Raw genomic sequence first — 40,385 nt, 5'->3', positions numbered from 1 at the left:
CACCTCCACAGGAGGTGGTGTTCAGATGGGTATAAAAAGTGACCTCGTTTAGAGGTCACTCAGTGTGTTGTCGAACGCCGATACGTGCGGCTTTAAACCGAAATATCAGAAATTAAAGTAGCAAAAAATAGACGCTTTTTTTCGACCGATCGTGACAAGAAGGGCAAAGCCACGTTTTTAACCTTTTTTGTCAACAACCTGAGCAACCGTATTTAGCGGTAATAGGCCTTTATTATTGTAACGCGATACTTAATATCGTTGAGGCTGAATAATCGCCGGCGACGATATTGCCATCGGTTTTAAGCGTCGCCATAACCGTTAGCGCATTGTCGCCTGCCGCCAGATTTATTTGCTGTTCACTGGCAAGCGACGTGCCGTTCACGTAAAGGCTGGCGGTAAGGCCAGCGTTACCGCCGTTTTTTAGCGTGATATTACCGTTATCCAGATTGCTGATACTGGCTGTGACCGCGCTGCTACAGGTCAGCGTAACGGGAACGCTCCGCTGTGCGCCGTTAACCTCTTTTGTATTTAGCGTGCCAAAATCAATATTGATGTTATCAAGGTTAAAATTGCACGATACCTGAGGCGGCGGCGCGCGGAAACATTTGGCTCCCGGTAGTTGATGGGATTGTCTGTTATCCGAGACGCCAAACGTAAAACAGCCTTTCCAGTGTATCGGCGCTGAATATATGCCTTCGCCTGAAGTGCCCGTATTGTTTATCATCGTCTGAATGAGCGAAGCCCATGTAACTGAGGAATTATTGGGCACGCCGAAAGACCACGGCGCATTCGTTTGCAGGTAATTATCTCCCGATGAGTTAACCAGAACGTCAAATTTCCCATGTGGAAAAAAGAGATTGCCGGGAATGTCATTAGAAGAAAATTTCCATGAGTATTTATAACAGGCGGTAAGCCCCGGATAGCCGTTGGGGCATTCGCTGACGTCAACGCTGATGACATCCACAATTTCCGGATGGCCGAGCGCATGAGCAGGCGAAATACTGAGCGAGAAGATATACAGAGCAACAGGAAGCGCGGTTTTCAGCCCCCATTGCAGGGTGGTTTTTCCCGGCAAAAAGAGCAGGTAAATGAAGTTTTTCATTCTTTCCTCAATAGTTATTGCACAACATGCATTCAGGCAATATCAAAATTATTGATAGTCAATCATCATGGTTGCCGAGGCGGCGAATGCGCCTCCTTTCAATGGGTTTTCCGTTAATTTTATGGGCGCTGCTGATAACTGCGGCGCTACGTTACCATCAAAGTTAATCCATTGATTAACAGGCAATGTTTGCCCGTTACTAAAGAGTTTAATACCAATATTTTCCTTATTGGTCTGCAATGCGCTGTTATTAAATGTACTGGCGGTTCCCGATATTTTTAATTTGAGCGCGTTATTGGTGCGTTGGGCGCAGTCCAGCGAATAAGTTATAGCCTTTTTATATTCGTTTCCATCAATAAGCGTCGTCAGTAGATTATCGCCAAAATTAACGTTAATCATTTCGCCATTATTAATTACGCAGGGCGAAGTCTCAACTTTAACATGTACTGTTACCGTGCTGGATATGCCCCAACATAACGGTGATGTAATACTAACGATCAGGGTAACGAATAGAGGCATCAATAATTTTTTGAACATGGGTATAATTACCATATTTGCACTGTTTACTCGCCGTTAATGGCAACAGGTTATCTTATTTGCGTATTATTACTAATCTTCATTACTGATAGCTAAAATTCACTGTCGCAACAGCGCTAAAGGTTCCCGGGATAATGTTTTTTTGTGCTACCGCCGGTGGTTCAGCCTGTATATAAGCCTGAAGCGTCAGCGTATTGTCCCCGTCTGTTAACAGACGGCTTGCTCCCGGCTGATTAAAAGGGATGTTCTGCCCGTCCGGTTTTTCCAGCCCAATGGCTATTCCGTGAGCCTGGGAAGACGCAGAAAGCGCAAGTAAGCCTGGAAGCTGGCTATCCTCATTGCCGCTTAGCGTTACCGACACCTGGCGGGCTACGCTGCTATCGCAATTTTGTAGATGCAGCGCCAGCGCTTTGCCTGGCGTGCGCAAATTTTTATACAGGTCACGGTTAATCACATCGCTGAATACCAGCGTAACGTTAACGCCGTCTGCGGGAATAGAGCAGGGCTGTGCCGTGAGCGCGCCGTGGAAATGTATATTATCCTTCGCCTGAAGGCTGGCGCTGCGCGTTAGCAATAAAAGCATACACACTATTGTCGCGCCTGCCCGGCGTAGTGCGTTGGGCCTTTTTTGGCTGTTCATTATCGATACTCCGCCAGTAGGGTTGCTGTGGCGTCGAACTGGCCTTCGGTGAGCGTGGCGCCTTTTTCGCTCACCGGTACGGCAAACAGTGCGGGTAGCCTGGCCATATCGACAGTAAAGGGCGTATTAAGCGTAAATGGACGCTCCCCCAGTATCAGACGTATGCCTAAACCGGGCTTAGTTGTTTGCACTGCCGCTGCGTCAAACGCGCTGGCCGTCCCCCTCAGCGTCAACGTGAGCCCGGTTTTCGCGGCATTTGCATTACAAGTTAGCTGGTAGTCTATGGTCTGTTGGTAATGCGCCCCGTCCACTTTTGCGATAGCCACATGCTCGCCAAAAGAAACGTCAATCATTTTGCCCTGATTAATGGTGCACGGCGGCGGTTCAATTAATGTACCTGTAAATTGCATATTCTCTTGCGCATGCAGGCAGGAATAAAACAAACCACCAATCAGCAGCAGCGCCAGACGTAGTGAAATAGTCGCCATTTTATTTCTGTTTCCTGTCAGCTAACGTTGTGTAGCCAAAAAAGTGTCCGGGCCGCCCGCTTTCTTTTGGCGAGCGGGCCGCAGGCGGACAATATGCCGTTTTCGCAACCGGCTTTGCCGACTCTTGCCGCGTATGCGCAAAGTAATAGCCCGTTTTCTGGCGAAATGGCGCAGCGGCGTCTCTTTGCCCGGTGTTTTTCATTGTTTTCCTCCGGAGCATGTGAATTAGCTGCCCTGCTCGATAACGCTCGCTTTACAGGTGGGGCCGCTGCAGTGAAACTGCAGTTGAGGGCGGCCGCCGTAGTCGTTGATATAGGTCAGCACCGGGCTATTGCCCAGCTCTGCTGCGCTCCCCTTAAGACGTTGCTGGCTTTTGGGGGCAACCATTAAGGCTTCAAACCCAGCGGCCGTCTTGCCTTTTAGCGTGCGGCTGGCATCAATGATCGTGATGTAATAGGGGGTTGGATTCATGACCTGATATTTATCGCCCTGGCGAATCAGCGTAATTTGCTGCTGCCACGGCGTTTCCATTTCGTTGGCGCTTTTCATTATGGCCTGTGGCCGATAAAAAAGTTTGATGCGGGTTTGTAGCGCAATCTGTAAAACATTGGGTTCATTAGCGCGTGGCGGTATTTCACGTAAGTTAAAATAAAACAGGCTTTCGCGATCCTGCGGCAGGGTACTGACGGTCGGCAGGCCCTGAATTTTTAACTGGCTTCGCTCTCCTGGCTCCATGCGTTGAACGGGGGGAAGCACCATTAACGGATTATTTATCTTTTCGCCTTTTTCATTTTCCAGCCAACCCTGAGCAAGGTAGGGCAGTTTTTTATTTTCATTGGTGATGCTCAGGCTCTCTGACTTTTGGCTACCGTCAAAAATAATTCGGGTGCGATCCAGCGCAATGGCCGCATGCGCCGTGGGTATGGCCAACGAACCACTGACGAAAATGAACATTACCTGGCGAATAATTGTTTTTCTCATAGCAAATCTCTCTGTAAAAATAAAATGGGCGCGCTCGTTTTTCCGCTACGGTCTTATTACCCGGCGGCAAGGAAGCATGAGTTTATTGAGCGACGCCTGTGCAAGCCTTGTCGGGAAGGAGATAACGCACTGGCTGTCGGACCAGTTGACCGTCATTTCATCGCCCGGATTAACCCCGCTGAGATAAGCGCTGCCATCGTCATTGATAATGCCGACTTCTTGCTTTTTCTGGTTCAGCACGCTTGCGCCAAACGGCGGCGCGGAGCCGTCAGGCAGGCGAATTTGGGCAATCGCTTTACTCCCTTCGATAACGTTAAAGCGTCGATAGCCTATTGCGCCTTCGGTTAGCGTTGCCTGCACCACGGAGGTCTCGGCCTCGGCATTGTCGGGAATCTGGTTTAAATCAATGTCAACGCGATTGCGATAGTAGCTTCCCAAATCAGCGATGGCGGCCTTACCAAAATCGTTGCTGTGGGTATTAATGCCGGCGCCGTGAATGGGTATTCCGGCAACGCCGTCAGTATCGACAAGCATTCGCGTGCTGCCAGGGTTGCCATTGCCGTGTAGCGCGGCGCCTTTTGCCGTTGCCGTCATACCGCCGCGTACGCCCAGATTTAGCGAGGCGTAGCTTCCTTGCTGATAGCTGACACTGGTATTAACTTCTGCGTAATCGCCCTTATGGGTATAAAATGCGCTTGCCGTATATTTATTACCGTTGGCAACGCCGCTATCTATTTGGTAGCTGTCGTTATCATTAATGCGGCCGAAATACGTCACCTGATGTCGGTTTTCGCCGCGCGTTATGGTTCCGCTATAGCTCAGGCTACCGCCATTGGCAAAAGGTAACGATGCGGAAATATACATGCCCTCGTCTTTAACGTGGTTGTAGTTATAGCGGTAAGCGGCAAGGGATAAGTTGACGTCCTTAAAATGGCCGATATCAATATAGCGCGATAGCGATAAATCATAGCGGTTGCTTTGTGGGCGATCCCAATAGGTCTGGCGGCTGTAGTTTAAATAGGCGGCAAGGCTTAGTTTTGTAAACCGCTTGCTTAACGAAACCGTATACATTTCTTTACTGCTATAAACCGGTTCACCGCGTTGCCACGCCTCAATAAAATCATTAATCCCCAAATAGTTGCGTTCAGCAAAACGATAGCCTGCAAAGGTTATCTGGCTGTCATAGCGATCGAAATTTTTTGAATAGCTAAGGCGATAGGAACGGCCGTTCAGGGTTTCTGCCTGCCACGGCGTGCGGGCCCGCGATTGCGTAACGTCAAAAGACAGCGCGCCAAGGATTAACAAATCCCGCCCAATCCCGGTTGCCAGCGCCTGATAATTCTCACCGCCTACTGCGCCGCCGTAGAGCGACCAGCCGTTACTGACCCCCCATGAGAATTCGCCAGTGCCCAGTACCGGCCCTTCAGCGTGATGCCTGAAATCAAGTGGGCCGACCCGCGGCCAGCTTATAACGCACCGTACCAGGACGCGTCAGATAGGGGATATTTGCCGTTTGTACCGTAAAGGTTTGGGTTGTTCCGTCCTGTTCTTCAACGCGCACGTCCAGTTCACCGGTTACGGCGTCATTAATGTCCTGAATTCTGAAGGGGCCTGCGGCAACCTGGGTTTCTTCAAGGATCCTACCCTGCTGGCTGATAACAACGCGGGCATTGGTGCGGGCAATACCCGTGACTTCAGGAGCGTAACCGCGCAAATCAGGCGGCAGCATGGCGTCATCGCTTCTCAGGCTGACGCCTGAAAAACGAAAGGCGTCAAAAATATCGCTATTAAGATAATTCTCACCCAATTCAAGCTTAGCGCGGAAGGCAGGCAATGCCCGATAAAAGTAGTAACGGCTCCAGCGCCAGGCTTCCTGCGGCACCTGGCGTTGTCTGGAGTGATTGACCCTCGCCTGCCAGTCGGCGCGAAATCGCCATGCTCCCAGGTTCGCACCGACGGTTCCGTTGCCGCTAAGGCTGCGGCTGCTGGCGCTGCCCTGCTGCTGGCGATTTTGCATATTGAGATTGTAGTCAAATATAACGCCGGGAATGCCGTTATCCCAGCGGGAAGGCGGCTCCCAGTTCTCGCTGGCGTATTCCAGATACGCTTGCGGAATATTAACGTACAGCGACATCGTCCCTAAATCGCCGCGCAGCGTCGTACCCGGTAAACTTTCCGGCGTCATACATTTACCGTTATGCCACCAGGTTAATGCTTTCTGTGCCTGGCGAGTTAATGCCAGTTGCGCCACCATTTGCGCAGTGATACAGGCGCTACTGCCTTTGGGATCGTTATCCGGCGGGTAAAAAGTAATGTGCTGTTCGGGTATCTCCTGCTTATTAACGCGCAGGGACATAGTATATTCACCAGGCATAATATACCCCCGGTGGGAAAACTGTGTCATGTCAATATTATTGCGATCGGCAGCATCGAGGATATCTGTATTAAACTGGATGTTGTCCTCTCCCGAAGCGCCGTATGACCAGAAAATGATGAAAGGACAAATCAATAATATTCCAGGTCTGAAAGACAATATCGGGGAAGTTAAATTATTATTGTGCATAGTTTTATCCGATGGCTGACTTGCTTTACAAACAGGGTTGTAAACCTGGGTTTGAACGTTATAAATAGCTTATTTTAAAATGTACTGCCGCATTGTAATTTCCAGGTTTTGGGGAGTGTCCGGTGCTGACCGGATAGACCCTGTAATTTAATGCTAAATTATCTGGTGAAATAATTTTTGCGGGCGAGGCCTCTCCTGGCGTTATAATATGCCCTTGCATGTCGTAAAAGTTTAAAGTCACGCCCTTTGCTGCCGCTTTAACGTCGGTTAATACTGTATTACTGTCAAACGCGACGTTAAAATATTTTTCTGTAGAGCGATCCTGTAGCAATTTTTTAAGGGCGCAGTGTATTAAAAAAATCGAGAAGCGCTGGCCTGGGGCTTGTGCGTAATGGATGTTGTCGCTAACGCTTAAGCTTTTTATCGCAACGGTCTGGTTCATTGCCTGAGTGGCAATTGAACAGGGCGTTTCTACAATGCTGCCTTTCATATTGATATAGCCTGTTTGTTGCCCGGTCATGGCAGGCGAGCAAGCGCTGAATAATATGATCAATAGGAAAGTGAACATTCTGAAGCCAGTATTGTTAAACATGAGCGTACCTGTTCTTTGAGTCGTGGCTGTATACATGCGGAAGCCCGCATGTATGCATTAAACGCGCTTACTGGTAGGTAAGAGTGAAGTTAGCAATACTTTCAAAACTACCCGGAACGATTTCAACCGGTGTCGGGCCGTCTTCACCGTTACCGGTGCTGCCATCGCCTTGTAGGTAAGCGCTAAAGAGCAGCGTATTTTCGTTTACCTGCAATGCCTGCGGGGTGGTTGGCTTGCCTAATTCAATCGGATTGTTAGACGCATCAAGCAGCGCGATGCTGGCGCCTTTTGCAGACCCGGTAATGCCGAGCAAACCATTTGCTCCGGCAGGGCCAGTAAAGGTGGTTGTTACTGTTTTTTGCGTACTCAGGCTGCAATTTTCCAGATGAATCTCGAAGTTCTTCGGCGTTGACTTGCCGCTGTTTTGTAGCGCAACGCTGGAGATTTTCCCCAGTTTCACCTGTTGCTCAGTGCTGTCTGGGTTAATAGAGCATGGCGCGTCAATGATAGAACCCGTAAATGTTACTGTACCGCTGCCCTGATCTGTTGTTGCATGGGCAAACGCAGACATACCAAGGATGTTGAATGGTTAGAAAGATAACGATGGTAAACAATGTTAAAACAGCATAATGGTATTTATGATTTATTTTCATTCTGGGTTACTGATACCGAATAATCATTAAAACAGCTAATGAGCTGATCGTCGTGACTGTTGTATATGCACATAACGATAAGGGCATTTAACATATTATTCGTTTTATGTTCTCCCCCCAACGTATGAACGTAAAATTTGGCTTTGTTTGTTTTGCAATCAATGTTGTATTTGGCCGCCAGTTTTTCTATTTTCTCTGTGCCCGATAATGCAGGATATAGGTTGGTAAAAGGCCCCAGAAACAGCAGTGAACATTGTTGGTTGTTTGCTATCAAATCGTAGCTTGCAGGCAGGATGCCGTTTTTATCACGACTGTAACTCATACCCAGTTGTAGAGCGGCGAGTAGGGTGATAATAACGAGTATCCACAGGATATAACGTTGTGTTAACGAAGACCTGCATAATCCGAATAGCCGAAAGCAAGTAAAGAAAGACGCTGTAACAGCGGATGCGTTTCTCTGCGTGTGAGTCTGGTCGCTCTGTATATTCGCTGCGGGGGGAGAAAGGCTTTTTATTTCCGGTTTAGTTTTATCAGGCCCCTCATTGTTGCTGAAGAGTGTTTGGGTCCCCGTTTTTTCTTCCGCCAGGGGTTTAACGGTTAATTCAAAAGCGAACCCAACTTTTGGTTGTGTACGTATTGCCTGGTATTCAATACCTAAAGTACTAAACATTTTACGTAGCACGCTAAGTGAATTATAGAGCGTGCTACCGGAACCGCGAAATCCATTTTCAACCCAGGCCTTGTCCATCAACATATCGCGAGAAATAAGCACCTGAGCGTTTTGACAAAAAACATCTAATAGTAATACTGCGGGATAAGGTAATTTTATTTTTTGTTTCGCGTCAATAGTACTCAGCGTTCCTTCTTTAACATCAAAAATTAGCATACTGTGCAGCAAATATCGCATGTAAATACCTAAAGCTGTAACTCTGAATAGTTCAGGGTATAGGTTTTATAGCCAAAATGGCGCATTACGTTATGTTAACTATTGAATGTGTATTCTATCTACTTTTTTTACATAACACAATTGGAGTTAAGCTCTTTCGTAAGGTGCTTAATGACTGAAGGGAAAGGTAATATTATAAAATTACATTCAGTAACTTATTGCTGAGTTAGCAGGCTAATATTGTCTGTAGGTATTATATGTTGAGTGTTATTTGCCGTGCATAATATTAAATCGACCGTATCACAACGGCTGGCACAGGACCGTTATCGCACTGCCAGAGCGTTGGGACGCACGTCTGCATATATTATGGGTCTGCGCTACGGGCAGATTGCGATTTAAGCAGGCTGTTTATGAATGAGGCTGTGTCCCTTAATCCTCATTGCTGGCGCTGAGCGAAAAATCCGCAGGCAAGGCGCAGGGCACAATGGCCCTCTGTTCAGGCCCAACAACGCAGTCAGCGGTTTTTTCGCATGCGCCCCAGCAGCATCCATGCTGGATTAAGGGAAACAGCCTGGACTAAGCTGCGTTTTATATGCCTGGAGAGGAATGAAAATCGTTATTCCGCTGGCTGACGGGGCGGTTAGCCAGCAGAACTTTTATAGCCTGACAGTAACGGGATTCACTTGCGGCTGAACCCCGTTACTGCCGATACCGCGTCTGAACACGCTTTGCAGGCGAGGCGCCTTCAGGCCGCTTCTGTCTTATATAGCTTTTTTTTATCCTTACGCGGCTGCGGTTGCGGCTGCGCGGCAAGCGCCTGTGGTTCGAACTCATCAACGTTAATCGTGCGCAGACGGCTGGCCTCCGCCAGACGCAAAACGTCGGCTTCTTCCGCTGTAATTTGCCCCTGCGCCAGCGCCTTGTCCGCCAGTTCGTCCAGACGGGTAAAGGGCAGATGTTTACCGGCCGCTTTGCACAGGCGCGCATGGATTGGCTCGGCGGCAAGGGTATCATACAGGGCCTGCTCAATCTGACCGAACGGGTTATGTTCGTCTGGCGTCAGATACTGGCCGCGGCCGAGGCGTGAACGGGTCGCTGACGGCGTTTGCAGGATCTGCGCCAGCTTGCTATCCAGCGTGTCGGACGGTGCGCGGCAGGCGCGTCCCAGTGGGAAAACCGCCAGGCGCATTGCGCCTGCCGCAAAACGGTTCGGGAAATTACGCAACAGCGCGTCGATAGCCTGCTCGGCCTGGTACAACGCATCCTGAACGCCCCAGTGCAGCAGCGCTATATCCGCCTCGTTGCGGCCTTCGTCGTCATAACGCTTAAGAGCCGCGCAGGCAAGAAAGAGCTGACTGAGTACGTCTCCAAGACGTGCGGACATGCGTTCGCGGCGCTTCAGGCTGCCGCCCAGTACCGCCATTGAGACATCCGATAGCAGCGCCAGATTCGCGCTCAGGCGGTTAATATGCTGATAATAGCGGCGCGTCGCGTCGCGGGTTGGCGCGGCGCTGGCAAGGCCGTTGGTCAGGCCTAGCCAGAAGCTGCGCACTTTGTTGCTGGCGACGTGGCCGATGTGTTTAAACAGCAGCCTGTCAAACGCGTTAAGGTCTCTGTTTTGCGCGGCGGCCATCTCCTCAAGCACATAAGGATGGCAGCGTATTGCGCCCTGCCCGAAAATCATCATGCTGCGGGTCAGGATGTTGGCGCCTTCTACAGTAATCGCGATAGGCGCGCCCTGATAAGCGCGCGCGAGGAAGTTGCTCTTGCCAAGCATAATGCCCTTGCCGCCTGTGATGTCCATCGCATCAATAATGGCGCGCTGGCCGCGGTGGGTGCAGTGGTATTTCACAATGGCTGATAATACCGCCGGTTTTTCACCCTGCATAATACCGCTGGTAATCATCGTTGCCGCCGCGTCCATGACATAGGCGTTCCCGGCGATGCGCGCCAGCGCTTCTTCAATACCTTCCATTTTGCCAATTGGGATTTTGAACTGCCGGCGGATGCGGGCATAGGCGCCGGTAGCCAACGCCACGCTTTTAAGGCTGCCGGTGGAGTTTGACGGCAGCGTAATACCGCGGCCTACCGACAGGCATTCCACCAGCATGCGCCAGCCCTGGCCGGCCATTTTCGGGCCGCCGATGATGAAATCGATCGGCACAAAAACATTGTTGCCGCGGGTTGGGCCGTTCTGGAACGGTATGTTTAGCGGGAAGTGACGTTTGCCGATTTCTACGCCCCGGGTGTCGGTGGGGATCAGCGCGCAGGTAATGCCTGGCGCTTCGTCATCGCTTAACAGACGATCGGGATCGTAAAGCTTAAACGCCAGCCCCAATACGGTGGCGATCGGCGCAAGCGTAATGTAGCGTTTGTTCCAGGTCAGGCGCATGCCCAACACCTGTTGTCCTTCCCACTCGCCCATACAGACCACGCCGGTATCCGGAATGGCCCCGGCGTCAGAACCGGCTTCAGGACTGGTGAGGGCAAAGCAGGGGATCTCGTCGCCGCGCGCCAGGCCCGGCAGATAGCGATCTTTTTGTTCATCTGTGCCGTAGTGCTGGAGCAACTCGCCCGGACCGAGGGAATTTGGTACGCCGACGGTAATAGCCAGAATGCCGGATACGCCGGCCAGTTTTTGCAGTACGCACGCCTGCGCGTAAGGCGAGAACGCCAGGCCGCCATACTCTTTTTTAATGATCATGGCGAAGAAGCGGTGCGTTTTCAGGTAAGCCCACAGTTCAGGCGGCAGATCGGCAAGCTCGTGGGTTATCTGAAAGTCGTTCGCCATGCGGCAGGCTTCTTCCACCGGGCCGTCGATAAAGGCCTGTTCTTCGGCGCTAAGGCGCGGCTGCGGATAATTGTGCAGTTTGTTCCAGTCTGGCCGGCCGCGAAACAAATCGCCTTCCCACCAGGTGGTGCCCGCATCGATAGCTTCTTTTTCGGTGCGCGACATTGGCGGCATGACGTTATTAAACATACGTAACGCCGGGGCTGAAAACAGAGACTTGCGCAACGGCGTAATCGTTAGCGGCAATAAAATAACCCCCAGCGGCAACAACATCCAGGGCGTCCAGAGACCTGTTGCGATAAGCGCGATTGTCCACAACGCCATAATAGCGCTGCTTACCATCAGGGCTATCTGATGGTAAAAAAGCGCAGCGAGCGCAACAACGGTAAAAATAATACTCAACGTTAGCATGAGAAAACTCCCCTGGCTTGCTTGAGGTCTGACCAGTAATGAGTATTGTTGTAGTTGCTTCCCCTGTTTTTATCAAAATGTTTACAAGATAATTACAACCTGGCTCACAATGTGACCCCCGGCGCCAGCGAACCTGGGCAGCGCAGCGTGGCGCTTCTCGCCCGTAGCGCTATCCGGTACACTGCTTATTATGACTCGCTAAAGCTAAAGGAACCTCTCATGTACCAGGATACTATCCGTAGTGAACTGAACGAAGCCGCTGATACGCTGGCGAATTTCCTGAAAGATGACGCCAGTATTCACGCTATTCAGCGTGCGGCGGTGATGCTGGCGGACAGTTTCAAAGCCGGCGGAAAAGTGCTCTCCTGCGGTAACGGCGGCTCTCACTGTGACGCCATGCACTTTGCTGAAGAGCTGACTGGCCGCTACCGTGAAAATCGCCCGGGCTATCCCGCTATTGCAATTTCCGACGTCAGCCATCTCTCCTGCGTCAGTAACGATTTTGGCTATGAGTATGTTTTCTCCCGCTATGTTGAAGCCGTAGGTCGTGAAGGCGACGTCCTGTTAGGGCTGTCCACCTCCGGCAATTCCGCAAATATTATTAAGGCCATTGAGGCGGCGCGCGCAAAAGGTATGAAAGTCATCGCGCTGACCGGTAAAGACGGCGGCAAAATGGCCGGCAGCGCCGACATTGAAATCCGCGTGCCGCACTTCGGTTACGCAGATCGCATACAGGAAATCCATATTAAAGTGATCCATATCCTGATGATGCTGATTGAAAAAGAGATGGCTAAGGCATAACACCTTCAGCCCTTCCAGCGATGAGGGGCGCGGTACGGGAGGCAGAAATGTGTGAACTGCTCGGGATGAGCGCTAATGTCCCCACGGATATTTGCTTTAGTTTTACCGGCCTGGCGCAGCGCGGCGGCGGCACCGGCCCGCATAAGGACGGCTGGGGGATCACGTTTTATGAGGGCAAAGGCTGCCGCACCTTTAAGGACCCACAGCCAGGGTTTAATTCCCCTGTCGCGAGGCTGGTGCAGGAGTACCCCATTAAATCCTGCTCGGTGGTGGCGCATATCCGCCAGGCCAATCGCGGCGACGTATCTTTGGAAAATACTCACCCCTTTACGCGCGAATTGTGGGGGCGAAACTGGACTTTCGCGCACAACGGCCAGCTTAAAGGCTATCGCCGTCTTGAAACCGGCAGCTTCCGCCCTGTAGGCGAAACCGACAGCGAATACGCTTTCTGCTGGCTGTTGCATCGTCTGGCGCAGCGCTACCCGCGTACGCCTGGCAATATGCCGGCAATGTTTCGCTATACCGCAGAGCTGGCGGGGGAGCTGCGTAAAAAAGGGGTGTTTAATATGCTGTTGACGGATGGACGTTACGTGCTGGCGTTTTGTTCTACCAATCTGCACTGGATAACGCGTCGCGCGCCGTTTGGCGTAGCGACGCTGCTGGACAGGGACGTGGAGATCGATTTTCAGCGCGAAACCACGCCGGATGATGTCGTGACGCTCATCGCCACCCAGCCGCTAACCGGTAATGAAAACTGGAACCGGATAGCGCCTGGGAGCTGGGCGTTATTTTGTCTGGGAGAAAAGCTGGTTTGAGGCCAACAGCGGCTGGCCGCCGTTACTCACGTAAGGCCGGGCGTTGACGACATACTGGCCGTTGTGCACGCTGACCATCGGCGGTTGCCTGTGCTGCATAAAATAGTCATATCCTGGCTTCAACTGTTTCCAGAAGCTGGCGTAATAGGCGTGTTTGTGGCGCGCCATGTTGGCGTCGTTCATACGAAACGGATAAATGCTTACCTCAACGCGCGGCTGGCCGAAGACCAACGCGGCGGTGACGTATTGAAAAATCTCATCGATGCCGTTATCGGTCATGGCGTAGCAGCCTACTGAAACGCAGGCGCCGTGTATCATCAGATATTTGCCGTTGTAACCGTTTTGCCTGTCGAATTCGTTCGGAAAGCCGATATTGATGGCTTTATAAAAGCGGCTGTCTGGCTTGAGCTGGCTGCGGTCTACGCTATAGAACCCTTCCGGGCTTTTATAATCCCCCATGCGCCGCTTCGGTCCCAGACCGCCTGAGTAATTACAGATATTGTAGCTTTTCATGAGCTGGTACTTTTCACCTGACTTCACCCACAGCTCAAGCGTGCGTTCTTCTTTAAAAATCTGAATATAGACCGGAGCGCCCATAAATCGCTGCTTATCCTGCAGCGGGGAAGGATTACTACTAAGCAGGCCGGCATAAGAGATGCACGGCAGGAGAAGCATCGCAAAAAACAACGCGATCGTACGCATACTACTGGTTTCCTTTATAAACCGGGAACAAAAAACCTGAGCGGTAAACAGGCCCTGAATCAGAATGCACTGGAATTTTGCGCTCACATTATCACCGCCTGTAATTTTCGCAAGCGCAGGAAAGGCGTTTTACATAACGGCGGCATTTTAATCTATTTCGCCTCGTTTGCCCAAAAGTTGCGTTTTCCTTCGCATTGTTGACTACAGGTAGACAGTAGTTATGCCGTTTGCAGGGGAATTAATGTTAAAATTGGCGCGAAAAACGATACAGGGACAAGAATTAGGGGGATTTCTGTGTTTGGTTTATGGGATCTTCAGGTACCCTCTTTTTCCTTTTCCGTTTAACGGAAGTAATACCACTCTGGCGTCGCGCATGCTGCGGCGTAATAACAATAATCCATACTTACTTAACCTTATGATCAAAATTAAAAAAGGGCTCGATCTGCCGATAGCGGGCGTACCGGAGCAGCGCATTGATAAATGCCCTGCGCCGCGCCGCGTTGCGCTGTTGGCAGAGGAATATATTGGTATGCGCCCCTCTATGCTGGTTCGGCAAGGCGACCGGGTACGCAAGGGGCAGGCGCTGTTTGAAGATAAGAAAAATCCCGGGGTTTTTTATACTGCCCCAGCCAGCGGCACGGTGGAGGCCATCAACCGCGGCGAACGCCGTGTGTTACAGTCGTTGGTCATTGCCGTAAGCGGCGATGAACAGGTTGATTTTGCTCGCCACAGCGTTGAGGAGCTGGAAACACTGCCGCGCGATGCCGTCATGCGCCAGCTTCTGGCTTCCGGGCTCTGGACGGCCCTGCGCACGCGTCCGTTCAGTAAAGCGCCGGTACCTGGCAGCGTACCCGCCGCGATTTTCGTTACTGCGATGGATACTAACCCGCTGGCCGCCGATCCACAGCCGATTATTCACGCGCAGCGCGCCATGTTTGATGCCGGGCTGACGGTGCTTACGCGTCTGACGCAGGGCAAAGTACACGTTTGCCAGGCCAGCGGCGGTAAACTGGGCGGCCATCCGCAGCCGCAGGTCACGTTTAATGAATTTGCCGGCCCGCATCCCGCCGGGCTGCCGGGCACCCATATTCACTTCCTTGAACCGGTCGGCCTGCATAAGCAGGTTTGGCATCTCAACTACCAGGACGTTATCGCAATCGGCAAACTGATGGTGGATGGCGAACTGTGGACAGAGCGCGTTATCGCGCTCGGCGGCCCGCAGGTAAAAAAACCGCGCCTGTTGCGCACTCAGCTTGGCGCATCCATTGAAGAACTGATCGAAGGCGAATTGCGCGACGGTGAAAACCGCGTCATTTCCGGCTCCGTGCTAAGCGGCGTTCAGGCGTGCGGCCCCCATGCATTCCTTGGCCGCTTCCATCTGCAAATTACAGCGTTAACGGAAGGGCGCGAAAAAGCGCTGTTTGGTTGGGCGATGCCGGGGAAAGACAAATTTTCTGTTACCCGCACGACGCTTGGGCATTTCCTGAAACGCCGACTGTTTCACTTTACCACCGACACCCACGGCGGCGAGCGCGCGATGGTGCCTGTTGGCAACTACGAACGCGTGATGCCGCTGGATATCCTGCCTACCGTACTGTTACGCGATCTGCTGGTGGGCGATACCGATAGCGCGCAGGCGTTGGGTTGCCTGGAGCTGGATGAGGAAGACCTGGCGCTGTGTACCTACGTCTGTCCTGGTAAATATGAATATGGCCCGGTATTGCGCGACGTATTAACGCGCATTGAGCAGGAAGGGTAAGCAATGGGGTTAAAGCATTTTTTCGAAAAAATAGAGCCGCACTTTACCGGTAGCGGCAGGCTGGCGAAGTACTATCCGCTGTTTGAAGCCACGGCTACGCTGTTTTACACGCCGGGCCAGGTCACGCGCGGCGCTTCTCATGTGCGCGACGCAATCGATCTCAAACGCATGATGATTCTGGTGTGGCTGGCCGTGTTCCCGGCGATGTTCTGGGGCATGTACAACGTTGGTCATGAAAGCCTCTCGGCGCTCAATAATCTCTACGATGCGGATCGGCTGCAACAGGTATTAGCCGGTGACTGGCACTGGCGGTTGGCGCAGTGGCTGGGGGTGAACTTCACCGCCGAGGCAGGTTGGCTTAGCATGATGACGCTCGGCGCTATCTGGTTTGCGCCGATCTACCTGGTGGTATTTTTGGTCGGCGGGTTTTGGGAGGTGCTGTTTGCGATTGTGCGTAAGCATGAGATAAACGAAGGCTTCTTTGTCACTTCCATTCTCTTTGCGCTTATTGTGCCGCCGACACTGCCGCTGTGGCAGGCGGCAATGGGCATCAGCTTTGGCGTGGTTATCGCCAAAGAAGTATTTGGCGGCACGGGCCGCAACTTCCTTAACCCGGCGCTGGCCGGACGCGCCTTTTTGTTTTTTGCCTATCCGGCGCAGATTTCGGGCGACCTGGTGTGGACGGCCGCCGACGGCTTCTCCGGCGCGACTCCGCTTTCCCAGTGGGCGAGCAACGGCGGCGAGGCGCTAATTAACGTGGCCACCGGCCAGCCGGTTGCCTGGATGGACGCCTTCCTTGGCAACATCCCCGGCTCGATAGGGGAAGTCTCTACGCTGATGATCCTGCTCGGCGGCGCCGTTATCATTTTTGGCCGCATCGCCTCCTGGCGCATCGTAGCAGGCGTCATGCTGGGGATGATCGCCACAGCGACGCTGTTCAATCTGATTGGCTCCGACACGAACCCCATGTTCGCTATGCCGTGGTACTGGCATCTGGTGCTTGGCGGTTTTGCTTTCGGCATGATGTTTATGGCGACCGACCCGGTTTCCGCTGCGTTTACCAATAAAGGAAAATGGAGCTATGGCGTATTGATTGGCGCGATGTGCGTGCTGATTCGCGTCGTTAACCCCGCCTACCCGGAAGGCATGATGCTGGCGATTTTGTTTGCCAACCTCTTCGCGCCGCTGTTCGATTACCTGGTGGTGCAGGCCAACATTAAGCGGAGGAAGTTGCGTGGCTAATAAAGGAAATGACAGCACGGGCAAAACGTTGCTGGTGGTGCTGGTGCTTTGCCTTGTTTGCTCAGTCATCGTATCGGGCGCGGCGGTAGGGCTTAAATCTCGCCAGCATGAACAGCGCGAGCTGGATAAACAGCGCAACATTCTGAGCGTTGCCGGGTTAATGCAGCCGGGCATGTCCAGCGATGAGGTGCAGGCCGTATTCAGCAAGCGTATTAGCGCGCGCCTGGTGGATCTGCAAAGCGGCGATATTCTGGACAAAGATCCGGCCGCATTCAACGAAGCGCAGGCGCTGCGCGATCCGGAACAAAGCCTGACGCTAACTGCGCAGCAGGACCCGGCGGGCATTAAGCGTCGCGCCAATATCGCCGAGGTCTGGCTGGTGCATGATGAGCATCAGACAAAGGTGAAAGAGCTGATTTTGCCCATTTACGGCAACGGCCTGTGGTCGGTGATGTATGCGTTTGTGGCGCTGGAAACAGACGGACGCACCATTCGCGGCATGACCTACTACGACCACGGTGAAACGCCGGGCCTGGGGGGTGAGATTGAAAACCCCAACTGGCTGAAGCTGTTTGCCGGTAAACAGGTGGTCGATGAAAACGGCAGGCCGTCTATTCGCGTGGTGAAAGGGCGCGCGCGCGCAGGCAGCGCCTATGAGGTCGACGGCCTGTCTGGCGCGACGCTCACTTCCAAAGGCGTGCAGCACAGTTTTGAATTCTGGATGGGCGAACTGGGATTTGGCCCTTTTCTGAAGCAGGTTCGAGAAGGAGCGCTCAACAATGGCTGAAATGAGCAACATAAAAACATTCAGGCGGCTGTTGGTCAGCCCGCTGATTGCCAATAACCCAATCGCGCTACAAATACTTGGGGTTTGTTCCGCGCTGGCGGTCACGACCAAACTGGAAACGGCGTTTGTTATGGCGATATCGGTCACGCTGGTTACCGCGTTTTCCAGCATGTTTATCTCCTTGATTCGCCACCATATTCCAAATAGCGTGCGCATTATTGTGCAGATGACGATTATCGCCTCGCTGGTGATAGTGGTGGATCAGTTGCTGCGCGCCTTCGCCTACGAGGCTTCCAAACAGCTTTCGGTGTTTGTCGGCCTGATTATCACTAACTGTATCGTGATGGGGCGCGCCGAGGCTTACGCCATGAAGGCGCCGCCGCTGGCGAGCTTTATGGACGGTATCGGCAACGGCCTTGGCTATGGCGCAGTCCTGATGATAGTGGGTTTTGTTCGTGAACTCATCGGCAGCGGCAAGCTGTTTGGCGTCACCGTGATGGAAACCGTGCAAAACGGCGGCTGGTATCTGCCAAACGGCCTGTTTCTGCTGGCGCCAAGCGCGTTCTTCCTGATCGGCATGCTGATTTGGGGCCTGCGTACTCTTCGGCCCGAACAGCAGGAGAAGGAGTAACGAATGGCTTATTACATCAGTCTTTTTGTGAGATCTGTGTTCGTGGAGAACATGGCGCTGGCCTTCTTCCTCGGCATGTGTACGCTGCTGGCGGTGTCTAAAAAAGTCTCCACCGCATTTGGTCTGGGCCTGACGGTCACGCTGGTACTCGGCATTTCGCTGCCGGTCAATAACCTGGTTTATAACCTGGTGCTGCGCGACGGCGCGCTTGTCGAAGGCGTGGATTTGAGCTTTCTCAACTTCATTACCTTTATTGGCGTGATTGCGGCGCTGGTACAGATACTGGAGATGGTGCTGGATCGCTTCTTCCCTTCGTTGTATCACGCGCTCGGGATTTTCCTGCCGCTTATTGCCGTAAACTGCGCCATTTTTGGCTGTGTGTCGTTTATGGTGCAGCGAGATTACAACTTCCCTGAATCCGTGGTATACGCCTTTGGCTCCGGCATCGGATGGATGCTGGCTATTGTTGCGCTGGCGGGGATCCGTGAGAGGCTTAAATACGCTAATGTTCCGGTTGGCCTGCGCGGGCTGGGGATTACATTTATCACTACCGGGCTTATGGCGCTGGGCTTTATGTCCTTCTCCGGTGTGCAGTTATAAGGGCGGTTCGATATGGAAATTATTCTTGGCGTAGCCATGTTTACGCTCATTGTTCTGGCGCTGGTCTTGATGATTTTGTTGGCCCGTTCGAGGCTGGTCAGCACTGGCGATATCGTTATTGAAATTAACAATGAGGCGGATAAACAGTTCCACGCGCCGGCGGGTGATAAGCTGCTGAACACGCTCAGCGGGCAGGGGATTTTTGTCCCCTCGGCCTGCGGCGGCGGCGGTTCCTGCGGCCAGTGTAAAGTCACGGTGAAAGAAGGCGGCGGTGAAATCCTGCCGACCGAACTGGCGCATATCACTAAGCTTGAGGCCAAAGAGGGCTGCCGCCTGGCCTGCCAGGTGGCGGTGAAACAGAACATGAAAATTGAGCTGTCGGAAGAGATCTTCGGCGTCAAAAAGTGGGAGTGCGAGGTTATCTCTAATGATAACAAAGCGACGTTCATTAAAGAGCTGAAGCTGAAAATCCCGCAAGGCGAGGTAGTACCGTTTCGCGCGGGCGGCTACATTCAGATTGAATGCGGTCCGCACACCGTGGACTATGCCGATTTCGACGTGCCTGAGGCCTACCGCTCCGACTGGGATAAATTCAACCTGTTCCGCTTTCGCTCTGTCGTAAAAGAGCCGTGCGTGCGCGCGTATTCAATGGCGAACTATCCGGAAGAAACGGGCATCATTATGCTTAATGTGCGCATCGCTACGCCGCCGCCGGGTGTGCCGAATGCGCCGCCGGGAGTGATGTCCTCTTATATCTGGTCGCTGAAGCCGGGCGACAAGGTGACCATTTCCGGTCCATTTGGCGAGTTCTTTGCAAAAGAAACGCAGGCGGAAATGGTGTTTGTGGGCGGTGGCGCGGGGATGGCGCCGATGCGTTCACATATTTTCGATCAGCTTAAGCGCCTGAAGACGCACCGTAAAATCACTTTCTGGTACGGCGCTCGTTCGCTGCGCGAAATGTTCTATCAGGAAGAGTTTGAACAACTGGCGCGTGAAAACCCGAACTTTACCTTCCATATCGCGCTCTCTGAGCCGCTCCCGGAAGATAACTGGACGGGGTACACGGGCTTTATCCATAACGTGTTGTATGACAACTATCTGTGCGACCATCCGGCGCCGGAGGACTGCGAATTTTACATGTGCGGGCCGCCGATGATGAATGCGGCGGTAATTAAGATGCTTAAAGATCTCGGCGTGGAGGATGAAAATATCCTGCTCGACGACTTTGGCGGCTAACGGAGGCGCGTATGGTAACGGTATTCCTGGCGACGTTTGCGGTCTTTGGGCTGGTTATTCTGGGGATGTCGCTGGGCTATATGCTGCGGCGAAAAACGCTGCAAGGGAGCTGCGGCGGCATCGGTTCGCTGGGGCTTGAAAAAGTTTGCGACTGCCCTGAACCGTGTGATGCCCGTAAGGCGCGCATGGCGCGGGAAGAGAAGTTAAACCAAAAACGCATCCTGTAAAAAAACGGCGCCCTGCAGGCGATGCTGGGCAGGCGAAGTTAAGGGGCCGTTCACTTAAAGCCCGATGACAAAGGAAACTTCAGGTGAGCGGCCCCCCTGCGGCCCGCTTTGCCGCACGCACTATCACAAAATACGTATGCTGGAAAGATACGGGAAGATAAGCGCTAAATACAGCGTATAAGCGCCTGTAAAAATCAAAAACATTGGTTTCCAGCGCCTGCCGAGAATATTTTCCCGTTTCCATAAATAAACGGGAAAGAACAGTATGCCCCACAGCGGGTGTGGAGAGCGCAGCCCTGCGTTAGCCAGCGCCCGGCGATCCAGCGTAATGAATATCATTGAGGCCGCCAACTGCAGCGCCGCGATGAAAATATATTCAAGCTCAATACCCGTAAAGCTCATCAAAAAGGGATAAAGGATAAGCAGCCAGCACCAGAAATTGTTTGGCTTGCTGCTTTCTTCGCTTATTAAACTTGCCATCACGCGTCCATGTGTTTGTTGATTAGAGTGCGGTTTTGCCCGGATTTATCGCTGAAGGGATGCTTTATCCTGGTTTTTTGCTGCGGTGTAAAGCCCGAATTTGTGGGCAGGGGCATTGCATACAATGCAAAATTTGTTATGCTGTATATTTATACAGTTTCAGGGTTGCTGGCATATGCGCAAAATTATTCATGTCGATATGGATTGCTTTTACGCAGCCGTCGAGATGCGTGATAACCCGGCGCTGCGCGATATACCGCTGGCCGTCGGCGGCAGCCGCGAGCGGCGCGGCGTTATCAGCACCGCCAACTACCCTGCGCGTAAATACGGCGTACGCAGCGCTATGCCTACCGCTACTGCCCTGCGGCTTTGTCCGCACCTGACGTTGCTGCCGGGGCGCTTTGACGCTTATAAAGAAGCCTCTGTACATATTCGTAAGATCTTCTCCCGCTATACCGATCGTATCGAACCGCTGTCGCTTGATGAAGCCTATCTGGACGTAACCGATAGCATACATTGCCGTGGTTCGGCGACGCTGATTGCTCAGGAAATTCGTTCTACTATTTTTCACGAGCTGCGGCTTACCGCTTCGGCGGGCGTTGCGCCCATTAAATTTCTGGCGAAAATCGCCTCCGATTTGAATAAGCCGAACGGCCAGTTTGTGATTACGCCTGAAGCTATGCCCGGTTTTTTGCTTACGCTGCCGCTGGGCAAAATCCCCGGCGTCGGAAGAGTAACGGCAGCGCGGCTTGAAGAGGCAGGGCTGCGAACCTGCGCGGATGTGCAAAATAGCGACCTGGCGAACCTGCTCAAACGCTTTGGTAAATTTGGCCGCGTGCTGTGGGAGCGCAGCCACGGTATTGATGAGCGCGAAGTATGCAGCGAGCGCTTGCGTAAATCGGTGGGTGTGGAGCGCACGCTGGCGGAAGATATTCACCGCTGGGAAGAGTGCGAAGCCATCATTATTGAGCGCCTTTATCCGGAGCTGGAACGGCGGCTGGCAAAAGTGCAGCCGAACCTGCTTATCGCTCGTCAGGGCGTGAAACTGAAATTTAATGATTTCCAGTTGACCACACAGGAGCACGTTTGGCCGCGGCTGAACAGAGACGATCTTATCGCAACCGCGCGGAAGGCCTGGGAGGCGCGGCGCGGCAAGCGCGGCGTGCGGCTGGTAGGCCTGCATGTGACGCTGCTCGATCCGCAGCTTGAGCGTCAACTGGTGTTGGGGTTATAACGACGCGCTTTTTATAAACGCGCGTCGTCGGCGCCCCGAAACGGGAAGAGGAGCCGTATGCGTTACTACCCGGATCTGAACGGCATGCTGTCGTCGGCCATGCCCACGGAGTGGGATTATGACCGGTTACAAAAAACGGCCCCCGGTTTGCCAGTTAAGCCCGCTTTCCGAAAGGCCGCTATAGCTTACGTTATTTTGCCGGAATGGCCTTGAGCAGCGCGGTCAGCAGCGTCCAGTACTGGCCGACGCTTTCGATATTTACCTGCTCATCCGGCGAGTGCGGGCCGGTAATGGTCGGGCCGATAGAAACCATATCCATATTCGGATAGGGCTTCTTAAACAGTCCGCACTCCAGGCCTGCGTGGATCACCTGAATATTCGGTGTCTTGCCAAATAACGTGCTGTAAGTTTCACGCACCAGCTTCATCACCGGGGACTTGTCGTCCGGCTGCCAGCCCGGGTAGCTGCCTTTCACCTCTACCTGCGCGCCAGCCAGCTCGCCCAGCGACTGCAGGGCGCCTGCCAGCGCGTCTTTACCACTGTCGATAAGCGAGCGGATAAGACAGATAATTTCCGCCTTGCTTTCATGGGTTGTCACAATGCCCAGGTTCAGCGACGTTTCCACTACGCCTTTCATTACATCAGAGTTACGGATAACGCCGTTTGGCGTAGCGTTGAGCAGATTGACCAGCGTATTGCCGCTTTTTGCCGTCAGCGGTTGAAGCTGTGTTTCGACGGCTTCAAGCGACAGCGTCAGGTTTTTCTCTTTTGCCGCCAGTTCGTTTTCCAGTACGGCCTGATAACGAGCAAGCTGTGCTTTCAGCGTATCGAACTTGTCGGCTGCAACGGCCACGATAGCGAAGGCTTCGCGTGGAATAGCGTTACGCAGCGTACCGCCGTTGAAATCTACAAGGCGCAGCGCCAGCGCCGCTTGTTCTTTTAGAAAACGCGCCAGCAGTTTATTGGCGTTGCCAAGGCCAAGATGGATCTCTGCGCCGGAATGGCCGCCTTTAAGGCCTTTGATAGTCAGTTTACAGGTCTGAAAACCCGCCGGGAGCGCTTCACGCGTCAGCGGTAGGGTGGTGATGGCGTCAACGCCGCCCGCGCAGCCCATGTAAATCTCGCCTTCTTCTTCAGAATCGGTATTGATCAGAATATCGGCCTCAAGCCAGTGGGGTTTCAGGCCAAACGCGCCTTCCATCCCCGCTTCTTCGGTCATGGTCAGCAGCACTTCCAGCGGGCCGTGCTGTACGCTGTCATCGCAGAGTACCGCCAGCGCCGAGGCCATGCCAATACCGTTGTCCGCGCCAAGCGTGGTGCCACGCGCTTTAACCCACTCGCCATCGATCCACGGTTGAATCGGATCCCGGGTAAAATCGTGAACGGTATCATTATTTTTCTGCGCCACCATATCAAGGTGCGCCTGTAACGCGACCGGCTTGCGGTTTTCCATTCCTGGCGTGGCGGGTTTACGAATCAGGATATTGCCGACCTGGTCGCGCTCCGTATGCAGCCCTTTCTCTTTAGCCCAGCTAAGCACGTGCTGCGCCAGCGCTTCTTCATGGTAGGAGGGATGAGGAATGGAACAGATTTTGGCAAAAATATTCCACAGCGGTTGCGGAGAGAGTTGGGACAATTCAGACACGATACATCTCCTGGACGACGACCGGCGATAAAAGCGCGCCAGGTCACTGGGTTGCCGAAAAACGAAAAGACGCGGGCTATTACCCGCGCGATAGCGTTGAGGATACCACTTTCTGTTATGTCTGGAGAACAAAAGCCTAAAAACCGCGCCGTTGCCAGCGCGGCACTGGTTTTTAGCGCGCCGGATCTCTATAATCTCGCGCAACCTGATTTCCTCTGAATATTTTTTAAGCCGTTATTAACAGGCTGGGACACTTCTACATGAGCGAAAAATACGTTGTCACCTGGGACATGTTGCAGATTCACGCCCGCAAACTTGCCAGCCGCCTGCTGCCAGCCGAGCAGTGGAAGGGCATTATCGCGGTAAGCCGCGGTGGCCTGGTGCCGGCAGCGCTGCTGGCGCGCGAACTGGGTATTCGCCACGTGGATACCGTTTGCATTTCCAGCTACGATCATGACAACCAGCGCGAAATGAAAATCCTCAAGCGCGCCGAAGGCGATGGTGAAGGCTTTATCGTTATTGACGACCTTGTGGATACCGGCGGTACCGCCGTGGCTATTCGTGAAATGTATCCTAAAGCGCGCTTTGTCACGATTTTCGCCAAACCGGCGGGTCAGCCGTTGGTTGACGATTATGAAATAGATATCCCGCAGAATACCTGGATTGAGCAGCCGTGGGATATGGGGGTGGCGTTTGTGCCGCCGCTGTCCGGCCGCTAATTCATTCATCATGCGTTATCTCGCCCGGCTTGCCGGGCGTTTGTGTTCTAATGGGCTGCGCAGGGGTAAACTAAGGGGCAGTAATTTGCCAAATGAGAGAGCGTGATATGTCGCAAACTAATCTTAGCGAAACGCTGTTCAAACCTCGTTTTAAATATCCTGAAACCTCAACGCTTGTGCATCGTTCTCGTCACTATAGCGTTTGCGCCATGCAGTCGGCGCTTGATGGTAAAACCGCTGCTCACTGGTATCGCCTGATCAATCGTCTGCTTTGGGTGTGGCGCGGCGTGCATCCGCTGGAGATCCTCGATATACAGGCGCGTATTGCCGCCAGCCGCGCCGAACGCACCCATGATGCAATCCTTGATACCGTGGTGGGCTACCGTAGCGGCAACTGGATTTATGAATGGTCAAAGCAGGCTATGAGCTGGCAGCAGCGCGCCTGCCAGCAGCAGGACAGTGTGCTGGCAGGCAAACAGTGGTTAATGGCGGCCAATCTTTACAGCATTGCCGCCTATCCGCATCTTAAAGGAGATGTGCTGGCCGAACAGGCGCAGGTGCTGGCGAATCGCGCTTACGAAGAGGCCGCGCCGCGGCTTTCTGGCGGCCTGCGCAAACTGGAATTCCCCGTCACCGGCGGCGGCGCTATTACCGGTTTTTTACATATGCCTAAAGGCGCAAAAGGGCCGCTGCCGACGGTACTGATGTGCGGCGGCCTGGATACGTTGCAAAGCGACTATTACCGCCTGTTTGAGCACTATTTCGCGCCTGCCGGGCTGGCTATGTTAACGATTGATATGCCGTCGGTGGGATTTTCGTCAAAATGGAAACTGACGCAGGACTCCAGTATGTTGCATCAGCATGTGCTCAAGGCGCTGGCGGATATTCCGTGGATAGATCATACCCGCGTGGCGGCGCTGGGTTTTCGCTTTGGTGCGAATGTGGTGGTGCGGCTTGCCTATCTTGAGGCCCCGCGCCTTAAGGCCGTAGCCTGTATCGGCCCGGTGGTGCATGCTCTGCTAAGCGATCCCGAGCGCCAGCGACACGTGCCGGAAATGTATATTGATGTCCTGGCCAGCCGCCTTGGGATGCAGAATGTATCCGACAGCGCGCTGGGTACAGAGCTGAATCGTTATTCACTCAGGACTCAGGGGTTACTTGGCCGCCGCTGCCCAACACCGATGCTGTCCGCATGCTGGGAAAACGACCCCTTCAGCCCGGAGGAGGAGTCGAGGCTGATTGCCTCATCCTCCGCTGACGGCAAGTTAATGCAGATCCCATTCCATCCGCTGTTTATGCACTTCGATCGCGCGTTAAGCGAGATGACGCAGTGGCTGGATAAACGGCTGCGCTGACCTGGAAAAGGGCGATTTTGTCGGAAGCTTATTGCTGTCGCGCGTCAAATGTTGCTTAATTTTGCGCAATTGTTAAGAATGGCGCGTTCATCAACAGGAGATCGCAATGTCGTTACCGAGTGGTTACCCAAAAAGTCGCCTTATCAAAAAACTCGCGGCGCTTGGCCCTTATATTCGTGAAGATAAGTGTGACGAAAATCGTTTCTTCTTTGACTGCCTTGCCGTGTGCGTTAACGTTAAGCCAGCGCCGGAAAAACGTGAATTCTGGGGATGGTGGATGGAGCTATCGCCACAGGAAAATAGCCTGTATTACACCTGGCAGTTCGGCCTTTTCGACAAAGACGGCGTCTGGCAAACGACGGAGTTTAAAGACAAGGCGGTTGAAGAGCAGGTGAGCCAGACGCTGCGTAATTTTCATGAGCGCCTTGATGCGCTGCTGACCTCGCTCGACTTTGCGCTATTGCCTGCTGAAGGCGTGGAACAGCCGCTACAGCGTCGGGCCTGAAATAAAACGCCAACAATCAGGCGTTGAGGCTGATGACAAATGTCGTATAAAGCGATCGTTGCCTGAAATAAATTTAGCGCGTTACTATTGGGCTGCTAACTGCAAAGAGAGCAAACCCCCATTTTGTTTTTTCTAACATCGCTGTGAACGTCAGCCTCCTGGCTGACGTGCTTTATGCCGTCGGTAAATTTACCCTGCGCCAGCGCATTGTTGGAGGCAACAGTGGCTTGTTCGCATGGCTGCCGCTGTTCGACAAGGGGCAGAACGCATTCAGCGTGCTGAGTAAATCATCAGAAAAATAGTCGCGGGCGGATTAACGCATCGCTTTTCGCTTCTCAGTAAAGGCTTTTCAGACGTGCCTGTTGGCAATACGACCATCTCCTGTTACAACGTTTGGTGTTTCTTCATTTTTCATTTTTAAACGGCAAAATATCATGAGTGACAGCCAGACACTGGTGGTAAAACTTGGCACCAGTGTGCTTACCGGCGGGTCGCGCCGCCTTAATCGCGCCCATATTGTGGAGCTGGTGCGACAGTGTGCTCATCTGCACGCTGCCGGGCACCGTATTATTATTGTCACATCCGGCGCGATTGCCGCCGGCCGCGAACATTTAGGTTACCCGGAACTTCCGGCCACGATTGCGTCAAAACAGCTATTGGCCGCCGTAGGGCAGAGCCGCCTGATTCAGCTATGGGAACAACTGTTTTCTATTTACGGCATTCACGTAGGGCAAATGCTGTTAACACGCGCTGATATGGAAGATCGCGAACGTTTTCTCAATGCCCGCGATACCCTGCGCGCGCTGTTGGATAACCGCATTGTGCCGGTGATAAACGAAAATGACGCCGTTGCAACCGCAGAAATCAAAGTTGGCGATAACGACAATTTATCTGCGCTGGCGGCAATCCTTGGGGGGGCGGATAAACTGCTGTTGCTTACCGATCAACAGGGATTGTTTACCGCCGATCCGCGTAATAACCCGAATGCGCAGTTAATTAAAGACGTACACGGTATCGACGATGCGCTGCGCGCTATCGCCGGCGATAGCGTATCCGGCCTTGGCACCGGGGGGATGGGCACTAAACTTCAGGCCGCCGATGTGGCCTGCCGTGCGGGTATTGAGGTTATTATCGCCGCCGGCAGTCGCCCCGGCGTTATTGAAGATACAATGGAAGGGCTGCCGGTCGGCACCTGTTTTCACGCGCAGCAAACGCCGCTGGAGAGTCGCAAGCGCTGGATTTTTGGCGCGCCGCCGGCGGGCGAGGTGGCTGTGGATGACGGTGCGCTGGCCGCTATCCTTGAGCGCGGCAGTTCGCTGCTGCCAACGGGGATTCGCAGTGTATCGGGTAATTTCTCACGCGGTGAAGTCATCCGTATCCGAAGCCTTCAGGGGCGCGATATCGCCCACGGCGTGTGCCGCTATAACAGCGATGCGCTGCGCCGCATTGCGGGCCATCATTCCCAGCAGATAGACGCTATTCTCGGCTATGAATATGGTCCTGTAGCCGTGCACCGCGATGATATGATTGTGAACTAAGGAGCAGCGCATGCTGGAACAAATAGGGATGGCGGCAAAAGCGGCCTCTTATCAACTGGCGGGGCTGAGCAGCCGTGCGAAAAACCGCGTGCTGGAGAAAATGGCTGACCGGCTTGAAGCCTGTGCGAGCGCTATTCTGAAGGCTAATGAAGCGGACCTCGCGCAGGCGCGCCAGGACGGACTGAGCGAGGCGATGCTTGACCGACTGGCGCTAAGCCCGGCGCGCCTGAAGGCCATTGCCGATGATGTGCGCCAGGTATGTCGCCTGACCGATCCTGTAGGCCAGGTCATTGACGGCGGGCTGCTCGACAGCGGCCTGCGGCTGGAGCGTCGCCGCGTGCCGCTTGGCGTGGTGGGCGTTATCTACGAAGCCCGGCCCAATGTTACCGTTGACGTGGCGTCACTGTGCCTGAAGACCGGCAATGCGGTTATTCTGCGCGGTGGGAAAGAGACATATCGCACCAATGCAGCGATCGTAAACGTGATTCAGCAGGCATTACAGGCCTGCGGGCTACCCGCAGGCGCCGTACAGGCGATTGAAAGCCCGGACCGCGCGCTGGTTAATGAAATGTTAAAGATGGATCGCTTCATCGATATGTTGATTCCGCGCGGCGGCGCAGGGTTGCATAAATTGTGCCGTGAGCAGTCCACTATTCCCGTTATCACCGGGGGAATCGGCGTGTGCCATATTTTTGTGGATGAAAGTATGGATATCGGGCCTGCGTTAAACATTATTGTTAATGCAAAAACCCAGCGTCCGGGCACGTGCAATACCGTAGAAACACTGCTGGTGCATGAAAAAAAGGCAGCCGCGTTTCTGCCCGCGCTGGGGCAACAGATGGCCGAAAGCGGCGTAACGCTACATGCTGATAGCACGGCGCAAAAATGGCTCTCTACAGGCCCGGCGAAGGTCGTTGCGCTGCAACCGCAGACGCTGGACGATGAATTTCTTTCTCTGGACCTTAATGTGGTGGTTGTCGCGGATATGGACGCGGCGATTACGCATATTCGCGAACACGGCACCCGGCACTCGGATGCCATCCTGACCCGCGATATGCGCAGCGCGCAGCGTTTTGTGAACGAAGTAGATTCTTCAGCGGTATACGTTAACGCTTCTACCCGTTTCACCGACGGCGGCCAGTTTGGTCTTGGCGCGGAAGTCGCCGTGAGTACGCAAAAACTCCACGCCCGCGGCCCAATGGGCCTGGAATCGTTGACGACGTACAAGTGGGTTGGCATTGGCGACGATACGATTCGTGCCTGATTAGCCTGAACATGCTGTAAAAACCATCAGTCGATACGTGAGGGAGTTGACGCCTTCCTCGCTTTTTTTTACATTTAGCCGGTGCTCAAATTCCTGAGCACGTCTGCAAGGCCGGTATAGCTCAGTTGGTAGAGCAGCGCATTCGTAATGCGAAGGTCGTAGGTTCGACTCCTATTATCGGCACCACTAATCACGCGGGTTCACGCGATATTAACCAGTTCAGCAAAAGCGCCTTGTGCCATATTCGTGCCATTCCATGCCAGGAATGAGTCGATTTGCATGGCATGCTGCGTCGGGTGATTCGGTGCCGGGTGTGCATAACGCTGCACCATCTCGATACTTTTCCCCCCGCCCATTTCCTGTAGTGCACTGTAGTGGCACACTGAATTTGGCCACCTGAACAGAGGTGATATGCTCACCTCAGAACAACACAGGAACGCCAGTAAAAAAAGAAATTTCGTTAGCGGTCGGCGTCTGTCAGCCCGTCAGGAAAGTGGAACGGCAGAGCCGTGCCACGCGGGGTAAATGACCGTGCAGCGGCGCGGCTGCTGTGGCCTGTGCCTGTGCGGTGCGGCCGCTGTCCGTCCACTCACCATAATGCGGGAGATTAGCCGCACTCTCGCGGCCGTCCGGGCCACTCTCTCCAGGTCGTGTCACGCTCGTATGCGTCCAGTCTGCATTATGGCTTGCGCCGCCGCATCAGGCCGCGGGTGAACGTGCCGACAATAGCGGGGGCGCGCGCTTGTTGCGTGACATACCGGCGTTGAAATTATCACGTTTTTAAGTCCATAAGATTATTATTAATATATTTTATGTTTTGCTTGAGAAGTAAACAATTAAGAAAACAGGAAGAAAAGTTAACTGAGTTATTGACAGACTTTTCCGATTGTTCTTGCGGATAATAATAAACAGCACGTGAGAGTAATAACCATTTCAGAAGAATCCACTGTTTATAAAAATTAATATATGAGTAGTAAGGTGAATTGTTAATTAACGTTTTTTGTTTCATTTGTAATGGTGAGATTTTTATTTGCGGTCTTTTCCGATAAATGAAACGTCATGAGTTAATGTAATGCATTAACAAAATATAGTCTTTTTTTTGGTAGTAATAATTATGATTTTTGGTCGTTTGATGGCGTTATGCTCATGTTTTATTCGAAAAAACCTCTCGTTTGAGATGATTTCTTAAGAATCTTGAATTTTGTTGTGATAAATCCGATTGACAGCATGGGTTATTTTTAATATTTTAGCCCGATGTCCCGCTTGTATGCTAATTCAGTCTGAGATTCTGGTTCTGTGTTGTGTTTATAGCATTTAGTCTGGATCTCTCGGAGTTAATACTAATAACTAAATAAGAAGTGTATTAAAAATTAGAATAAAATGCTCTGTACTTGTGCAGAAGCGAAATTCTGCTGAGAGTTGCAATAATTTTTTACTAACAGCAACCCATTATTCGCTTTCACTTTGTTATTAACTCTCCGGATGGCGTGAAAGGTCTCACCCAATTGCCTGACGTGATGGGTTGCACACGTATGTGCCGCATCCGTTATGTGCACTTTCGGAAAAAAGCGTTAGATACCATTTATCATTAAGGACGACGATAGATAATCATGCCACAACTATTTACTGTATTTATAAGCGCATTGCTGGCGCTTATAATTACGCGCTACCTGGCCGTAAAGGTAGGGCTTGTTGATAAGCCAGGCGTAAGAAAATTACATCAAGGCGACATTCCTTTAGTCGGCGGCATTTCGATTTGGTTTGCGCTTGTGGTTTTTTGCCTTTTACAGACACAGCCTTTCACCTGGCAGGCCTGTTATCTGTTGTGTTCAGGTTTGTTGCTCATTGTTGGCGTACTGGACGATCGCTTTGATTTGCCCGTTTTCCCACGGGTGATTGTCCAGCTTGCCGTTGCGGCGTTGATGATGTGGGCGGGGTTTAAACTCTCTTCTTTGGGCGCTATTCTGCCCGGCTTGCTGGCGATGGAAGGCCTGCCTGTATATGGAATTACCATTCTTGCCGTTTGGGGTGCGATTAATGCCTTCAATATGATTGACGGCATTAACGGATTATTAGGTCTGCTTTCCTGCGTAACGTTTGGCGCGCTGGCGCTGCTGTTTTATCTTGGCGAACGGCGCGATATGGCATTCTGGTGCCTGGGCATTATTGTTGCGACGCTGCCCTACCTTTTCTCGAACCTTGGGTTGATTGGCGGGGCGCGTAACCGCGTATTTATGGGCGACGCCGGCAGCACGGTGATTGGTTTTACCGTTATCTGGCTGCTGATTATTGCAACGCAGGGGCAAAATGCGGTGGCCGATCCGGTGACTGCGCTATGGGTCATTGCCATTCCCTTAATGGATATGGCAAGGCTTTTCTTTAGCCGTATGCTCAGCGGTAATAGCCCTTTCAAACCCGATCGCGATCATTTACATCACGTGCTGCAACATTGTGGATTGACTGCAAACCAGACGCTGGCGGCAATAACTCTGGCTGCGCTGGCGCTGGCATTAACCGGTATCGGGCTTGATATTGCAGGCGTTCACGAGTCTATCAGTTTTGCTTTATTTATGGTGCTGTTTGCCATCTATTTCTGGTTTACCGGCCGCTATAAGCATGGCAGTGAAAAGAGCGAGCGCCATTCCCGGGAAAAACAAGTATGAAAGCGCGGTAGCCTTACACAGAGGTGAGTGGTTTGGTTGAACATAAAATGGATTTTAATAATGAAAATGAAAAAAACGCTTCCCGTTTTGTTTGCAGCGACATTGCTCGCTGGATGTACGATATTTCCAGGTTCTCATCTTTCTGTGCGTGGCAAAAACGTCGTCGCGCAACAGGATGCGGATTACGATATTAACAAACTGGTCAACGTTTTCCCGTTAACGCCTGCATTAATTGAAAAAATGCGTCCGCAGGAAGTGCGAGCGCGTAGTAACCCTCAGCTTGATGCAGCGTTACAAAATTATGAATATCGCATTGGCCCGGGCGATGTTCTGATGGTGACAGTCTGGGATCACCCTGAGTTGACAACCCCTGCCGGGACGTTTCGAAGCGCCAGCGATACTGGCAACTGGGTAAACGCCGATGGCACTATTTTTTATCCTTACATTGGACGGGTACGCGTTACTGGCAAAACGCTTGATGAAGTCCGCCGTTTAATCACCGCTAAACTGGCGACGTATATTGAAGAGCCGCAGGTTGACGTTAGCGTTGCCTCTTTCCGTTCACAGAAAGCTTACGTTACAGGCGAAGTCGTCACCTCAGGGCAGCAACCCATCACTAACGTTCCACTAACTGTACTGGATGCCATCAACAAAGCCGGCGGCCTGACGGCGAATGCGGACTGGCACAACGTGGTATTGACCCACAACGGCCAGGAGCGACGCATATCGTTGCAAGCGCTAATGCAAAAAGGGGATTTGATGCAGAATCATTTGCTCTATCCCGGCGATATCCTTTACGTGCCGCGTAACGATTCGCTCAAAATTTTCGTAATGGGAGAAGTGAATAAGCAGACGACGTTGCGAATGGATCGTAGCGGTATGACATTAACAGAAGCGCTTGGCGGAGCAGAAGGTATCGCCCAGAATCTGGCGGACGCGACCGGCGTTTTTGTTATTCGCTCAAGGCGCGCTGGGCAGAAAGCGAAGCCTGAAACCAGGATGTTTGACGATGCCGGCGCGCAGGCGAAAATGATGCAAAGCCCCGCGACACACTCCGCCAACCCGCTTAAGCCAACCCGCGCTCGCACGCTCGCGGCTGTGGATACCGATAAGCATAATGCGCTGAGCGGCGCCCCGGCGCCAGCGGTTGCAGAGCATAAAGCGTTTACGCCGCAGGCCAACGCGCCGCACAAAATCGCCGATATCTACCAGCTCAACTTGTCAGACGCTACTGCGTTGATTATGGGGACGGAATTCCAGTTACAGCCTTACGATGTGGTGTATGTCACCGCAGCGCCAGTGGTGCGCTGGAATCGTGTGGTTAGCCAGCTTCTGCCGACCGTTACCGGCATCAACAATATGACTGAAATCGGAAATTGGGTGAGAAGATGGGGCAATTAAATATCCGTTCAGTGCTGGTTGTATGCATGGGGAATATTTGCCGTTCTCCGTTTGGTGCGGCGCTGCTGCGCCAAAAACAGGGGGATTTGCATATCGAATCCGCCGGTATTCATGCGCTGGTTGGGCATCCGGCAGATAAGATGGCTTCCTCGCTGGCAGAACGCCACGGTCTGAAGTTGAACGAACATCGCGCAAAGCAGCTTACCGCGCAACAATGCCGGGATACCGATCTGATACTGGTTATGGAAAAGCAGCATGTGGAGCACATCACTTATATTGCACCTGAAGTCAGGGGCAAGACAATGCTGATGGGGCACTGGCTGCAGCGAACCGAGATTGCAGATCCATATAAAAAGAGCACATCGTTTTATGAGTTTGTTTACGGACAAATGGACCAGGCGGTAGAGCGGTGGGCAAATGTTTTGTCACGATAATTTATCAGGGATAGTGAATGACAATGCAACAACGTCTGACCAGTGATTCAGGGGAGCGGGAGCTTGATTTAGGCAGGCTGCTGTTTTCTTTACTGGATCATAAATGGTTAATCCTCCTCACGGTGCTGGCTTCGTTTCTGCTTGGCCTGGTTTATGTAAGCTGTGCTACGCCGGTGTACAGGGCTAATGCGTTGATCCAGATCGACAAAAACAGCAGCAGCATGCTGCTTAGCGATCTGTCTGGTCTGCTTTCCGATAAAAGCATGCAGTCTGGCGCCGAAGTGGAAATCATCAAATCACGTATGGTGGTTGGGCAAACAGTGCAGGAGCTGGGGCTGGATTTGCTGGTTCGCGAAAAGCGTTTGCCGGTCATCGGCTATGCCTTAGCCCGGCTGTTTAATCTCCAGGATGGCGACATTGCCGTTTCTCGTCTCTCTATTGGGAATTCTTTTACCAATTCCCGGTTGTTGCTTACGGTGCAGTCGCCGGATACTTATCAGGTGAAGCTGGCAAGCAATGAGACATTTGAAGGTAAAGTTGGCCAGGTGCTGGAAAACGCTGCCCTGACGTTGCTTGTGAGCGACATCCGCGCCAGGCCAGGAACCGTTTTTCAGATTGAAAAATTGCAGGTACAGACGGCGGTAGAATCGCTGTTGCAGAAATTTACCGTTACGGATAAGGGTAAAGATACCGGGGTTATGCAACTGACGTATGAAGGTCCGGATCCTGTGCTTATCCGTAAGGTGCTCGATAGTATTTCACGTAACTATCTACAGCAAAATATTGACTGGAAATCTGAGGAAGCCGAGCGCAGCCTGGTTTTTGTCAACGATCAATTACCCAAAATCCGCGCCTCGCTCAATGAAGCGGAAGACAGGCTGAATCGGTTTCGCCAGAAAAATGAATCGGTGGATCTTTCGCTGGAAGCGAAAAGCGTGCTCGATACTATGGTAAATGTGGAAGCCGGGTTAAATGAGCTAACGTTTAAAGAAGCAGAAATATCAAAACTCTATACCCGCGAGCATCCGGCATACCGCGCACTGAACGAAAAGCGTAAAACGCTTATCAATGAGCGCAATAAACTTAATCAGCGCGTGGAGTCCATGCCGGGAACGCAGCAGGAAATATTGCGCCTGACGCGTGATGTGGAATCCACACAACAGGTGTATATGCAACTGCTGAATAAACAGCAGGAGCTGAAAATCAGCAAGGCGAGTACCGTAGGGCACGTGCGCATTGTTGATAATGCTGTTACGGAAACAAAACCGGTTAAGCCTAAAAAGGCGCTCATTGTGGTTTTATTCGTCCTGCTCGGCGGGTTGCTTTCCTGCTCTATGGTGTTGTTGAAAATGCTGTTTAACCGCGGCGTTCAGAGCGCCAGCGAGCTTGAAGAATGCGGCGTTAACGTCTACGCCAATATTCCTCTAAGCCGCGGCCAACAATTTCAGCCACGTAGACGTCTGACTCGTTTTCGCAAGGCGGTTACAACGAATAGCGAGTTGCTGGCAGTTAAAGATCCCGCCGATCTGGCCATTGAAGCGTTGCGCAATGTGCGTACCAGCGTGCAGTTTTCGATGATTAATTCAGAAAACAATATTCTGATGATTTCCGGCCCGACGCCGGGAATAGGAAAGACATTTGTCAGCAGCAATCTGGCAGCCGTGTTTGCCCAGAGCGGGCAGCGCGTATTGCTTATCGATTGTGATATGCGTCGCGGTGATGCGCATAAAGCGTTTGGTCACAGCTCCAGCCCAGGTCTGAGCGATGTGCTGAGCGCCAGCAGGCTGGCTGAAGAGGTTATCCAGAAGACGCAGGTTGAAGGGCTGGATTTTATTTCCCGTGGTTCAAAATGTACGACGCCTTCAGAACTGTTAATGCATACGCGCTTTACTCAATTATTAAACGAGTTTTCGCCGCGATACGATATGGTTTTGCTGGATTCTCCGCCCATTCTGGCGGTGGGCGATGCGGCCATTATTGGCAAGCATGCCGGGTGCTCGCTGCTGGTTGCACGCTTTGAGCATAATAGCCTGAAAGAAGTTGAGGTCAGCATTCGTCGTTTCATGAATAACGGTATTACCATTAATGGCGCGATCCTTAACGGCACCGTAGAACGTTATTCAAACATCTATGAGTATGGTCTGCACCACCATTACAGCTATGAAGATCGCGATATGGATTGAATGCACAACAAAACAGTTAAATAAATAAGGAAAATCAAGAGATTGATTTTCAGCGGATAGCGACAAAGAGGCCAAAACCACGTTTTGGCCTCTTTGTGCCTGACGCCAGGCAACCTGCCGGGCCGTTTGCCTGGCGTTAAACGCTAACCTCAGCAAGAGAGGCGAAGGCGTCGTTAACTTCAGAGCAGTTTGCTTTCCGCCAGGCTAAGGGCGAAGTAGCTCAGTATCAGATCCGCGCCAGCGCGCTTAATTGCCCCAAGGCTCTCCAGCACAACGCTGTTTTCATCAATTGCGCCCGCTTTAGCTGCAAATTTTATCATGGCGTATTCGCCGCTTACCTGGTAGGCCGCCAGCGGCAGATCGCTTCGTTCACGAATGTCCCGCACAATATCGAGATAAGCGCCGGCCGGTTTAACCATCAGGCAGTCAGCGCCCTGGGCTTCGTCAAGAAGCGACTCCCGGATGGCTTCACGGCGGTTCATTGGGTTCATCTGGTAGGTTTTGCGATCGCCTTTCAGGGCAGTACCTGCGGCTTCGCGGAACGGACCGTAAAACGATGAGGCAAATTTAGTGGAGTAGGCCATGATCGCAGTCCGGGTAAAGCCTTCTGCATCAAGCGCCTGTCGAATGGCCTGCACCTGCCCATCCATTGCCGCCGAAGGCGCGATAAAGTCAGCCCCGGCTCTGGCCGCCGCAACCGCCTGTTTGCCGAGGTTGGTTAGCGTTGCATCATTATCCACGCCATGTTCGCACAGCACGCCGCAGTGGCCATGCGTGGTGTATTCACAAAAGCAGGTATCGGACATCACAATCAACTCTGGCGCCGTCTGTTTGGCAATTCGCGACATGCGTGCAACCAGGCCATTTTCGTTCCAGGCATCGCTACCGGTAGCATCAGTATGATGAGAAATCCCAAAGGTCATAATCGAGCGTATACCGGCGTTCGCAATACGCTCAATTTCACAGGCCAGGCGCTTTTCGGGGATTCGCATCACCCCGGGCATGGCGTCTATGGCTGCGTAATCATCCAGACCCTCTTCAACAAAAATGGGCAAAACCAGGTCGTTGAGCGACAGCGACGTTTCTTGAAACATTGCGCGCATTGCGGCTGACTGGCGCAGGCGGCGCGGGCGGTTAATCAGGTTGAAATCGGTCATTACACTCACTCGGTATTGTGTGAATTATGCCGTCATGTTACCCGATTTTACGTTGCGGGTGTTTCACGTTTGAGGGCGTGAAAGAAATATCCTGCATCGACACGCTACGTATGCGGGCTGTGGGCAGGATCCTGCTTATGGTATTTTACAAAAGCAATGTAGGAACTTTTAGGCTATCTATCTGGAACGGGAAAGGCGTTTGCCGGAAAGGCGAAGGGGTAACGGCATCAGGCCGCCGGGCTGCCTGACGCACGTTATTAAATCACCGTAAATAAGCTCGACTGGGGTGCATAAATATTCGCGCTCTGTATAAGTCGCCCGGCTGTATTGTTCAGGAATAAAGCGACTGACACGTCTGGCATAGCGCTTCGCCCTCAAGCCCATTAAATAAATGGTTCCTTTTGGCGCGGCACTGTGACGGCGTGCAGGTCATCACGTGTTTAAATGTGCGTGTGTACGACTGCTGGGAACTGAAGCTGTATTTTTCGGCAATCTCTATAATAGAACAATCTCCAAATTTCAGATCGCGAATTGAACGATGCAGCTTATCGTGGCGAATATAACTGGCGGCGGTAATCGACATTTGTTCATAAAACATCCGTTGTAAGTGCCACTTTGAATAACCCGCTATGCGGGAAAGATCGTCCAGGGTGATTTTTTCGTGAATGTGATCGTCAATCCAGTACAGTATTTGTTCTATCACATTGGCAGAGAATTGGTCCTTCCTCATCGTTGCGTCCCTCAAAATAAGAATTATCTAATTATGAGCACAAATTTCTATAGCAGTGTTTATAAATTGAGAGATTAGTCTGAATTATTCAATTTACGCAAAGATAAAGTCAATTGCCGATTGTTTATTCACCATCTGGCGGATTAGCTGTGAAAACAGCGTCTGCTGTTCCGGCGACAGGCGTTTAAGGAATATCTTATCAACGAGAGCCGCACGTGGTATGGCCGTATCCGGCAGCCGCCGCCCCTGTGTTGTTAACCCTGTGAAACGGTGGCGTTTGTCATTGGGAGCGCATTCATGGCGAACCCGCTTTCGCTTTTCCATATGGCTTAGCATTGCCGCCTTTGTTCTGACGGCAACGTCAATAAGGGCAATTTGCTCAATTTCCGGGGTTGCGGCAAGGGAATGCATGACGGTGAACCGGGGCCTGGTAATGTCTGGCAAAGTGCGCTGCCAGCATGATGTATATAGCTGAAAAAGCTGACGAAAAAGGTGGAGGGTTTCGTTTTTTGTCTGCATGCTCTCGCCGCCCGGTAGCCATAAAAGAACGGAGCATCGCGTTCAGTGGTAAAAAAAATTAATGCGTTAACGCTATTTTGTTCGTTGCCAGGGGTATTCATTCAACCCCGCAGCTATAAATGAATAAAAAATAATTAACAGTACGATACAGCGTCAGCGCTTCATACTTATTGATAATTGCTTTCCTGTTTTTAATAAGGCCTCAAAATTTGTTTCTGCTGTTTTCGGCCATCGTTTTCACGGCGCGCAAGGAATTATAGTGATAAATTAAAAACAGACGTTATCTTTTCGCCCGGTTGCCTGGTTCGCTGGCGGGAAGTGTAAAAATTCAGTTTCACCCGCTTTGGGGTTGACGTAAAAATAGTGAATTATACTTTTCCTTACGATGGCTGCTGTACAGGCGCTAATAACGGAAAAGAGAGCGTTGCTTTTAGGGGGGCATGCGAATGAGCCTGGTGACAGGCAAACCGGTTTCGCGACCGAACAGAGCGGCGACGATATAAAAATATTACCTGTGTCAGGGCGACCTGCCGGTTTTTTACGTCATGAAAGGCCCAATTTCGGGCCTGACTTTGTGCCAGCGTAACCTTATTTGCGACAGGCATTGCTTTAGCGTTCGGCTTCGCCGCCCAGCCCTGCGACCAGGCTTTCAATCAGCGCGCTCAGTTCGCCGGTCATTAATGTAAAATCCGCGTCAAACCGCTGGGCGATATCTTCACGATCGATATCGTCGTTCTGGTCGCGCAGTTCGTCGCAAAATTTCAGGCGCTTAAGGGAGCCGTCTTCGCATATCATAAACTGGATGCGCTGCTGCCAGTCGAGCGCCAGTTTGGTCACGACTTTGCCCGCTTCAATATGCGCGGCGATTTCGTCGCTGACCAGATCCTGCTTTTTGGCGCGGATCACGCCGCCATCTTCCAGCATGGTTTTCAGCTCGGCTTCATCAAGCAACTGATATCCCTGCGGCACGCTGGCGGAACGCACCCACTCGGTTAGCGTGAGTTCTATCGGGTTTTTCATCGCCAGCGGCACCACAGGCAGCGATCCCAGGCTTTTTCGCAGCAGCGCCAGGATATCTTCCGCTTTTTTAGCGCTGGCGCAGTCGATGATAATCAGGCCATTAACGCTATCTATCCACATCATTGTCTGGCTGAAGCGGCTGAAGGCGCGCGGCAGCAAGTCATGGAGCACTTCATCTTTCAGCGAATCTTTTTCGGTTTTTTTCAGTTTGCGCGCCTGCTCAGCTTCGAGCTTGCGGATTTTGGCATCCAGTTGCTGTTTGATAACGGAAGAGGGCAGCATTTTCTCTTCTTTACGGGCGCAGATGATAATCTGGCCATTAACCGCGTGCGTGAGCGCGTCGCTGCGAGAGCCCATTGGCGCCACCCAGCCTGTTTTTGCCATATCCTGGCTACCGCAGGGTGTAAAGCCATACAGGGCCAGTTGTTTTTCCATCTCGTCCTGATTTAGCGTGATATCGCGGCTGAGGCGATAAACCATTATATTTTTGAACCACAGCATGTCGGTAACCTTGTCAGTCAAATGCAGCGGGCATGATAGCGAATCAGCCGGCGTGTTTCATTGCCTTTGCGGTTCCCGCGCTCTACTCTCTGTTTCCTTATCCGGCAACTGAGGAGCTGTCTGTGCGTATCGGCATTGATTTGGGTGGAACGAAGACGGAAGTCATCGCGCTGGCAAACAGCGGAGAACAGCTTTATCGCCATCGGTTACCGACGCCGCGTGATGACTACCGGGCAACGCTGGAGGTCATCGCCCGACTGGTGGCGATGGCCGAACAGGCAACCGGGCAACGCGGCAGCATCGGCATAGGTATTCCTGGCGCGCGCTCCCCGCTAACTGGCGTGATAAAAAATGCTAACTCCACCTGGCTTAACGGGCAGCCGCTGGACAGGGATTTGGCACAGCGCCTTCAGCGTGAAGTTAGGCTGGCGAACGACGCTAACTGCCTGGCGGTTTCCGAAGCGGTGGACGGCGCGGCGGCGGGAGCGCGGATAGTATTCGCGGTGATTATCGGCACCGGCTGTGGCGCGGGCGTGGCAATAAATGGATGCTGTCATGCAGGGAGTAACGGTACGGCGGGAGAGTGGGGACAT

General features: G+C 52.4%; 40 protein-coding genes and 1 tRNA gene (1 of these 41 only partly in view). 22 read left to right on the top strand and 19 right to left on the bottom strand.

Annotated features, from left to right (window positions below; translation table 11 throughout):
• Positions 1–232: 232 nt before the first annotated feature.
• From JJB97_RS04735 to fadE, 11 genes are all read right to left on the bottom strand, one after another.
• A complete protein-coding gene (locus JJB97_RS04735) occupies positions 233–1,102 on the bottom strand; it encodes an MrpH family fimbial adhesin (RefSeq protein WP_238712834.1) in 870 nt (289 codons plus the stop codon).
• A gap of 48 nt (positions 1,103–1,150) precedes the next feature.
• Positions 1,151–1,639 carry a fimbrial protein gene (locus JJB97_RS04730; RefSeq protein WP_238712832.1) on the bottom strand — a complete coding sequence of 163 codons (489 nt, stop codon included), beginning with the start codon at positions 1,637–1,639 and terminating at the stop codon, positions 1,151–1,153.
• 82 nt (positions 1,640–1,721) lie between these two features.
• Positions 1,722–2,279 (bottom strand): fimbrial protein, encoded by a 558-nt coding sequence (locus JJB97_RS04725; protein WP_238712830.1) that lies wholly within the window; start codon positions 2,277–2,279, stop codon positions 1,722–1,724.
• On the bottom strand, positions 2,279–2,767 hold the full coding sequence (locus JJB97_RS04720; protein WP_238712829.1) for a fimbrial protein: 489 nt from the start codon (positions 2,765–2,767) through the stop codon (positions 2,279–2,281). The genes JJB97_RS04725 and JJB97_RS04720 overlap by 1 nt, the downstream gene beginning before the upstream one ends.
• A gap of 225 nt (positions 2,768–2,992) precedes the next feature.
• Positions 2,993–3,721 carry a fimbria/pilus periplasmic chaperone gene (locus JJB97_RS04715; RefSeq protein ID WP_238712843.1) on the bottom strand — a complete coding sequence of 243 codons (729 nt, stop codon included), beginning with the start codon at positions 3,719–3,721 and terminating at the stop codon, positions 2,993–2,995.
• 72 nt (positions 3,722–3,793) lie between these two features.
• Positions 3,794–5,161: a fimbria/pilus outer membrane usher protein gene (locus JJB97_RS18525; RefSeq protein WP_263457864.1), complete on the bottom strand. Its 1,368-nt coding sequence runs from the start codon at positions 5,159–5,161 to the stop codon at positions 3,794–3,796.
• Positions 5,162–5,189: 28 nt separating this feature from the next.
• Positions 5,190–6,257 carry a fimbria/pilus outer membrane usher protein gene (locus tag JJB97_RS18520; protein ID WP_263457860.1) on the bottom strand — a complete coding sequence of 356 codons (1,068 nt, stop codon included), beginning with the start codon at positions 6,255–6,257 and terminating at the stop codon, positions 5,190–5,192.
• A 112-nt stretch (positions 6,258–6,369) separates the two neighbouring features.
• Positions 6,370–6,903: a fimbrial protein gene (locus JJB97_RS04700; protein ID WP_238712827.1), complete on the bottom strand. Its 534-nt coding sequence runs from the start codon at positions 6,901–6,903 to the stop codon at positions 6,370–6,372.
• 67 nt (positions 6,904–6,970) lie between these two features.
• Complete coding sequence (locus JJB97_RS04695) at positions 6,971–7,474, bottom strand: fimbrial protein (RefSeq protein ID WP_238712825.1); 504 nt, start codon at positions 7,472–7,474, stop codon at positions 6,971–6,973.
• A 65-nt stretch (positions 7,475–7,539) separates the two neighbouring features.
• Positions 7,540–8,463, bottom strand: coding sequence for a winged helix-turn-helix domain-containing protein (locus tag JJB97_RS04690; RefSeq protein ID WP_238712823.1), 924 nt, complete (start codon positions 8,461–8,463; stop codon positions 7,540–7,542).
• Between the two features lie 724 nt (positions 8,464–9,187).
• Positions 9,188–11,644, bottom strand: coding sequence for an acyl-CoA dehydrogenase FadE (fadE, locus tag JJB97_RS04685; protein WP_238712821.1), 2,457 nt, complete (start codon positions 11,642–11,644; stop codon positions 9,188–9,190).
• 219 nt (positions 11,645–11,863) lie between these two features.
• Between fadE and lpcA the strand changes: the two genes are divergently transcribed.
• Together lpcA and JJB97_RS04675 are read left to right on the top strand one after the other, a co-directional pair.
• Positions 11,864–12,445: a D-sedoheptulose 7-phosphate isomerase gene (gene lpcA / locus JJB97_RS04680; protein WP_238712819.1), complete on the top strand. Its 582-nt coding sequence runs from the start codon at positions 11,864–11,866 to the stop codon at positions 12,443–12,445.
• 47 nt (positions 12,446–12,492) lie between these two features.
• Positions 12,493–13,260: a class II glutamine amidotransferase gene (locus JJB97_RS04675; protein WP_238712817.1), complete on the top strand. Its 768-nt coding sequence runs from the start codon at positions 12,493–12,495 to the stop codon at positions 13,258–13,260.
• Here JJB97_RS04675 and dpaA read toward each other — a convergent pair.
• Complete coding sequence (gene dpaA / locus JJB97_RS04670; protein WP_238712814.1) at positions 13,231–13,962, bottom strand: peptidoglycan meso-diaminopimelic acid protein amidase; 732 nt, start codon at positions 13,960–13,962, stop codon at positions 13,231–13,233. The two genes, JJB97_RS04675 and dpaA, sit on opposite strands and share 30 nt — an antisense overlap.
• Before the next feature lie 415 nt (positions 13,963–14,377).
• Between dpaA and JJB97_RS04665 the strand changes: the two genes are divergently transcribed.
• Genes JJB97_RS04665 through nqrM form a run of 7 tightly spaced genes read left to right on the top strand, consistent with a single transcriptional unit; the run spans position 14,378 to position 20,444 of the window.
• Positions 14,378–15,721: a Na(+)-translocating NADH-quinone reductase subunit A gene (locus tag JJB97_RS04665; RefSeq protein WP_238712841.1), complete on the top strand. Its 1,344-nt coding sequence runs from the start codon at positions 14,378–14,380 to the stop codon at positions 15,719–15,721.
• Between the two features lie 3 nt (positions 15,722–15,724).
• Positions 15,725–16,963: an NADH:ubiquinone reductase (Na(+)-transporting) subunit B gene (locus JJB97_RS04660; protein ID WP_238712812.1), complete on the top strand. Its 1,239-nt coding sequence runs from the start codon at positions 15,725–15,727 to the stop codon at positions 16,961–16,963.
• Positions 16,956–17,750: a Na(+)-translocating NADH-quinone reductase subunit C gene (locus tag JJB97_RS04655; RefSeq protein WP_238712810.1), complete on the top strand. Its 795-nt coding sequence runs from the start codon at positions 16,956–16,958 to the stop codon at positions 17,748–17,750. The genes JJB97_RS04660 and JJB97_RS04655 overlap by 8 nt, the downstream gene beginning before the upstream one ends.
• 1 nt (position 17,751) lies before the next feature.
• Entirely contained in the window at positions 17,752–18,381 is a 630-nt protein-coding gene (locus JJB97_RS04650; RefSeq protein WP_399198082.1) for an NADH:ubiquinone reductase (Na(+)-transporting) subunit D, read from the top strand.
• 3 nt (positions 18,382–18,384) lie between these two features.
• Positions 18,385–18,981, top strand: a complete 597-nt coding sequence (gene nqrE / locus JJB97_RS04645) for an NADH:ubiquinone reductase (Na(+)-transporting) subunit E (protein WP_238712804.1) — start codon at positions 18,385–18,387, stop codon at positions 18,979–18,981.
• Positions 18,982–18,993: 12 nt separating this feature from the next.
• Entirely contained in the window at positions 18,994–20,217 is a 1,224-nt protein-coding gene (gene nqrF / locus JJB97_RS04640) for an NADH:ubiquinone reductase (Na(+)-transporting) subunit F (protein ID WP_238712800.1), read from the top strand.
• An 11-nt stretch (positions 20,218–20,228) separates the two neighbouring features.
• Positions 20,229–20,444: a (Na+)-NQR maturation NqrM gene (gene nqrM / locus JJB97_RS04635; RefSeq protein ID WP_238712797.1), complete on the top strand. Its 216-nt coding sequence runs from the start codon at positions 20,229–20,231 to the stop codon at positions 20,442–20,444.
• Between the two features lie 123 nt (positions 20,445–20,567).
• Here nqrM and JJB97_RS04630 read toward each other — a convergent pair whose 3' ends face one another.
• Positions 20,568–20,924, bottom strand: coding sequence for a hypothetical protein (locus JJB97_RS04630; RefSeq protein WP_238712795.1), 357 nt, complete (start codon positions 20,922–20,924; stop codon positions 20,568–20,570).
• A 175-nt stretch (positions 20,925–21,099) separates the two neighbouring features.
• Between JJB97_RS04630 and dinB the strand changes: the two genes are divergently transcribed.
• Positions 21,100–22,158 carry a DNA polymerase IV gene (gene dinB, locus JJB97_RS04625; RefSeq protein ID WP_238712793.1) on the top strand — a complete coding sequence of 353 codons (1,059 nt, stop codon included), beginning with the start codon at positions 21,100–21,102 and terminating at the stop codon, positions 22,156–22,158.
• 190 nt (positions 22,159–22,348) lie between these two features.
• On the opposite strand, the gene pepD is transcribed toward dinB, so the two are convergent.
• A complete protein-coding gene (gene pepD, locus JJB97_RS04620) occupies positions 22,349–23,803 on the bottom strand; it encodes a beta-Ala-His dipeptidase (RefSeq protein WP_238712791.1) in 1,455 nt (484 codons plus the stop codon).
• 260 nt (positions 23,804–24,063) lie between these two features.
• Between pepD and gpt the strand changes: the two genes are divergently transcribed.
• The 7 genes from gpt to JJB97_RS04585 all read left to right on the top strand — a co-directional run bounded on the left by gpt (position 24,064) and on the right by JJB97_RS04585 (position 29,370).
• The gene (gene gpt / locus JJB97_RS04615; protein ID WP_238712789.1) at positions 24,064–24,522 is read left to right on the top strand and encodes a xanthine phosphoribosyltransferase; all 459 of its coding nucleotides are present in this window, start codon (positions 24,064–24,066) and stop codon (positions 24,520–24,522) included.
• A gap of 107 nt (positions 24,523–24,629) precedes the next feature.
• Entirely contained in the window at positions 24,630–25,877 is a 1,248-nt protein-coding gene (gene frsA / locus JJB97_RS04610; RefSeq protein WP_238712787.1) for an esterase FrsA, read from the top strand.
• Between the two features lie 106 nt (positions 25,878–25,983).
• Positions 25,984–26,382 carry a sigma factor-binding protein Crl gene (crl, locus tag JJB97_RS04605; RefSeq protein ID WP_238712785.1) on the top strand — a complete coding sequence of 133 codons (399 nt, stop codon included), beginning with the start codon at positions 25,984–25,986 and terminating at the stop codon, positions 26,380–26,382.
• 143 nt (positions 26,383–26,525) lie between these two features.
• Positions 26,526–26,684 (top strand): hypothetical protein, encoded by a 159-nt coding sequence (locus JJB97_RS04600; protein ID WP_238712783.1) that lies wholly within the window; start codon positions 26,526–26,528, stop codon positions 26,682–26,684.
• A gap of 132 nt (positions 26,685–26,816) precedes the next feature.
• Positions 26,817–27,920, top strand: coding sequence for a glutamate 5-kinase (gene proB / locus JJB97_RS04595; RefSeq protein WP_238712781.1), 1,104 nt, complete (start codon positions 26,817–26,819; stop codon positions 27,918–27,920).
• Positions 27,921–27,930: 10 nt separating this feature from the next.
• Positions 27,931–29,184, top strand: a complete 1,254-nt coding sequence (proA, locus tag JJB97_RS04590) for a glutamate-5-semialdehyde dehydrogenase (protein ID WP_238712779.1) — start codon at positions 27,931–27,933, stop codon at positions 29,182–29,184.
• A gap of 110 nt (positions 29,185–29,294) precedes the next feature.
• Positions 29,295–29,370: transfer RNA gene (locus JJB97_RS04585), tRNA-Thr, on the top strand.
• A 14-nt stretch (positions 29,371–29,384) separates the two neighbouring features.
• Here the strand turns inward: JJB97_RS04585 and JJB97_RS04580 are convergent.
• Complete coding sequence (locus tag JJB97_RS04580; RefSeq protein WP_451923529.1) at positions 29,385–29,567, bottom strand: hypothetical protein; 183 nt, start codon at positions 29,565–29,567, stop codon at positions 29,385–29,387.
• A gap of 1,227 nt (positions 29,568–30,794) precedes the next feature.
• Between JJB97_RS04580 and wecA the strand changes: the two genes are divergently transcribed.
• From wecA to JJB97_RS04560, 4 genes are all read left to right on the top strand, one after another.
• Positions 30,795–31,847 (top strand): UDP-N-acetylglucosamine--undecaprenyl-phosphate N-acetylglucosaminephosphotransferase, encoded by a 1,053-nt coding sequence (gene wecA / locus JJB97_RS04575; protein WP_238712777.1) that lies wholly within the window; start codon positions 30,795–30,797, stop codon positions 31,845–31,847.
• Between the two features lie 66 nt (positions 31,848–31,913).
• A complete protein-coding gene (locus JJB97_RS04570) occupies positions 31,914–33,248 on the top strand; it encodes a polysaccharide export protein (RefSeq protein WP_451923530.1) in 1,335 nt (444 codons plus the stop codon).
• Positions 33,236–33,682 carry an arsenate reductase/protein-tyrosine-phosphatase family protein gene (locus JJB97_RS04565; protein WP_238712774.1) on the top strand — a complete coding sequence of 149 codons (447 nt, stop codon included), beginning with the start codon at positions 33,236–33,238 and terminating at the stop codon, positions 33,680–33,682. The genes JJB97_RS04570 and JJB97_RS04565 overlap by 13 nt, the downstream gene beginning before the upstream one ends.
• 17 nt (positions 33,683–33,699) lie before the next feature.
• A complete protein-coding gene (locus tag JJB97_RS04560) occupies positions 33,700–35,865 on the top strand; it encodes a polysaccharide biosynthesis tyrosine autokinase (protein WP_238712771.1) in 2,166 nt (721 codons plus the stop codon).
• A gap of 179 nt (positions 35,866–36,044) precedes the next feature.
• On the opposite strand, the gene hemB is transcribed toward JJB97_RS04560, so the two are convergent.
• The 4 genes from hemB to rdgC all read right to left on the bottom strand — a co-directional run bounded on the left by hemB (position 36,045) and on the right by rdgC (position 39,792).
• A complete protein-coding gene (gene hemB / locus JJB97_RS04555; protein WP_238712769.1) occupies positions 36,045–37,022 on the bottom strand; it encodes a porphobilinogen synthase in 978 nt (325 codons plus the stop codon).
• Between the two features lie 331 nt (positions 37,023–37,353).
• Positions 37,354–37,752 (bottom strand): helix-turn-helix domain-containing protein, encoded by a 399-nt coding sequence (locus JJB97_RS04550; protein ID WP_238712767.1) that lies wholly within the window; start codon positions 37,750–37,752, stop codon positions 37,354–37,356.
• Between the two features lie 93 nt (positions 37,753–37,845).
• Complete coding sequence (locus JJB97_RS04545) at positions 37,846–38,163, bottom strand: transcriptional regulator (RefSeq protein WP_399198069.1); 318 nt, start codon at positions 38,161–38,163, stop codon at positions 37,846–37,848.
• Between the two features lie 717 nt (positions 38,164–38,880).
• Positions 38,881–39,792: a recombination-associated protein RdgC gene (gene rdgC, locus JJB97_RS04540; RefSeq protein ID WP_238712761.1), complete on the bottom strand. Its 912-nt coding sequence runs from the start codon at positions 39,790–39,792 to the stop codon at positions 38,881–38,883.
• Between the two features lie 122 nt (positions 39,793–39,914).
• On the opposite strand from rdgC, the gene mak reads away from it, so the two are divergent.
• A protein-coding gene (mak, locus tag JJB97_RS04535) for a fructokinase (protein ID WP_238712839.1) crosses the window boundary here: on the top strand, positions 39,915–40,385 show its 5' portion. Its footprint extends 453 nt past the window's final position; 471 of the gene's 924 nt are visible here — the first part of the coding sequence; its start codon is at positions 39,915–39,917; its stop codon lies off the right edge, out of view.

Source organism: Tenebrionibacter intestinalis (assembly GCF_016632365.1).
Taxonomy (GTDB): domain Bacteria; phylum Pseudomonadota; class Gammaproteobacteria; order Enterobacterales; family Enterobacteriaceae; genus Tenebrionibacter; species Tenebrionibacter intestinalis.
Note: the sequence above shows the minus strand (reverse complement) of the source record. Positions and strands in the feature narration are given on the sequence as shown.

Excerpts from the sequence above, each read along its gene's own strand:
- JJB97_RS04675 (WP_238712817.1), top strand. The coding sequence starts at position 12,493 with ATGTGTGAACTGCTCGGGATGAGCGCTAATGTCCCCACGGATATTTGC.
- JJB97_RS04565 (WP_238712774.1), top strand. The coding sequence starts at position 33,236 with ATGGGGCAATTAAATATCCGTTCAGTGCTGGTTGTATGCATGGGGAAT.
- nqrF (WP_238712800.1), top strand. The coding sequence starts at position 18,994 with ATGGAAATTATTCTTGGCGTAGCCATGTTTACGCTCATTGTTCTGGCG.
- JJB97_RS04725 (WP_238712830.1), bottom strand. The coding sequence starts at position 2,279 with ATGAACAGCCAAAAAAGGCCCAACGCACTACGCCGGGCAGGCGCGACA.
- JJB97_RS04560 (WP_238712771.1), top strand. The coding sequence starts at position 33,700 with ATGACAATGCAACAACGTCTGACCAGTGATTCAGGGGAGCGGGAGCTT.
- wecA (WP_238712777.1), top strand. The coding sequence starts at position 30,795 with ATGCCACAACTATTTACTGTATTTATAAGCGCATTGCTGGCGCTTATA.
- JJB97_RS04665 (WP_238712841.1), top strand. The coding sequence starts at position 14,378 with ATGATCAAAATTAAAAAAGGGCTCGATCTGCCGATAGCGGGCGTACCG.
- JJB97_RS04650 (WP_399198082.1), top strand. The coding sequence starts at position 17,752 with ATGAGCAACATAAAAACATTCAGGCGGCTGTTGGTCAGCCCGCTGATT.
- JJB97_RS04695 (WP_238712825.1), bottom strand. The coding sequence starts at position 7,474 with ATGTCTGCGTTTGCCCATGCAACAACAGATCAGGGCAGCGGTACAGTA.
- JJB97_RS04730 (WP_238712832.1), bottom strand. The coding sequence starts at position 1,639 with ATGTTCAAAAAATTATTGATGCCTCTATTCGTTACCCTGATCGTTAGT.
- JJB97_RS04660 (WP_238712812.1), top strand. The coding sequence starts at position 15,725 with ATGGGGTTAAAGCATTTTTTCGAAAAAATAGAGCCGCACTTTACCGGT.
- rdgC (WP_238712761.1), bottom strand. The coding sequence starts at position 39,792 with ATGCTGTGGTTCAAAAATATAATGGTTTATCGCCTCAGCCGCGATATC.
- nqrE (WP_238712804.1), top strand. The coding sequence starts at position 18,385 with ATGGCTTATTACATCAGTCTTTTTGTGAGATCTGTGTTCGTGGAGAAC.
- hemB (WP_238712769.1), bottom strand. The coding sequence starts at position 37,022 with ATGACCGATTTCAACCTGATTAACCGCCCGCGCCGCCTGCGCCAGTCA.
- crl (WP_238712785.1), top strand. The coding sequence starts at position 25,984 with ATGTCGTTACCGAGTGGTTACCCAAAAAGTCGCCTTATCAAAAAACTC.
- fadE (WP_238712821.1), bottom strand. The coding sequence starts at position 11,644 with ATGCTAACGTTGAGTATTATTTTTACCGTTGTTGCGCTCGCTGCGCTT.
- lpcA (WP_238712819.1), top strand. The coding sequence starts at position 11,864 with ATGTACCAGGATACTATCCGTAGTGAACTGAACGAAGCCGCTGATACG.
- JJB97_RS04690 (WP_238712823.1), bottom strand. The coding sequence starts at position 8,463 with ATGCGATATTTGCTGCACAGTATGCTAATTTTTGATGTTAAAGAAGGA.
- JJB97_RS04550 (WP_238712767.1), bottom strand. The coding sequence starts at position 37,752 with ATGAGGAAGGACCAATTCTCTGCCAATGTGATAGAACAAATACTGTAC.
- dinB (WP_238712793.1), top strand. The coding sequence starts at position 21,100 with ATGCGCAAAATTATTCATGTCGATATGGATTGCTTTTACGCAGCCGTC.
- JJB97_RS04735 (WP_238712834.1), bottom strand. The coding sequence starts at position 1,102 with ATGAAAAACTTCATTTACCTGCTCTTTTTGCCGGGAAAAACCACCCTG.
- JJB97_RS04545 (WP_399198069.1), bottom strand. The coding sequence starts at position 38,163 with ATGCATTCCCTTGCCGCAACCCCGGAAATTGAGCAAATTGCCCTTATT.
- gpt (WP_238712789.1), top strand. The coding sequence starts at position 24,064 with ATGAGCGAAAAATACGTTGTCACCTGGGACATGTTGCAGATTCACGCC.
- frsA (WP_238712787.1), top strand. The coding sequence starts at position 24,630 with ATGTCGCAAACTAATCTTAGCGAAACGCTGTTCAAACCTCGTTTTAAA.
- JJB97_RS04715 (WP_238712843.1), bottom strand. The coding sequence starts at position 3,721 with ATGTTCATTTTCGTCAGTGGTTCGTTGGCCATACCCACGGCGCATGCG.
- JJB97_RS04630 (WP_238712795.1), bottom strand. The coding sequence starts at position 20,924 with ATGGCAAGTTTAATAAGCGAAGAAAGCAGCAAGCCAAACAATTTCTGG.
- dpaA (WP_238712814.1), bottom strand. The coding sequence starts at position 13,962 with ATGCGTACGATCGCGTTGTTTTTTGCGATGCTTCTCCTGCCGTGCATC.
- JJB97_RS04720 (WP_238712829.1), bottom strand. The coding sequence starts at position 2,767 with ATGGCGACTATTTCACTACGTCTGGCGCTGCTGCTGATTGGTGGTTTG.
- JJB97_RS04700 (WP_238712827.1), bottom strand. The coding sequence starts at position 6,903 with ATGTTTAACAATACTGGCTTCAGAATGTTCACTTTCCTATTGATCATA.
- nqrM (WP_238712797.1), top strand. The coding sequence starts at position 20,229 with ATGGTAACGGTATTCCTGGCGACGTTTGCGGTCTTTGGGCTGGTTATT.
- proB (WP_238712781.1), top strand. The coding sequence starts at position 26,817 with ATGAGTGACAGCCAGACACTGGTGGTAAAACTTGGCACCAGTGTGCTT.
- JJB97_RS04570 (WP_451923530.1), top strand. The coding sequence starts at position 31,914 with ATGAAAAAAACGCTTCCCGTTTTGTTTGCAGCGACATTGCTCGCTGGA.
- proA (WP_238712779.1), top strand. The coding sequence starts at position 27,931 with ATGCTGGAACAAATAGGGATGGCGGCAAAAGCGGCCTCTTATCAACTG.